General features: G+C 65.9%; 52 protein-coding genes (1 of these 52 cut by a window edge). 23 read left to right on the plus strand and 29 right to left on the minus strand.

Features of this window, described 5'->3' with window-relative positions; translation table 11 throughout:
• The 6 genes from LPA35_RS24565 to LPA35_RS24590 all read left to right on the plus strand — a co-directional run.
• Positions 1–218: EAL domain-containing protein (locus LPA35_RS24565; protein WP_228899744.1), on the plus strand; the 218-nt coding region annotated here is incomplete at its 5' end.
• On the plus strand, positions 215–2,728 hold the full coding sequence (locus LPA35_RS24570) for a bifunctional diguanylate cyclase/phosphodiesterase (protein WP_055401741.1): 2,514 nt from the start codon (positions 215–217) through the stop codon (positions 2,726–2,728). The genes LPA35_RS24565 and LPA35_RS24570, both read left to right, overlap by 4 nt.
• A 96-nt stretch (positions 2,729–2,824) precedes the next feature.
• Positions 2,825–4,036 carry an FAD-dependent monooxygenase gene (locus LPA35_RS24575; protein WP_228899752.1) on the plus strand — a complete coding sequence of 404 codons (1,212 nt, stop codon included), beginning with the start codon at positions 2,825–2,827 and terminating at the stop codon, positions 4,034–4,036.
• A 327-nt stretch (positions 4,037–4,363) separates the two neighbouring features.
• On the plus strand, positions 4,364–6,286 hold the full coding sequence (locus tag LPA35_RS24580) for a PrkA family serine protein kinase (protein ID WP_228899753.1): 1,923 nt from the start codon (positions 4,364–4,366) through the stop codon (positions 6,284–6,286).
• A 60-nt stretch (positions 6,287–6,346) separates the two neighbouring features.
• A complete protein-coding gene (locus tag LPA35_RS24585) occupies positions 6,347–7,615 on the plus strand; it encodes a YeaH/YhbH family protein (RefSeq protein WP_121419245.1) in 1,269 nt (422 codons plus the stop codon).
• Positions 7,612–9,243, plus strand: a complete 1,632-nt coding sequence (locus LPA35_RS24590; RefSeq protein WP_228899755.1) for a SpoVR family protein — start codon at positions 7,612–7,614, stop codon at positions 9,241–9,243. The genes LPA35_RS24585 and LPA35_RS24590 overlap by 4 nt, the downstream gene beginning before the upstream one ends.
• Before the next feature lie 199 nt (positions 9,244–9,442).
• On the opposite strand, the gene LPA35_RS24595 is transcribed toward LPA35_RS24590, so the two are convergent.
• Together LPA35_RS24595 and LPA35_RS24600 are read right to left on the minus strand one after the other, a co-directional pair.
• Positions 9,443–9,808 carry a MerR family DNA-binding protein gene (locus LPA35_RS24595; RefSeq protein ID WP_228899757.1) on the minus strand — a complete coding sequence of 122 codons (366 nt, stop codon included), beginning with the start codon at positions 9,806–9,808 and terminating at the stop codon, positions 9,443–9,445.
• Positions 9,795–10,652 (minus strand): ornithine carbamoyltransferase, encoded by an 858-nt coding sequence (locus LPA35_RS24600; RefSeq protein ID WP_228899759.1) that lies wholly within the window; start codon positions 10,650–10,652, stop codon positions 9,795–9,797. The genes LPA35_RS24595 and LPA35_RS24600 overlap by 14 nt, the downstream gene beginning before the upstream one ends.
• Positions 10,653–10,759: 107 nt before the next feature.
• Here LPA35_RS24600 and LPA35_RS24605 point away from each other — a divergent pair, with 107 nt between their 5' ends.
• Positions 10,760–11,260, plus strand: coding sequence for a hypothetical protein (locus LPA35_RS24605; protein WP_228899760.1), 501 nt, complete (start codon positions 10,760–10,762; stop codon positions 11,258–11,260).
• Here the strand turns inward: LPA35_RS24605 and LPA35_RS24610 are convergent.
• Positions 11,232–12,410 carry a nitrate/nitrite transporter gene (locus tag LPA35_RS24610; RefSeq protein WP_228900069.1) on the minus strand — a complete coding sequence of 393 codons (1,179 nt, stop codon included), beginning with the start codon at positions 12,408–12,410 and terminating at the stop codon, positions 11,232–11,234. The two genes, LPA35_RS24605 and LPA35_RS24610, sit on opposite strands and share 29 nt — an antisense overlap.
• A 761-nt stretch (positions 12,411–13,171) precedes the next feature.
• Here LPA35_RS24610 and LPA35_RS24615 point away from each other — a divergent pair.
• Positions 13,172–13,534 (plus strand): MliC family protein, encoded by a 363-nt coding sequence (locus tag LPA35_RS24615; protein WP_055394413.1) that lies wholly within the window; start codon positions 13,172–13,174, stop codon positions 13,532–13,534.
• A gap of 185 nt (positions 13,535–13,719) precedes the next feature.
• Here the strand turns inward: LPA35_RS24615 and LPA35_RS24620 are convergent, their stop codons facing one another.
• The 4 genes from LPA35_RS24620 to dctP form a co-directional block, all read right to left on the minus strand.
• Complete coding sequence (locus tag LPA35_RS24620; protein ID WP_228899767.1) at positions 13,720–15,003, minus strand: hydroxymethylglutaryl-CoA reductase, degradative; 1,284 nt, start codon at positions 15,001–15,003, stop codon at positions 13,720–13,722.
• Positions 15,004–15,037: 34 nt separating this feature from the next.
• Entirely contained in the window at positions 15,038–16,354 is a 1,317-nt protein-coding gene (locus LPA35_RS24625) for a TRAP transporter large permease subunit (protein WP_121507248.1), read from the minus strand.
• Complete coding sequence (locus LPA35_RS24630; RefSeq protein WP_121507247.1) at positions 16,351–16,881, minus strand: TRAP transporter small permease subunit; 531 nt, start codon at positions 16,879–16,881, stop codon at positions 16,351–16,353. Before LPA35_RS24630 ends, LPA35_RS24625 begins: the two co-directional genes overlap by 4 nt.
• A gap of 77 nt (positions 16,882–16,958) precedes the next feature.
• Complete coding sequence (dctP, locus tag LPA35_RS24635; RefSeq protein WP_142144121.1) at positions 16,959–18,005, minus strand: TRAP transporter substrate-binding protein DctP; 1,047 nt, start codon at positions 18,003–18,005, stop codon at positions 16,959–16,961.
• A 192-nt stretch (positions 18,006–18,197) separates the two neighbouring features.
• On the opposite strand from dctP, the gene LPA35_RS24640 reads away from it, so the two are divergent.
• A complete protein-coding gene (locus LPA35_RS24640; protein WP_228899771.1) occupies positions 18,198–19,616 on the plus strand; it encodes a PLP-dependent aminotransferase family protein in 1,419 nt (472 codons plus the stop codon).
• An 18-nt stretch (positions 19,617–19,634) separates the two neighbouring features.
• On the opposite strand, the gene kynA is transcribed toward LPA35_RS24640, so the two are convergent.
• The 6 genes from kynA to LPA35_RS24670 all read right to left on the minus strand — a co-directional run bounded on the left by kynA (position 19,635) and on the right by LPA35_RS24670 (position 25,188).
• Positions 19,635–20,522 (minus strand): tryptophan 2,3-dioxygenase, encoded by an 888-nt coding sequence (gene kynA, locus LPA35_RS24645; RefSeq protein ID WP_228899776.1) that lies wholly within the window; start codon positions 20,520–20,522, stop codon positions 19,635–19,637.
• Positions 20,523–20,540: 18 nt separating this feature from the next.
• Entirely contained in the window at positions 20,541–21,851 is a 1,311-nt protein-coding gene (kynU, locus tag LPA35_RS24650) for a kynureninase (RefSeq protein ID WP_228899779.1), read from the minus strand.
• An 88-nt stretch (positions 21,852–21,939) separates the two neighbouring features.
• On the minus strand, positions 21,940–22,593 hold the full coding sequence (gene kynB / locus LPA35_RS24655) for an arylformamidase (protein WP_228899783.1): 654 nt from the start codon (positions 22,591–22,593) through the stop codon (positions 21,940–21,942).
• Positions 22,594–22,716: 123 nt separating this feature from the next.
• Positions 22,717–23,070, minus strand: a complete 354-nt coding sequence (locus LPA35_RS24660; RefSeq protein WP_255670108.1) for a YkgJ family cysteine cluster protein — start codon at positions 23,068–23,070, stop codon at positions 22,717–22,719.
• A gap of 28 nt (positions 23,071–23,098) precedes the next feature.
• The gene (locus tag LPA35_RS24665) at positions 23,099–24,535 is read right to left on the minus strand and encodes a HAMP domain-containing sensor histidine kinase (protein ID WP_228899790.1); all 1,437 of its coding nucleotides are present in this window, start codon (positions 24,533–24,535) and stop codon (positions 23,099–23,101) included.
• The gene (locus LPA35_RS24670) at positions 24,532–25,188 is read right to left on the minus strand and encodes a response regulator transcription factor (RefSeq protein WP_228899793.1); all 657 of its coding nucleotides are present in this window, start codon (positions 25,186–25,188) and stop codon (positions 24,532–24,534) included. Before LPA35_RS24670 ends, LPA35_RS24665 begins: the two co-directional genes overlap by 4 nt.
• 194 nt (positions 25,189–25,382) lie before the next feature.
• On the opposite strand from LPA35_RS24670, the gene LPA35_RS24675 reads away from it, so the two are divergent.
• From LPA35_RS24675 to LPA35_RS24685, 3 genes are all read left to right on the plus strand, one after another.
• The gene (locus LPA35_RS24675; protein WP_228899796.1) at positions 25,383–26,372 is read left to right on the plus strand and encodes a GNAT family N-acetyltransferase; all 990 of its coding nucleotides are present in this window, start codon (positions 25,383–25,385) and stop codon (positions 26,370–26,372) included.
• Positions 26,373–26,505: 133 nt separating this feature from the next.
• Positions 26,506–28,704, plus strand: a complete 2,199-nt coding sequence (locus LPA35_RS24680; RefSeq protein WP_228899798.1) for a TonB-dependent siderophore receptor — start codon at positions 26,506–26,508, stop codon at positions 28,702–28,704.
• 148 nt (positions 28,705–28,852) lie between these two features.
• Positions 28,853–29,179 (plus strand): copper-binding protein, encoded by a 327-nt coding sequence (locus tag LPA35_RS24685; protein ID WP_121508793.1) that lies wholly within the window; start codon positions 28,853–28,855, stop codon positions 29,177–29,179.
• A 42-nt stretch (positions 29,180–29,221) separates the two neighbouring features.
• Here the strand turns inward: LPA35_RS24685 and LPA35_RS24690 are convergent, their stop codons facing one another.
• Genes LPA35_RS24690 through LPA35_RS24700 form a run of 3 tightly spaced genes read right to left on the minus strand, consistent with a single transcriptional unit; the run spans position 29,222 to position 32,071 of the window.
• Complete coding sequence (locus LPA35_RS24690; protein WP_228899801.1) at positions 29,222–29,914, minus strand: hypothetical protein; 693 nt, start codon at positions 29,912–29,914, stop codon at positions 29,222–29,224.
• Positions 29,915–29,928: 14 nt separating this feature from the next.
• On the minus strand, positions 29,929–30,849 hold the full coding sequence (gene argF / locus LPA35_RS24695; RefSeq protein ID WP_121507236.1) for an ornithine carbamoyltransferase: 921 nt from the start codon (positions 30,847–30,849) through the stop codon (positions 29,929–29,931).
• A gap of 25 nt (positions 30,850–30,874) precedes the next feature.
• A complete protein-coding gene (locus tag LPA35_RS24700; protein ID WP_228899804.1) occupies positions 30,875–32,071 on the minus strand; it encodes an aspartate aminotransferase family protein in 1,197 nt (398 codons plus the stop codon).
• 269 nt (positions 32,072–32,340) lie between these two features.
• Here LPA35_RS24700 and LPA35_RS24705 point away from each other — a divergent pair, with 269 nt between their 5' ends.
• Positions 32,341–32,664: a DUF3579 domain-containing protein gene (locus LPA35_RS24705; protein ID WP_121507234.1), complete on the plus strand. Its 324-nt coding sequence runs from the start codon at positions 32,341–32,343 to the stop codon at positions 32,662–32,664.
• Between the two features lie 272 nt (positions 32,665–32,936).
• On the opposite strand, the gene rpsT is transcribed toward LPA35_RS24705, so the two are convergent.
• Entirely contained in the window at positions 32,937–33,239 is a 303-nt protein-coding gene (gene rpsT / locus LPA35_RS24710) for a 30S ribosomal protein S20 (RefSeq protein WP_008905691.1), read from the minus strand.
• 199 nt (positions 33,240–33,438) lie between these two features.
• Here rpsT and murJ point away from each other — a divergent pair, with 199 nt between their 5' ends.
• Together murJ and LPA35_RS24720 are read left to right on the plus strand one after the other, a co-directional pair.
• A complete protein-coding gene (gene murJ / locus LPA35_RS24715; RefSeq protein WP_228899807.1) occupies positions 33,439–35,004 on the plus strand; it encodes a murein biosynthesis integral membrane protein MurJ in 1,566 nt (521 codons plus the stop codon).
• Positions 35,005–35,086: 82 nt separating this feature from the next.
• The gene (locus LPA35_RS24720) at positions 35,087–35,938 is read left to right on the plus strand and encodes a SirB1 family protein (RefSeq protein WP_121422607.1); all 852 of its coding nucleotides are present in this window, start codon (positions 35,087–35,089) and stop codon (positions 35,936–35,938) included.
• 3 nt (positions 35,939–35,941) lie between these two features.
• Here LPA35_RS24720 and LPA35_RS24725 read toward each other — a convergent pair whose 3' ends face one another.
• Complete coding sequence (locus tag LPA35_RS24725; RefSeq protein WP_228899810.1) at positions 35,942–36,793, minus strand: plasmid replication/partition related protein; 852 nt, start codon at positions 36,791–36,793, stop codon at positions 35,942–35,944.
• Between the two features lie 85 nt (positions 36,794–36,878).
• Positions 36,879–37,946, minus strand: coding sequence for a transporter (locus LPA35_RS24730; RefSeq protein WP_228899818.1), 1,068 nt, complete (start codon positions 37,944–37,946; stop codon positions 36,879–36,881).
• A gap of 119 nt (positions 37,947–38,065) precedes the next feature.
• Here LPA35_RS24730 and ppk2 point away from each other — a divergent pair, with 119 nt between their 5' ends.
• Positions 38,066–38,980, plus strand: coding sequence for a polyphosphate kinase 2 (gene ppk2, locus LPA35_RS24735; RefSeq protein ID WP_218299068.1), 915 nt, complete (start codon positions 38,066–38,068; stop codon positions 38,978–38,980).
• A 59-nt stretch (positions 38,981–39,039) separates the two neighbouring features.
• On the opposite strand, the gene LPA35_RS24740 is transcribed toward ppk2, so the two are convergent.
• Together LPA35_RS24740 and LPA35_RS24745 are read right to left on the minus strand one after the other, a co-directional pair.
• The gene (locus LPA35_RS24740) at positions 39,040–39,798 is read right to left on the minus strand and encodes a LytTR family DNA-binding domain-containing protein (RefSeq protein WP_055394454.1); all 759 of its coding nucleotides are present in this window, start codon (positions 39,796–39,798) and stop codon (positions 39,040–39,042) included.
• Positions 39,779–41,077, minus strand: a complete 1,299-nt coding sequence (locus LPA35_RS24745) for a sensor histidine kinase (protein WP_228899820.1) — start codon at positions 41,075–41,077, stop codon at positions 39,779–39,781. The genes LPA35_RS24740 and LPA35_RS24745 overlap by 20 nt, the downstream gene beginning before the upstream one ends.
• Positions 41,078–41,129: 52 nt before the next feature.
• Here LPA35_RS24745 and argH point away from each other — a divergent pair, with 52 nt between their 5' ends.
• On the plus strand, positions 41,130–42,599 hold the full coding sequence (gene argH, locus LPA35_RS24750; RefSeq protein ID WP_228899822.1) for an argininosuccinate lyase: 1,470 nt from the start codon (positions 41,130–41,132) through the stop codon (positions 42,597–42,599).
• A gap of 41 nt (positions 42,600–42,640) precedes the next feature.
• Positions 42,641–43,630, plus strand: coding sequence for a Bug family tripartite tricarboxylate transporter substrate binding protein (locus LPA35_RS24755; RefSeq protein WP_121419270.1), 990 nt, complete (start codon positions 42,641–42,643; stop codon positions 43,628–43,630).
• A gap of 327 nt (positions 43,631–43,957) precedes the next feature.
• Here the strand turns inward: LPA35_RS24755 and LPA35_RS24760 are convergent, their stop codons facing one another.
• From LPA35_RS24760 to LPA35_RS24775, 4 genes are read right to left on the minus strand one after another with little or no spacing between them, the layout of a single operon-like run.
• Positions 43,958–44,959 (minus strand): GlxA family transcriptional regulator, encoded by a 1,002-nt coding sequence (locus LPA35_RS24760; RefSeq protein WP_055395067.1) that lies wholly within the window; start codon positions 44,957–44,959, stop codon positions 43,958–43,960.
• Positions 44,960–44,996: 37 nt separating this feature from the next.
• Positions 44,997–45,632 carry a DJ-1/PfpI family protein gene (locus LPA35_RS24765; protein WP_228899824.1) on the minus strand — a complete coding sequence of 212 codons (636 nt, stop codon included), beginning with the start codon at positions 45,630–45,632 and terminating at the stop codon, positions 44,997–44,999.
• Entirely contained in the window at positions 45,629–46,420 is a 792-nt protein-coding gene (locus tag LPA35_RS24770) for a carbon-nitrogen hydrolase family protein (RefSeq protein WP_228899840.1), read from the minus strand. Before LPA35_RS24770 ends, LPA35_RS24765 begins: the two co-directional genes overlap by 4 nt.
• Positions 46,421–46,435: 15 nt before the next feature.
• Positions 46,436–47,005, minus strand: coding sequence for a cysteine hydrolase family protein (locus LPA35_RS24775; protein WP_228899842.1), 570 nt, complete (start codon positions 47,003–47,005; stop codon positions 46,436–46,438).
• 309 nt (positions 47,006–47,314) lie between these two features.
• Here LPA35_RS24775 and LPA35_RS24780 point away from each other — a divergent pair, with 309 nt between their 5' ends.
• On the plus strand, positions 47,315–48,388 hold the full coding sequence (locus tag LPA35_RS24780) for a PHB depolymerase family esterase (RefSeq protein ID WP_228899844.1): 1,074 nt from the start codon (positions 47,315–47,317) through the stop codon (positions 48,386–48,388).
• Between the two features lie 95 nt (positions 48,389–48,483).
• Here LPA35_RS24780 and LPA35_RS24785 read toward each other — a convergent pair whose 3' ends face one another.
• Positions 48,484–49,584 carry an AI-2E family transporter gene (locus LPA35_RS24785; RefSeq protein WP_121419276.1) on the minus strand — a complete coding sequence of 367 codons (1,101 nt, stop codon included), beginning with the start codon at positions 49,582–49,584 and terminating at the stop codon, positions 48,484–48,486.
• 52 nt (positions 49,585–49,636) lie between these two features.
• Positions 49,637–50,689 (minus strand): phosphoribosylformylglycinamidine cyclo-ligase, encoded by a 1,053-nt coding sequence (purM, locus tag LPA35_RS24790; protein ID WP_228899845.1) that lies wholly within the window; start codon positions 50,687–50,689, stop codon positions 49,637–49,639.
• A gap of 184 nt (positions 50,690–50,873) precedes the next feature.
• Between purM and hda the strand changes: the two genes are divergently transcribed.
• The 4 genes from hda to folK all read left to right on the plus strand — a co-directional run bounded on the left by hda (position 50,874) and on the right by folK (position 54,510).
• The gene (hda, locus tag LPA35_RS24795) at positions 50,874–51,572 is read left to right on the plus strand and encodes a DnaA regulatory inactivator Hda (RefSeq protein ID WP_055395116.1); all 699 of its coding nucleotides are present in this window, start codon (positions 50,874–50,876) and stop codon (positions 51,570–51,572) included.
• 38 nt (positions 51,573–51,610) lie between these two features.
• Positions 51,611–52,330: an HAD family phosphatase gene (locus LPA35_RS24800; protein ID WP_228899846.1), complete on the plus strand. Its 720-nt coding sequence runs from the start codon at positions 51,611–51,613 to the stop codon at positions 52,328–52,330.
• 63 nt (positions 52,331–52,393) lie between these two features.
• Positions 52,394–53,986 (plus strand): polynucleotide adenylyltransferase PcnB, encoded by a 1,593-nt coding sequence (pcnB, locus tag LPA35_RS24805; protein WP_228899855.1) that lies wholly within the window; start codon positions 52,394–52,396, stop codon positions 53,984–53,986.
• Positions 53,983–54,510, plus strand: a complete 528-nt coding sequence (gene folK, locus LPA35_RS24810) for a 2-amino-4-hydroxy-6-hydroxymethyldihydropteridine diphosphokinase (protein ID WP_228899858.1) — start codon at positions 53,983–53,985, stop codon at positions 54,508–54,510. Before pcnB ends, folK begins: the two co-directional genes overlap by 4 nt.
• Positions 54,511–54,711: 201 nt before the next feature.
• On the opposite strand, the gene LPA35_RS24815 is transcribed toward folK, so the two are convergent.
• Positions 54,712–55,701 (minus strand): tripartite tricarboxylate transporter substrate binding protein, encoded by a 990-nt coding sequence (locus tag LPA35_RS24815; RefSeq protein WP_228899861.1) that lies wholly within the window; start codon positions 55,699–55,701, stop codon positions 54,712–54,714.
• A gap of 80 nt (positions 55,702–55,781) precedes the next feature.
• On the minus strand, positions 55,782–56,074 hold the final stretch of the coding sequence (locus tag LPA35_RS24820; RefSeq protein WP_228899864.1) for a response regulator transcription factor. It continues 400 nt past the right edge of the window; the window shows 293 of its 693 coding nt (coding positions 401–693); the start codon falls outside the window, past its right edge; it ends in the stop codon at positions 55,782–55,784.

The following is a 56,074-nucleotide window of genomic DNA, read 5'->3' on the forward strand; positions in this document are numbered from 1 at the left end:
GGACCATCCTGGCGCTGGCCAAGAGCCTGGACCTGGAGGTGGTGGCCGAGGGGGTGGAGACGACGGGGCAGCTGAGTTTCCTGAGGCTGCATGGGTGTGAGGGGTTTCAGGGGTATCTGTTTGGGCGCCCGGTACCCATGGATGTGTTTGCGCGCGAACACCAGCTGGGCTTGTTTGCCCAGCCCGCGCTGGCCCTGCCGGAAGGACGCAAGCCATGACCGAGCCGGGCATTCTCTGGGTGGACAGCGACACGCAGCATGCAGCGGCAGCGCGGCATCTGATCGCCACCCGCTACCCCGACTGGCGTGTCGTGAACAGCCCCACACCCGAGGCCGCCCGGGCGCCGCTGGCGTCGCAGGCCTGGGATGCCGTGGTGTTGTGCCTCAAGCCTTCAGTGCAGGACCTGCCCGGCGTGCTGGAGCTGTGCGCGGGCCGTCCGGTGCTGATGTGCATCGACGCCCACCAGGAGGCATTGGCCGCACGCGCGTTTCGCTGCGGGCTGGGTGACTACATGGTGCGCGAGGCAGATGGTGTGGCACACCTGCCGGAGCTTTTGCACCGTCTGGCCGTGCTGCTGCAGGGAGCCCAGGGGCAGGGCCAGCCCGTGCGCATGGTGGACGCCCGCATCTGGCAAGAAGCGCTGACTTTGCTGCAGGAGCAGCGCACGGCTCTGCAGGCCACCCTGGCCAGCATGAGCCAGGGCATCTTCAAGACGGCGCCAGATGGCAGCATCACCGTCTACAACCAGCGTGTGCTGGAACTGCTCAACCTGCCCGAATCGCTGATGGCCACGCGGCCCACGCTGGCCGACTTGACCCGCATCCAGGCCGAGCGTGGTGACTTTGGCGAAGGCCACCGCCTAGTGGACCGGCGCGGGCATGACTACGTGGCAGGGGGGGCCGTGGCGCCTGCGCCCGCCGTCTACTGGCGTACCACATCCGATGGCCGCACGTTTGAAGTGCGCACCACCGGGCTGCCCGATGGGGGTCTCGTGCGCACTTTTGCGGATGTCAGCGACTACGTGCGCGTTGAGAACGAGTTGCGTGAGAGCGAGGCGCGCTTTCGATCGCTGAGTGACCTGTCGTCCGACTGGTACTGGGAGCATGACGCCGAAGGGCGCTTTGTGCAGCTGGCGGGCGACCTGAGCGTCAATGGCATACCGCTGTCCAACGTGATGGGCCGCACGCGCTGGGAGATCGGCGCGCTCAACATGACCGAGACCGACTGGGCTGCGCACCGCGCGGTGCTGCAGGCCCACCAGCCGTTTCGCGACCTGGAGCTGCAGCGTCAGCGGCCCGATGGCAGCATGCACTGGATCTCGGTCAGCGGTGTGCCTGTGTTTGACGCGCAGGGCGCCCTGTGGGGCTACCGGGGCGTGGGCCGCGACATTACCGAGCGCAAGCGGGTCGAGAGCCAGATCGAGCAGCTGGCGTTTTACGATGTGCTCACCGGCCTGCCCAACCGCCGCTTGCTGGTGGACCGGCTGCAGCGCGCCACGGCGGCCGTGGCACGCTCAGGCGCGCAAGGGGCTCTGCTGTTCATCGACCTGGACAACTTCAAAGACCTCAACGACACCCTGGGCCACGATACAGGCGACCAGCTGCTGGTGCAGGCGGCCCAGCGTCTGAAGGCTTGCGTGCGCGAGGCTGACACCGTGGCACGGTTTGGCGGCGATGAATTCGTGGTGCTTGTGGAAGGCCTGAGTGCCGATGGCCCGCACGCCAGTGCCGAGGCCGCGCTGGTGGCCAGCCATATCGCCACTACGCTGGGCAAGCCCTACGCGCTGGGCGATACCAGCCACCACAGCACCCCGAGCATCGGTATTGCGCTGTTTGGCCAGCAGACCGTGAGTGTGGACGAGCTGCTCAAGCACGCGGACCTGGCGATGTACCAGGCCAAAGCTGCAGGGCGCAACACCCAGCGCTTCTTCGACCCCGACATGCAGGCCGCAGTGAGCAACCGTGCGGCCCTGGAGGCCGACCTGCGCCGAGGTCTGCAAGACAAGGAACTGGTGCTGTACTACCAGCCCGTGGTGGACGGCAAGGGCCGCCTGCAGGGCGCGGAAGCCCTGGTGCGCTGGAAGCACCCCCGGCGTGGGCTGGTGTCGCCAGCTGAATTCATCCCGCTGGCCGAGCAGACAGGGCTCATCCTGCCGCTGGGGCAATGGGTGTTGCAGGCCGCTTGCGAGCAGCTGGTGGTGTGGTCGCGCAGCTCGCTCACGCGACAGTTCTTCCTGTCGGTGAACGTGAGCGTGCGGCAGTTTCGCCAGCCCGATTTTGTGGAGCAGGTGCTGGGCTCACTGCAGTCCAGCGGGGCCAACCCCGAGCGCCTGAAGCTGGAACTGACGGAAAGCCTGCTGCTGGCCGATGTGGAGGATGTGATCTCGCGCATGGAGTACCTGCGGCGCTATGGTGTGGGCTTCTCGCTGGACGACTTTGGCACCGGCTATTCCTCCTTGAGCTACTTGAAGCGCCTGCCGCTGGACCAGCTCAAGATTGACCAGAGTTTTGTGCGCGATCTACAGACCGACCCCAACGATGCTGCCATCGTGCGAACCATTCTTGCGCTGGCGCACAGCCTGGATCTGGCCGTGGTGGCCGAAGGCGTGGAGACCACGGGCCAGCTGGAGTTCCTGCAGCGCCATGGCTGCCAGGCTTTCCAGGGCTACCTGTTTGGCCGCCCCATGCCACCAGAGGTTCTGGAGCGGGCGCTGCGGCCTGCGCTGTGACGAGCGACGTATGGCGTGGTGTGGTGTCTGGATGTGGTTGCAGGGCCCCTGCGCCATGACAAACATCCAGGCACGCCCGCACGGCACAATCGGTGCATGAAGAAGCAGGTATTGGTCGCCGGTGGCGGCATTGGCGGCTTGGCCGCCGCGTTGGGCGCATCGCGCGCGGGGTGGGATGTGCGGCTGTATGAACGCGCGGCAGCATTCAGCGAAGTGGGCGCCGGCGTGCAGATCGGGCCGAACGTAGTGCGCCGCCTACAGGCCTGGGGCCTGCAGCAGCCGTTGCAGGCGGTGGCCGCGTTCCCCAGCCGCTTGCAGGTGCGCAACGCCGTCAGTGGCAAGGAACTGGCCGTGCTGCCGTTGGGCCCCACGGCGGTGCAGCGCTATGGTGCGGCCTACGCCACCATCCACCGCGCCGACCTGCATGGTCTGCTGCTTTCCGCGGTGACCAAATACACCGACACGCAGTTGCATCTGGAGCACGCCATCGACGGATTCACCGATGCCGAGGGCGTCGTGACTGTTCGCACCAGCCGGGGCAAGGAGGTGGAAGGCGATGCGCTCATTGGTGCCGATGGCCTGTGGAGCCGCACGCGCACCCAGCTGCTCGGTGCCGTGCCGCCCCGCGTGACAGGGCACCTGGCCTACCGCGCGCTGGTCCCGCAGCATGCGCTGCCCGATGCATTGCGCACAGGCCAGGTCACCGCCTGGCTGGGTCCGCGCCTGCATGCTGTGCAGTACCCCGTGCGCCGGGGCGAGCTGCAGAACATCGTCGTCATTGTGCAAGGCCCCGCGCCGCACGATCTGGAAAACTGGGACCACGCTGCCAATGCTGCGGGCCTGGAGCACGCCCTGCAAGGCACCTGCACGGCGCTGCAGGATGTCGTGCGCAGCGTGGGTGCCGCCGGTGGCCCCGGCTGGCGCCTGTGGCCGCTGTGCGATCGCCCTCCGGTGCGCGCTGCCGACGAGATGGCGCAAGGCCTGGTGGCCCTCTTGGGCGATGCGGCCCACCCCATGCGCCCCTACCTGGCCCAGGGCGCTGGCATGGCCATTGAAGACGCGGCCGAGCTGCAGCGGGCGCTGGCCATGCACGACCTGGACGTGCCGCTGCGCCTTACCCGCTACGCCCTTAACCGCTGGGAGCGAAACGCCCGGGTGCAGACGCGCTCCATCCGCAACGGCCGCATCTTCCATGCCACCGGGCCTGTGCGCTGGGGCCGCGATCTGTCGCTGCGCCTGCTGGGCGAGCGGTTGCTGGATGTGCCCTGGTTGTACCGGGGCGATGGCTCCAGCGCCAGTTCGTTGTGAGTTCATTGCAGTGGGCGGGGTGGTGGTAACTGCCCGCACCGAGCCGCCCGGTTCATGACCCTGCAGGGTGGGTGAACAGCGCCGCCAGGTTGTCAGGATATTCCCTATCCGGGGCAACCCCTGCATGCGCTGCGCGGGATGAACTTTGCGCAGTGTGCCACGCTCTATCCCTGTGTGTGCAAAGCCCCGAAAAGGCAACGGATGCGCCAGCGAATTTGCTGTTCAAGCGCACGCCGTGGTGCTACAAAGGGCCAAGCCGGTAGCGATTCCCACTGCAACACCGTGGCACCACCCGAGCCCGCCGGGGGTGCCGCCACAGGAGGTCGTATGGATGCCATCAGCAGTTTCGCCGCGCGTTATGCCCGTAGCCGCGAAGAGGAAATGTCGATTGACGAGTACCTCGTGGAGTGCAAGCGCGATCCCATGGCCTACGCCACGGCCGCCCAGCGCATGCTGGCCGCCATTGGCGAGCCCGAGATGGTGGACACGCGCAATGACCCGCGCATGTCACGGCTTTTTGCCAACAAGGTGATCAAGCGCTACCCGGCCTTTGCCGAGTTCTACGGCATGGAGGACGCCATCGAGCAGGTGGTGAGTTTCTTTCGCCATGCTGCGCAAGGGCTGGAAGAGCGCAAGCAGATTCTTTATCTGCTGGGTCCTGTGGGCGGCGGTAAGAGCTCCATCGCGGAGCGGCTCAAGCACCTGATGCAGAAGGTGCCTTTCTATGCGCTCAAGGGCTCGCCGGTGAACGAATCGCCGCTGGGCCTGTTTGATGCGCTAGAGGACGGCCCGGTTTTGGAGGAACAGTTCGGCATTCCGCGCCGCTACCTGCAGCGTGTGCTCTCGCCGTGGGCGGTCAAGCGGCTCGACGAGTTTGGCGGCGACATCCGCCAGTTCCGCGTGGTCAAGCGCTACCCCAGCATCTTGAAGCAGGTGGGCATTGCCAAGACCGAGCCGGGCGATGAGAACAACCAGGACATCTCCAGCCTGGTGGGCAAGGTGGACATCCGCAAGCTAGAAACCTTTGCGCAGGACGACACCGACGCCTACAGCTACAGCGGAGGCCTCTGCCTGGCCAACCAGGGCCTGCTCGAATTCGTGGAAATGTTCAAGGCGCCCATCAAGGTGCTGCACCCGCTGCTCACGGCCACGCAGGAAGGCAACTACAAGGGCACGGAAGGCTTTGGCGCCATCCCGTTCGATGGCGTGGTGCTTGCGCACAGCAACGAGAGCGAGTGGAAGGCATTTCGCAACAACAAGAACAACGAGGCGTTTCTGGACCGCATCTACATCGTCAAGGTGCCGTACTGCCTGCGGGTGAGCGAAGAGACCCGCATTTACGAAAAACTCATCCGCGAGTCGTCGCTGGGCAACGCCGTGTGTGCGCCGGGCACGCTCAAGATGATGGCGCAGTTCGCCATCCTCACGCGGCTGAAAGAGCCCGAGAACTCCAGCATCTTCAGCAAGATGCAGGTGTACGACGGCGAGAGCCTGAAAGACACCGACCCGCGCGCCAAGAGCTACCAGGAGTACCGCGACTACGCAGGCGTGGACGAGGGCATGACGGGTATATCGACCCGCTTTGCGTTCAAGATTTTGTCGAAGGTGTTCAACTTTGACAGTGCCGAGGTGGCCGCCAACCCGGTGCACCTGATGTATGTGCTGGAGCAGCAGATCGAGCGCGAGCAGTTCCCTGCCGAGCTGGAGACCAAGTACACCAGCTACATCAAGGAGTTCCTGTCCCCCCGCTATGCCGAGTTCATTGGCAAGGAGATCCAGACCGCCTACCTGGAGAGCTACAGCGAATACGGCCAGAACATTTTTGACCGCTACGTGACCTACGCCGACTACTGGATCCAGGACAACGAGTACCGCGACACCGACACCGGCGAGGTGTTCGACCGGGGCGCACTCAACGCCGAGCTGGAAAAGATCGAGAAGCCTGCAGGCATTGCCAACCCGAAGGACTTTCGCAACGAGATCGTCAATTTTGTGCTGCGCGCGCGCGCCAACAACCAGGGCCAGAACCCCAGCTGGACCAGCTACGAGAAGCTGCGCCTGGTGATCGAGAAGAAGATGTTCTCCAACACCGAAGAGCTGCTGCCCGTGATCAGCTTCAACGCCAAGGCCAGCGCCGAAGAGGCGCGCAAGCACGAGGACTTTGTCACCCGCATGGTGAACAAGGGCTACACGCCCAAGCAGGTGCGGCTGTTGTGTGAGTGGTACTTGCGTGTGCGCAAGAGCAGCTGATCAAGGGACTGGATTGCCAGCGCAGCCCTGCGGGCGCTGGTTCATGCATGGGGGCAACGGATGGCATTGCAAATCATCGATCGCAGGCTCGCTGGCAAGAACAAGTCGGTGGGCAACCGCGAGCGATTTGTTCGCCGTTACAAGGAACAGATCGCGGACGCGGTGCGTCGTGCTGTCTCGCAGCGCGGCATCCGCGACATGGAGCAGGCCGAGAGCATCACCATACCGCGCAAGGACATCAGCGAGCCCGTGTTCCACCATGGCCAAGGCGGCATCCGAGACACGGTGCACCCCGGCAACGCAGAGCATGTGCGCGGCGACCGCATCGAACGGCCCCAGGGCGGAGCGGGCGGGCGCGGCTCGCAGGCCAGCGACAGTGGGGAGGGCGAGGACGACTTCACCTTCACGCTGACCAAGGAAGAGTTCATGCAGCTCTTTTTTGAAGACCTGGCGCTGCCGCACCTGCTGCGCACCCACATCGGCGAGAACCCGCAGTGGAAGTCGCGCCGCGCGGGCTACAGCCAGGATGGAATCCCCAACAACCTGGCTGTGCTGCGCACCATGCGCGGGGCGCTGGGGCGGCGCATTGCGCTGGGCAAGTCGACCCACCGCGAGCTGCTGGCGCTGCAGGCCGAGCTGGACGCCCTGCTGGCGCAGGACGACGGCACGAGCGAAGCGGTGGCCGAGCTGCAGCGCCGCATCGATGCGCTGACGGCGCGCATCGACAAGATTCCGTACCTCGATCCCATCGACCTGCGCTTTCGTGCGCGTACGCCGGTGCCAGTGCCCAGCAGCCAGGCGGTGATGTTCTGCGTGATGGACGTGTCGGGCTCCATGGACGAGACGCGCAAGGACCTGGCCAAGCGGTTCTTCATCCTGCTGTACCTGTTTCTCACGCGGCACTACGAGACCATCGACATCGTGTTCATCCGCCACCACACCCAGGCGGCCGAGGTGAGCGAAGAGCAGTTCTTTCACTCCACCGAGAGCGGCGGCACCGTGGTCAGCAGCGCGCTGGCGCTGCTGGACCAGATCATCCGTGCGCGCTATCCGCAGGGCGACTGGAACATCTACGTGGCCCAGGCCAGTGATGGCGACAACTTCACCAACGACAGTGGCATCTGCCGCAACCTGCTGGTGGACAAGATCCTGCCGCTGGTGCGCTACTTTGCCTATGTGCAGGTGGCAGAAGAGGAGCAGAACCTGTGGGACGAGTACAGCCAGTTGATGCCGCTGTTCTCCCACTTTGCAATGCGCAAGGTCGCCGCACCCGGCGACATCTACCCGGTGTTCCGCGACCTCTTCAAGAAAGAGGGGGTGGCCGCATGAACAACGTTGTGCAGTATCCGGTGCTGGAGCGCCGCGTCAGCGACAACCCCTGGAAGGCCGCCGCCGTGGGTGAGCGCCGCCACCGCGCCGTGCCCGGCCAGCCCCTGCCTGCGGGCGCGCGGCCTGCCGAGCCGTTGCCCGACCCGAGCGACTGGACGTTTGAGCTGATCGAGCGCTACCACGCCGCCATTGCCGCCACGGCAGAGCGCTTTGGCCTCGACACCTACCCCAACCAGCTGGAGATCATCACCGCCGAGCAGATGATGGATGCCTACTCCAGCGTGGGCATGCCGGTGAACTACCGGCACTGGAGCTACGGCAAGGAGTTTCTGGCCACCGAGCGGCGCTACCGGCGCGGGCACATGGGGCTGGCGTATGAGATCGTCATCAACTCCAACCCCTGCATCAGCTACCTGATGGAGGAGAACACCACCGCCATGCAGGCGCTGGTGATTGCGCATGCGGCCTACGGGCACAACAGCTTCTTCAAGGGCAACTACCTGTTTCGCATGTGGACCGACGCGTCCAGCATCATCGACTACCTGGTGTATGCCAAGGACTACGTGGCCCAGTGCGAAGAGCGCTACGGCATGGCCGAAGTGGAGCGGCTCATGGATTCGTGCCACGCGCTGGCCAACTTTGGAGTGGACCGCTACCGCCGCCCCTCCAAGAAGAACCTGGCGCGCGAACGGCTGGAGCGCGCGCAGCGCGAGGCCTATGCCCAGCAGCAGGTGAACGAGCTGTGGCGCACCCTGCCCATGCGTCCCGGCAAGGAGGATGCCACGCAGGAGCACAACCGCTTTCCGCAGGAGCCGCAAGAGAACATCCTGTACTTCATCGAAAAAAACGCGCCCCTGCTGGAACCCTGGCAGCGCGAGATCGTGCGCATCGTGCGCAAGATCGCGCAGTATTTCTACCCGCAGCGCCAGACCCAGGTGATGAACGAAGGCTGGGCCACGTTCTGGCACTACACGCTGCTCAATACGCTGTACGACGAGGGCTACCTGAGCGACGGGGTGATGATCGAATGGCTGGGCTCGCACACCAACGTCATCTACCAGCCGCCCGTGGGCCACCGCGCCTACAGCGGCATCAACCCCTATGCGCTGGGGTTTTCCATGTACCGCGACATCCAGCGCATCTGCCAGAACCCCACGGAGGAGGATCGGCACTGGTTCCCCGACATCGCAGGTACACCCTGGCTGCCCGCGCTGGACCACGCCATGCGCAACTTCAAGGACGAGAGTTTCATCGGCCAGTACCTCAGCCCGCATCTGATGCGCGAGATGCGTCTGTTTGCGCTGCACGACGATGCCAACGAGCGCGAGCTGGTGGTCAGCGAGATCCACGATGAGAACGGCTACCGCCGCCTGCGCCAGATGCTGTCGCAGCAGTACGACCTGGGCACGCGCGAGCCCAACATCCAGGTCTGGAACGTGAACCTGCGCGGCGACCGCAGCCTGACCCTGCGCCACACCCAGTTCCAGGGCCGCCCGCTGGCCGACGACACGCAGGAGGTGCTGCGGCATGTGGCGCGCCTGTGGGGTTTTGGGGTGCAGATCGAGAGTGTGGATGCCGATGGCAACCACCCCGTGCTGCTGCACTCGGTTGCCTCATCGGCCGCGTGAACAACAGGGGCTGAGCGGGGGGGAGGTGGCAGCGCGATGCGCGCCTGCAGACCTGCTGTACGCGCCATGGGCCAGCGCCCATTTCTTGCAGGATGATTGCTATTAAATATATAGCTTTATACGCTTATTGGATAAGCGCTAAGGCCTGTTTTTGCATGATATTTTGGAGGCTGCCGACGATGAGGGGCCATTGCGCCATTCAGGCGGCGGCAACGGCCCCACGCAGTGGGCAGTCCGTGGCCACCCGCTCGGCCAGAGTCTGGCGCAGGGCCTGCAGCGCGGCAATGCGTGCGTCGATCTCCTGCAGCTTCACTGCCAGCACCTGGGCCAGCGCTGGGCCGGGGTCGGCGGCGTCCCAGATGGCGGGCAGCCGGTCGCCAATCTCTGCCAGCGTAAAGCCCAGCTGCTGCGCGGTGCGGATGTACTGCACCAGCATCGCCGTTTCGGCCGGGTAGTCGCGGTAGCCATTGGCAAGCCGTTGCGCGCGGATCAGCCCCTGCTGCTCGTAAAACCGCAGGGCCTCGCGGCTCAGGCCCGAGGCGGTGGCGAGTTCACCGATCAGCACGGTCGCCTCCGGTGGGGGCGTCGCTGGCTGCGCCCAGTGCCCACCGGAGGATGGCGGTCTGCACCGGCAGCAACAGTTGTTTTTGTGCGTAGCCCACAAAACCGGGGTACTCCACCGGGTCCACCGTCAGCTCCCGGCCCAGTGTGAAGGGCGGTGTGGGCAGCAGGGCGGGGTTGCCCAAGGCGGCCAGGTGTTCTTCGGTCAGCGGTGTCATGTCGGTTTGGGTCTCGGCGTCGGCCTCGGCGCCCGCGGGCCAGCTGTCGGTGATCACCACATCCACCGGGCCTTGCATGGCGGAAGGCTCGGCAAAGACCACCTGTGGCAGTACCTCGTGAAAGCGCCGGTGGCACACCTGCACCAGTTCAAACCCCAGTACCTGGGCCAACCCGTGCCATGAACGAAACACATTGGTGCTGGGCCCCCATAGGCACACGCGCGCCTGCGCCAGAGGTTTGATCTGTGTATCGACGAAGTACGCATCGGTCAGCACCTCGCATGGGTGGCCCTGGGCCGACATGGCGTTGATCACCGGCCGCAGCGACGCGGCGGCAAACTCCGACAGCCGTGCATGGTTGGTTTCACGCACCACATACACCGTGTAAAACGGGTCGAGGTAGCCCGCCAGGTCGCAGGCCCGTTCGCTGGTCTTGAGCAGATTGGGCAGCTCGGTGAACGCCAGCCCGAGCTGCCGAAAGGCCTCGATGAACGTTGTGCGGGTGCGGATGCCGTTGCCTTCAAACGACCATGCCACGGTGCCGCGCAGCGTGGGCCCGGGCGCGTTGACCAGTGCCCAGATGTGCCGGATGTCTTCGGGGCGCAGGTCGGTCAGCTGGATGAGGTTCATGGGGCATTCTTTCCATCAAAAGGGCGGGGCAGAAGATTCTGCTTGACCCTGAAGCGTACTTCAGGCCTGAAGCTGCGGGCTTCTTTCACTTCTATTGCCGCGCTGCCATGTCCACCATTCCTGCCGTCCGCACCCATCCTGCGGCTGTCGCCAAACCCGCTGCCGCTTTCTCTTGGTCTACGCCCCGCTACCTGCGCATCGTGCGTGCCAGCGGTTGGTACGACCTGCTGATCACCTGGCCCTTCGCGTTGCCCTGGACCTTTGCCTGGCTGTACGCCCAACTGGGCACGCTGGCCGCCACGCTGGGTCTGCCTGGCACCTTGCACCCGCTGGATTCCACCCACATGCTGCTTGCCAACCTGCTGGGGTCAGTGGTGGTGGTGTGGTCGCTCGCGCGCATGGTGGCTCCGTCACTGCTGCTGGGGCGGCTGGATGGCGTGGCGCGGTTTCTGTTTGCGGCCTGGCAGATCTATGCCGTGGCCCACGGCGCCAATATGATCGTGCTGGGCTTCACGCTGTTTGAGCTGCTGTTTGGTGTGCTGCAGTGGTGGCGCGTGGCGGGCACGTCCCCAGCACGGGTCAGTGTGCTGGCACCGGCAGGCACCTGAACGCCAGGGCGCCTGTCGCCAGCATGGCGGCAATGGTCAGCATCACAGCCACATACGGGTCTGCGCCCTGTGCGGCGGCGATGGAGGCTGCCACGCCGGTCACCCACTGCATCAGTGCCACGCCCAGAAACAGCGCCATCGTGAACACCGCCATGGCGCGCCCGGTGACGGCGGGTGCGTAGGCCGAACGCACGTCTGAATACTCCAGCACCATGTAGCCCGACAACAGGCCCACCGCGATGGAGCCCGCCACGTCCAGCCACTCGGCGTGGAGCAGGCCGATGGCACCGAAGAGGGTTGCCAGCAGCACCGTGAAGCCCGTGATCCAGCGGCGGCGTTGGCCAGGCCCCGGGTCGAGCCGCCCGAACAATGCCGGTGTGAACAGCGACACCAGCGACGACAACATGGCCACGTTGCCGCTGGCGACCAGCGAATAGCCATGCCGCTCAATGAGCAGCGGCCCCAGCCACAGCCCGCGCAGCGTGAGGAAGGAGGCATACGTTGTCAGCGCCAGCAGCATGATTCCGGCGGTGTGCGGCAGCAAGAACAGCGCGCCAAACCCGCGCACCGCCTGCAGCACCGATTCGCGCGGGGGCGCATTGTGCGTGGGTTGCGCGGGCTCGTGCACCTTCCAGAAGATCAGCAGCCAGGCCAGCGCCGCAAAACCCGCCAGCACCGCAAAACCCATGCGCCAGGACGACAGCTGCACCAGCCACGCCAGCGGCGTGCCCGTGAACAACATGCCCAGCCCACCCACACCCATGGCCACGCCCGACACCATCGCAAACCGGCTGGCCGGAAAGTAGCGCGCAATGAACACCGTGCACACCAAAAACGCGGGCGCGCAGCCCACGCCGATCAGCACCTGCCCCAGCAGCACCGCGCCATAGCCGGGCGCCAGCGCCGACAGCACCGAGCCCGCAATCGCCAGCGGAAACGCCACCAGCAGCGTGCGCCGCACGCCATAGAGGTCGATGCCGATGCCCATGAAAAGCTGCATGGTGCCGAAGGCGAATGCAAACGCGCCGGCAAACACGCCCAGCGCCTGCGCCGACAGGCCGAACTCTGCCCGCAGGCCCGTAGCCATGATGGCCGTGATGGTGCGAAACGCCTGGCTCAGCGCAAAACCCGTCACCAGTGCCAGCAGCATGGCCCAGGCGGCGCGGAGGGGGAGCAGTGGGGTAGTGGGTGTGGGGGGCGGGGGCACCTGCACGGTGGTGGGTCTCCAAAAAGGGGTGGCAACAGGCTGCCCCGTTTCGAGCGTACATGGACAGGACGGTGACCGCTGTCTCGCGTGAATCGCAGGGGTTGCCGGGTCCGCCAATCTGCACCAGACGGGAGCGGCCGACGGGCGCGTGGGGCAGGCAGTAGGGGCGTTGGGGGAGGGATAAGGGTCGTGACTTGCGCAAACCAGGGCTCGGGCCAGCGGCTCACCGTTGGGCAAGGGCCGCTGTTTCATCCCGATTTGCGGAGGTACTAAGGGTATGTCCCGAGCCGTCGCCGCAGGCGCTCCAGTCGCCAAGGTGACGTGGCGTTTTGGGGCCAAGCTGCGCGCAATCGGGTGCCAGGCCCGTGCATTGCAACCATGCGTGCCTGCAATGCCGTGTTGGACGGGGCAGTCTTGCCCGTCATCGGGGCGCCACGGAGCGAAGTCAGACTTTAGAGAAGACTCTCGATGTGGGGATCACCCCAATCGACGGGGCGTGGACCGTGCGGCACTCTCATGGGCATGCCCTGCGCTGGGTGTGGATGGCGGCTGAAACCGTTCCTCGGTTTCGGCTTCTCGCCTGCAGCGGAGTGGTGGCAAGGTTTGTGCTTGGGAGCCCCCAGTGACCCCGGTGGTCGGTGGCCACAAGCAGTTTGCAGGTTGGAGTGTGTGCCGCAATGCACATCGCTACTAAGGAGTGACTGATGAAGAAGATGGTTTCGCTGTGTTCAGGTGCGCTGGCAACGCTGTTGATGTCGGGATGCGCAAGCCAGCCGCCCGTGATGCAGGCCTTTAGCGAGCCAACGGACCGCGGCAGCATGCAGTTCGCCTGCGGCAATGGCGAAAAGGTGGAGATGCAGTTCTACCCCGAGCAAGGCCGCAGCGTGTTGCGGCGCAGCGGCTGGACGGTGGAACTGCCCAAACAAGCCACGGAAACCGGCTACGCCTTCAGCAACGGCCCCACCACCGTGCTCGGCAAGGGCAATGAGCTGACCATCCAGATTGGCCATCTGGCACCGATCTGGTGCCGTAGCAACCGCCCCATGATGGTGGCGGGGGTGCAATAGGCGGGCTGCAGAGCAGGCCACCCCCGCTCCCGGTGGTTTCGGGTTGCGGCATTCTTCAAAAACAATAGCTGCCAGCGCCTATGAACAAGGCGCTGGTGGCTTTTTTTGTGGGTAATTTCTAGGTCGCTTTTCCAGGTGGCGGGGTGATGCGGCTCGGCACTCTCACGCTGCCGCTGTGAACGAATTCATGCACCACTGCGCAGCCGCTGCAACTCGGCCTCCGCAACGTCGATGCGCACCGTGCCCTGCGCCACCAGCACCTGCGCGACGCGGTCGATCTCGTCGCCCGCGGCGCCCGCCATCATCGCGATGTTCTGCGCGTGCAGGGCCATGTGCCCCTTCTGGATGCCGGTAGTGGCCAGGGCCTTCATGGCCGAAAAGTTTTGCGCCAGGCCCACGGCCGCAATGATCTGGGCCAGCTCGCGGGCCGACGTGACGCCCAGAATCTTGAGCGCTGTCTTGGCCGTGGGGTGCAGCTTGGTGGCGCCGCCCACCAGGCCCACGGCCATGGGCATTTCGATGGAGCCTGCCAGGTCGCCGCCGTTGGTCACCTCCCACGTTGTCAGGCTGGTGTAGTGGCCGCCGCGTGCGGCGTAGGCGTGGGCACCGGCTTCTACCGCGCGCGTGTCGTTGCCGGTGGCAAGCACCACGGCGCTCACGCCGTTCATGATGCCCTTGTTGTGCGTGGCGGCGCGGTAGGGGTCGGCTGCCGCAAAGTGGTAGGCCGCCAGCATGCCGTCGCGCACCGCCTCGCCGCCGATGTCGGCCGTGCGCCACACGCAGCGCGCGCGCGCCAGGCGCCGGTCGGCCAGGTTCGACAGGATGCGCAGGTTGGTCTGCCCGCCCGTCCATGCCGCAATCTGCGGCGCAATCTTTTCGGCCATGGTGTTGACGGCATTGGCGCCCATGGCGTCGCGCGTGTCCACGATGAGGTGGGTGATCACCATGGTGCCGCCGCGGGTGTCGATGACCCGCACCTCCAGGTCGCGGAAGCCGCCGCCCAGCTTGACGAGGATGGGGTCGCAGGCATCGCACAGCGTGCGGATGTCTTCCTTGTGCTCCAGGATGCGGATGCGTGCGTGCTGCGGGTCAGACACCTGCGTGAGCTGGATCTGCGCAATCATCTCGGTGCCCGACATGGACGTGATGAAGCCACCGTGGTCATAACACTGGCGTGCCGCGTTGCACACCGCGGCCACCACCGACGATTCTTCGGTGGCCATGGGGATCAGCCGGTCTCGGCCGTCGATCTTCATGTTGGTGGCAATGCCCACGGGGATGTTCATCGTGCCGATGACGTTCTCGATGAGGTGGTCGGCCAGTTCGGCAGGCAGGTTGCCGGTGTTCAGCAGGTGGGCCTTGTCGTCGTCGCCAAGGCCCGCAAACTGGGCCACGGCGTCGATGCGTGCGGGAATGGCGAGCTTGTGAAAACCGCCGATGCGGCTGCTGGGGTGTGCGGTGGAAGTCATGGACGTGTTTGGGATAAATGGGTGAACAAGCGGCTCAGCGCGACGCCATCAGCCGGGGCAGGTAGGTGACCAGATCGGGGAAGGCCGCGCAGATGAGCAGGCCGACGAACTGCAGCCCGAAGAACGGCAAGATGCCCCAGTACACGGCGTTCATTCCAATGTGGCTGGGCAGCGTCCCTTTGATGTAGAACAGCGTGTAGCCGAACGGCGGGCTGATGTAGCCCATCTGGATGGTGATGGCGTACAGCACGCCAAACCACAGCTCGTCAAAGCCCAGCAGCCGCACGATGGGCAGGAACACCGGCACCGTGAGCAGGATGATTCCCAGCTCGTCCAGCACCGTGCCCAGGAACACCAGCAACAGCATCATGGCCGCCAGGATGAGCCAGCGGTTCACGTCCAGCCCCTGGATGAACTGCAGCAAAGTGTCCGCCCCGCCCAGGCCGGTGAAGATGGCCACATAGGCCTTGGCACCCAGCGTGATCCACAGGATCATCGCCGTGGCTTTCAGTGCATCGGTCGCTGCGCCGCGCAGCATGCCGCGCTCCCACCGGCGCTTGATAAGGCTGGGCAGCAGCGCTCCGGCCACGCCTACCGCAGCAGACTCGGTCGGTGTCGCGATGCCGAAGAAGATCGAGCCCAGGATCATCACGATCAGCATGGCGGGTATCACCAGGGCCTTCAGTGCCACCAGCTTTTCGCGCATTGGCGCCTTGCGGGTGGTGGGGTCCAGGGGCACCCACTCGGGCTTCACCCAGCCCACCACGATGATGTAGGCGATGTACAGCGCGGCCAGGATGAGGCCCGGCACAATGCCTGCAATCAGCATCTGGCCGATGGAGATCTGGGCCGTGACGGCGTACACGATGGTCAGCACCGATGGCGGGATCAGGATACCCAGCGTGCCCGACGCGCAGATCGTGCCCAGCGCCAGCTCGGGCTTGTAGCCGCGCCGCAGCATCTCTGGCAGGGCCAGGATGCCCATGGCCGTCACGGCGGCACCCACCACGCCGGTCATGGCCGCCATCACCACGCAGATGATGACGGTGCCGATGGCGAGGCCGCCTTTGAGGCGCCCAAACCACAGCTCCATCGCGCGGTACAGGTCTTCGATGACACCCGAGCGCTGCAGGATGCAGGCCATCAGGATGAACAGCGGGATCGCGAGCAGTGCCTCGGACTTCATCGTGTCGAAGATCTGCAGCACCAGCACGATGACCGCGTTGGGTTCCCACAGCGTCACGGTGAACAGCAGCGATAGGCCGCCCAGCACGAAGGCAATGGGCAGGCCGGTGAGCATGAACAGCGTGAGGCTGCCGAACATCAGCACCAGAATCATGTTGGAGGTCATGGGTGGGCCTCCGCGGGGGACGCGTCAACGGTTGCTTCGCCAAACAGCGTGCGAAAGAACTCCACCACGGCCTGCAGCAGCATCAGCGCCAGGGCCAGCGGCACGGCGGCCTTCACCGGCCAGATAGGTGGGTTCCAGGCTGAAAAGCTGGTCTCGCGGTAGGTGAAGGCGCTGTAGGCTGCGGGTGCGCTGAAGTACAGCAGGATGGCGCAGAACAGCACGATGATGGGAAAGTTCACCAGGTCCAGCCGCCGCTGCCATGCGGGGCTCAGGCGCTGGCGCGCCACGTCGAGCGCCACATGGCCCTTGAGGTGCAGCAGGTACGGCCCGCCCAGCAGAAAGTAGGGGCCGAACAGCAGCACGGCCAGCTCCATGCCCCACACCGTGGGCGCATTGAACACATAGCGTGCAATGACTTCATAAAGCATGACGGGGACCACGATGGCCATCAACCACACCGTGGCCTGGAAGATCCAGCGGTTGAGTGTGGTGATGGCAGACGTGGAGACAGAGAGCCATGACGGCATGGGTGACTCCTTGGGACAATGGCAGGTGCGCCGGGCACCCATGGCGGGCACCCGGGGCTAGGGCTTTCGAACGCTGCTTAGGCCAGCAGGCCCAGCTCTTTCATGAAGGCCACCTGGCTGTCCAGGATCTTGGTGGCGAGGGCGTCGCCCTTGGTGGCGGTGCGCCACGCGGCCATGGCCTTGGGCCGTGCAGCGGCGATGTCGGCTGCGCTGAATCGGATGATCTCGCAGCCCTTGGCCTGGTACTTGGCCAGCACCGCAGCGTCGCTCACCAGGATGTGCTGGCGCAGCGCCGCCGAAATCTCGCGCGCGGCCACGGCCAGCGCGGCCTTGAACTCGGCGGGCAGCTTGTCGTGTGCTGCACGGTTGGCCACGTAGCTGGTGGCGGTGGTGGGCTGGTGAAAGCCCGGCACCACTACAAACTTGGCCACCTCGGCCAGGCCTGCCTCAAAGTTCGCCGTCAGGTCGCCCCGATCGGCCATGTCGATCACGCCCTTGTCCAGCGCCGAATACACCTCGCCGGTGGGCAGCGGCGTCACCGACACGCCCATGGCGCCCATCACGGCCGAGGCCAGGCCCACAAAGCGACCCTTCTTGCCCGTCAGGTCGGCGATCTTGCGGATTGGCACCTTGGAGTGCAGCGGCTCCTGGCCGTACACGGTGGGGGCGATGTAGTGCAGGCCTGCGGGCGCATACGCCTGGCGCACCAGGTCAAGCCCGCCACGCTCGTAGAACCAGGCTTCGTATTCGTCGCTCTCGGCAAAGCCGAACGGAATGGTGCTGGTGAAGGCAAACGCGGGGATCTTGCCGGCTTCGTAGCCGTCGAAGGTTTTCATCAGCTCAAACGCGCCGCCGCGCACGGCATCAAACGCTTGCGCGGCGGGCACGATCTGGCCGGCCGCAAACAGGTTGATCTTGAAGCGGCCACCGGTCAACTCTGCCACGCGGGCCACAAAACGCTCTTCAAACTTTTGTGGCGTGGTGCCGCCGTCCCACAGTGCCTGCATGCGCCAGGTGACGGTGGCCTGCGCGTGGCTGGCCAGGGGCGCCGCTGCGCCCACGGCAGCGGCTGCAGCCAGGGTGGATTTGAGGATGTTGCGTCGTTGGACGGCTTTGTCTGCCATGTCTTGTCTCCGGTTGGTTTGGAATGTGTGCACCCATCGCCGTGGGTTTGCTGCCTCGGCCCAATGCGCAGTGTGGGCTGCGGGCGAGTTCGAAAAGTATATGGACAATGCAGCCGGTGGTTGGATACAGTTTGGGCACAGATCAGAAAACTGTACCCATCAATACAGGGGTACAGATAAGGAGACAGACCCATGCCCCACCCCGAAGAAGACGCATCGCCCGACAGCAAGGTCGAAGCGCTGGCGCGCCGCATTGCGCAGTCCATCGAACAAGGCACCGTGCTACCCGGCACCCGCCTGCGGTCCATCCGCGATGCAGCCGCCAAGGACGGTGTGGGACGCAACACGGTGGTGGAGGCCTACAACCGCCTGGCCGCGCGCGGCTATGTGGAAGCGCGGCCCGGCTCGGGCTATTACGTGCGCAAGCCCAGCAGCAGCGTACATGCCCAGGCCCCTGCGCCGCATGTGACCGAAGCGGTGGACGTGGTGTCGCTGCTGCGCGAGCAACTGGAGCAGCACTACGAGGTGCGTGTGGGCGATGGCCGCCCGCCCGCGTCGTGGATGGAGGGGTCCGAGCTGGGCAGCTCGCTGCGCCGCGCGCGCTCGCAAGGGTTGACGGACATCGAGCATGGCTACGGCACTCCCTGGGGCTACCTGCCACTGCGCGAGACCATTGCGCGCATGCTGGGCGAGCGCACCATCCCCGTCAGCCCGCGCCAGGTGCTGCTGACCCAGGGCGCCAACCACGCGCTGGACCTCATCGTGCGGCACCTGCTGGACGCGGGCGATGAGGTGCTGGTGGATTCACCCGGCTACTACCCGCTGTTTGGCAAGCTCAAGCTCGCCAAGGTGGAGATGCTGGGCGTGCCCCGGCTGGCCGATGGCCCCGACCTGGATGCGCTGCAGGCGCTGCTGGAAAAGCACCGGCCCAAGGTGTTCTTCACGCAGTCGCTGGCGCACAACCCCACAGGCGGGTCGATCAGCCTGCCCAAGGCCCACCGCCTGTTGCAGATGGCTGCGGCCCACGGGTTTCTGGTGGTGGAGGATGACCCATTTGCCGACCTGCAGCCGCCCAACGCCCCGCGCCTGGCAGCGCTGGACCAGCTGGAGCGCGTGATCTACGTGAGCAGCTTTTCCAAAACGCTGTCGGCCGGTCTGCGCGTGGGCTACATCGCAGGGGCGGCGCACCGCATCAATGCGCTGTGTGACCTGAAGATGGTGACGGTGGTGTCCACGTCCGATTTTGTAGAGCGCGTGGTGCACCAGCTGATCTCTGCGGGCCAGTACCGGCGCCATCTGAGCCGTCTCAAGGCCCGGCTGGACGGTGCGTTGGGTCCTGCACAAAAGGCATTGGCACGCCTGGGCCTCACCGTGCACCCCAGCCCGCCAGGCGGCTATTACCTGTGGGTGGAGTTGCCGCATGGCATCACCGAGCTGGGCCTGGCCCGCAGTGCGGCAGAGCGGGGCATTTTTCTGGCGCCGGGCGCCGTGTTCTTTCCGCAGCGGCAGGGCCAGCAGCAGCCTTTGCAGGCCATGCGCGTGAACGTGGCTTATGCCAATGACGCGCGGTTCTTGCGGTTTCTGCAGGCCGCACTGAAGGCGGCGGGTTAAGGGCTTGTCGCGCCCAGGTTAGAGGTCCGTGCGCAGCTTCCAGATCTCGGGGAACAGCACCACGTCCAGCATCTTGCGCAGGTAGCTCACCCCGCCCGTGCCGCCCGTGCCGCGCTTGAAGCCGATCACGCGCTCCACCGTGGTCACGTGGCGGAATCGCCAGAGGCGGAACGCGTCTTCCAGGTCGGTCAGCTCCTCGCCCAGCTGGTACAGGTCCCAGTGCTTATCCGGGTTGCGGTACACGGTGAGCCAGGCCTGCTCCACCGCATCGTTTTCCACATAGGGCTGTGTCCAGTCGCGCTCGGTGTGGCTGGTGGGCACGGCCAGGCCACGCCGGGCCATCAGGCGCAGGGCCTCGTCGTACAGCGACGGCGCCTCGTACGCCGCCTGCACCTGGGCGAGCAGGTCAGCGCGGTGCTCGTGGGGCTTGAGCATGGCCCGGTTCTTGTTGCCCATCGAGAACTCGATGCAGCGGTACTGGTAGCTCTGGAAGCCGCTGGACTGGCCCAGGTACGGGCGCATGGCGCTGTACTCGGGCGGCGTCATGGTGGCCAGCACGTCCCAGGCGTGCACCAGCTGCTCCATGATCTTGCTGACACGCGCCAGCATCTTGAACGCGGGCGGCAGCTCGTCGCGCGCAATGTGGCCGATGGCCGCGCGCAGCTCGTGCAGCATGAGCTTCATCCACAGCTCGCTGGTCTGGTGCTGCACGATGAACAGCATCTCGTCGTGCGCGGGGGACAGCGGTTTTTGTGCGGTGAGGATGGCGTCGAGCTGCAGGTAGTCGCCATAGCTCATGCTTTGGCTGAAGTCGAGCTGGGCGCGTTCTTCGTGCACGATGGATTCGGGCAGCGCGGCAGATGCCGGGCTGTTCTCACCAGCAGGGGTTTGCGAGAAAGGGCACATGGTGGTTTGCCTTTCCGATCAGGTGACGGCGTGCGTCTGGTTGAACTCGGCCTTTTGCCACTCGCCGCTCTCCAGCACCTGGCGCAGGTGCTCCACGGCGTTCCACACGTCTTCAAAGCCCAGGTACAGCGGCGTGAAGCCAAACCGCAGGATGTCCTTGTGGCGGCCCGTGCCGCCGTCGCCTTTGCGGAAGTCGCCAATCACGCCGCGCGCAATCAGCGCCTGCACGATGGCATAGGCGCCGCTGCCCTGGCCGTTCACGCCCGCGCCATCGTCGCGCGTCAGGCACACCTGCGAGCCGCGCTGGGCATGCTCGCGCGGCGTGGCCAGGCCCAGGCCGTGGCCTGCGCAGCGCTCTTCCACCAGCTTTATGAACAGGTCGGTGAGCGCCAGCGACTTGGCGCGCAGCGCGGCCATGCCGCCCAGGCTTTGTGCGGCGGTGAACACATCCAGACCGCACTGCAGGGCCGACAAACTGATGATGGGCTGCGTGCCACACAGGTAGCGCGTGATGCCCGGGGCGGGCTGGTAGTTGGGCGTGAAGGCAAACGGTGCGGCATGGCCCCACCAGCCGGACAGCGGCTGCCAGAAGCGGCTGGCATGGCGCGGGTGCACCCAGGCAAACGCCGGTGCGCCGGGGCCGCCGTTCAGATACTTGTAGCCGCAGCCAATCGAAAAATCTGCGCCTGCGCCGTTCAGATCGACCGGCACCGCGCCCGCGCTGTGCGCCAGGTCCCACACGCACAAAATGCCCTGGGCATGCGCTGCGGCGGTGATGGCGGCCATGTCGTGCATGGCGCCGGTGCGGTAGTTCACGTGCGTGAGCATCAGCACAGCCACGTCGTTGGTGAGTGCTGCGGTGATCTCTTCGGGCTCCACCAGCACCAGCTCCAGGCCGCGCTCCTTGCACAGGCCTTCGGCAATGTAGAGGTCGGTGGGGAAGTTGCTGCGCTCGCTCACGATGCGCTTGCGCGCGGGGCTGTCTTCGCGCGCGATGTTCAGCGCCGCGCTCAGCACCTTGTAGAGGTTGATGGAGGTGCTGTCGGTGCACACCACTTCATCCTGGCCTGCGCCGATCAGCGGGGCCAGCTGGTTGCCCAGGCGCTGGGGCAGGTCGAACCAGCTGGCGGTGTTCCACGATTTGATGAGGTCGGTGCCCCATTCGCGGGTAACCACATCGGCCACGCGCGCGGCGGCGGCCCTGGGGGCCACGCCCAGCGAATTGCCGTCCAGGTAGATCACGCCCGGGGGCAGAGCGAAGTGGCTGCGCAGCGGCGCGAGGGGGTCTTGCGCGTCGAGCGCGCGGCAGTCTTGCAAGGTGGTGGTCATGGTGTTCAGAGTGGTTTGCTTCTGTTTTGATAGCTGCTACCGCATGATGGAAGCGCGGTAGAGGCCAAAAAAGCTTGAAATTTTTGGGCTACAGCGCCCGCAGCACGGCGCGCACGGGCGATGCGTCGGCCGTGGTCAGCTTGAGCGGCAGCGCGATGAGTTCGTAGTCGCCCTCGGGCACGGCGTCGAGCACCAGGTTTTCGAGCACGCGCAGGCCCCGGCGGCGGATGACCTGGTGGCTGTCGAGCGTCTTGCTGTCGGCCGGGTCGATGCTGGCGGTGTCGATGCCCACCAGCAGCACGCCCAGGTCGGCCAGGCGTTCGATGGTGCCGGGCGCATAGGCGGCCAGCTGGCCATCCCAGCGGTCCACGGGCATGTGTTCATAGGTGCGCACCAGCACGCGCTGCGGCAGGGAGCCGTTCACCGCGTGGGCAATGTGTTCCCAGGTGACGAGCGGGCCGCAGCCGATGGCGTGGATCACGCGGCAGGGGCCCAGAAAGGCGTCGAGCGACACGTCACCGATGGTGGCGCCCTGTGCGTCGTAATGCAGCGGCGCATCGGCGTGCGCGCCCACATGGGGCGACATGGTGATCGCGCTCACGTTGACCGGGCAGCCGGGGCCGATGGTGGCGCACCACTGCTGGCTGTAGGCAGTGTCGCCGGGGAACACGGGGCTGCCCGCGTGCACGGGCGGCGAGATGTCCCAGAGCCGGCGGGCGGTGGGGAAGGAGGGCGTTGACATGGGACAAAGTTTGCATGTCCCGAAAAACCCGTGGTGTCGGTTATTTCCAACACCCCGTCGATTTTTTGTTGAGGCCTAAACTATTTTGATGCTGCAGTAGCCCGGCTGCTGGAGCGTGTCACCTCACAAGATGGCTCCTTCCGCCAGCGGCGCCAGCCCGTGCCGCGCACGCGCCTTGTGGCAGGCGTAGTCGCCCGCCGAGAACTCGCGGCAGGGCGCCGGGCGCAGTTCGTAGATGCTGCAGGCCACCTGCTGGCCCACCTGGCCGGTCAGCGCGGCGCAGCGGATGGGCACCTGCTCCGTGCCCCGCATGCGGCAGGTGCTGCCGTTCACATCCAGCGCCAGACTGTCGGGCACCGTGCCGCCCATCGCCTGCATCTCGTACACGGCAAAGTCCACGCGAAAGCTGGCGCAGCAGGCGCCGCAGCTCAGGCACGGGTGGGCGGAATCGGCGGTGGTGGTGGCTCGGACATGCAGGACGGACGGTGGGCCTGCGGCGGAGCCATCAGGCGCTGTGGGGGAGCGGAATGCTAACGAAAAAACCCACGCCCCGGCCGTTCAGGCCCGCACCGATCTGCACCTGCCCGCCCATGCGCAGCACCGCCTGCCGCACGATGGCCAGGCCCAGGCCCGAGCCGTTGGCGGCATGGCCCAGGCCCCGGTAGAAGCGCTCGAACACATGCGTTTGCTCGGTGGCCGCGATGCCCGGCCCGTCGTCCTGCACCGACAGGTGCAGCGCCGTGCCCTCGCGCCACAGCGCCACCGCCACGTTCCCGCCGCTGGGCGTGTAGCGCACCGCGTTGTCGATGAGGTTGTGGGCGATGGATTCGAACGCAGGCTGGTCGAGCCGCGCGGGCAAGGTGTCGGGCGCGTCCAGCGACAGCTCGATCTGCCGTGCCATCGCATCAGGCACGGCCTGGGCCAGCGCGCCGCGCAGCCACTGCGCCACGTCCAGGTCGCGCGGGGCGGGGCGCTGGGCGTCGTCCAGCGCGGCCAGGTCCAGCAGTTGCTGCGCCAGGTGCGAGGTGCGGGCGATGGCCTGCTCCAGGTGGGCCTGGGCTTGCATGCGTTCCTCTTCGATGGGCGAGCGGGCCATCACATGGGCCTGGGCGGTGATCACGGCCAGCGGCGTGCGGATTTCGTGCGCGGCGTCCTGCACAAAGGCGCGCTCGCGCTCCACCTTCTGGCGCAACTGGGCGAAGAGGTGGTCCAGTGACTGCTCCAGGGGCTTGAGTTCGCGGTGGCGGGCGTTGAAGCCCACAGGCTGCAGGTCGTCCTTGCCGCGCTGGGCAATGAGGCGTGCTAGTCGCTGCAAGGGGCGCAGGCCATTGCGCACCGAGAGCCAGACGGGAAGCAGTACGAAGGGTGCTGCCAGCAGCAGATAGGGCAGGAGGTTGCGGCCGCTGGACTGTAAAAAATGCGCGTCTGCCCGCTTCACTTCTACGATGCGCAGGGTCCAGCGCGCGTTGTGCCCGGTGTAGGCGCGGTATCGCTGGCCTTGCGCCAGGGGCTCTGAAATTGATGAACCGCTGGCGTAGAGCTGCTCCGGCAAGGCGATACGCAGCTCTTCGAGACCTGGGGGTGAATAGACAACCTGGCCGGTGGCGGTGTCGCGCAGCTCATGCATTGCCACGCCCGGCAGAAGGCCGTTCTGGCGGCGGCGGATATTGACCCAGTGATTGGTAGCGGACACTGCTGCAGCGGCCTGCGCCGGGTCGTTGATCGGGCTGAGCGAATCCAGCAGCGCATCGCCGTACTTCAGTAGACCCGGATCGTTGGTGATGGTGTGCTTGTAGTTGATGAAGTTGTAGCTGAGCAGCACAGCCCACACCAGCACAAACGCCACTGTGACCGAGACTACGCTGCGGCGCACCAGCGTGGGCTCGGCCAGCTTGGTCCAGGTAGTTTGCAGATGGCGTGAAAGAGAGAAGGGGCGTGTCATGGCTGCAGCAAGTAGCCCACGCCGCGCACGGTGCGGATCAGCTCCGCACCGATCTTGCGACGCAGGTTGGACACATGCACTTCGATGGCGCCAAAGTCCACGGGCTCGCCCAGCGGGTCCAGCCGCTGCGAGAGCAGGCTTTTGGACACCACCACCCCCGGCTCGCGCGCCAGCTCCAGCAGCAGCTGGAACTCGCGCGGTGACACATCCAGCACCGTGCCATTGCGCTGCACGGCATGGCGCCGCGGCTCGATCACCAGCTCGCCCAGCACCCAGCGCTCGCTGGCCTGGCGGGCGCTGCGGCGCAGCACGGCGCGGATGCGCGAGAGCAGTTCGGCCGTAGCAAAAGGCTTGACCACGAAATCATCGGCCCCGCCATCCAGCCCGGCCAGCCGGTCTTCCACGGCCGAGCGCGCGGTGATCACGATGATGGGCACCTGCTCGCCCTGCGCCCGCCAGCGTGCCAGCAGGTCGAAGCCGCTGCCGTCGGGCAGCGTCAGGTCCAGCAGCACGCAGTCGATGGTGGTGGCATCGACAGTGGCCGGGGCATCCACCGTGCGGCGCAGCCATTCGCTGGTCAGGCCCTCCACCTTCAGCGCGGACTGCAGCGCGCGGCCCAGGTCCAGATCGTCTTCGATGAGCAGAATGTGCATGGGGTGCGATTGTGGCGGGTGCGAAGCCTGCGGGGCGTTGTCTGAAGCGGTGTCTTTGGCTGGCGTTAAGGCTGTGGTTTGCACAATGTCAGCGGGCGCAGCCCAACGTTACTCACGCACCGACGTTTGAGGGAGAAGAAGAATGAATGGAAGAAGCTGGGGAGGATGCTCTTGTGGGTGATGACCAATCGACGATGAATTTATCGGCCCCTTCTGGGTTGGTGCTGCGGCCGTTTTGTGGCCCATCGGACTTCCCGGCCATGGCCGAGGTGGCCAATGCCAGCTTTGATGCAGACGGGGTGCTCGCACGCCGCGCGCCCGAAGACCTGGCACGCGACTACGCCGCCTTCACCAACTGTGATCCGTATCACGACGCAATCATGGCCGAGCTGGATGGCGAGCTGGTGGGCTATGGCCGGTGCTGGCGGTTTACCCAGGCCGACGGGTTGACGCTGCACGCGCAAATCGGTTTTGTGCCCGGGCGTTGGCGCGGGCGCGGCATTGGCCGTGTGCTGCAAGGTTGGATTGAGCAGCGGCACCACACCGTGGCAGCGCAGCAGCCGGGCGGCCCGCACGTGCACCATGCCTATGTGCAGCAAGGCGAGGAAGCGCGCGCGAAACTGCTGCAGACCAGTGGCTATGCGCCAATGCGGTATTTCTTTGAAATGCTGAACACAGAACTGCAGGCTGCGCCGGACTTTCCCATACCGCAAGGGCTGGAACTGCGGCCCGTTTTTCCAGAGCACTACCGCGCCATCTGGGACGCTCACCACACTGCGTTTGAAGACCACTGGGGCATGGCACCGCCGTTGCCTCGTGACTACGACACTTGGTTGGAGAGCCGGATTTTTCAGCCCGCGCGCTGGCAGGTGGCGTGGGACGGCAATGAGGTCGCAGGCCAAGTCCGCACGTATATCAACGAGGATGAGAACCGCCATCTGTCACGGCGCCGGGGCTACACCGAGTTCATCAGCGTGGGGCGCAAGTGGCGCAGACGCGGTCTTGCAAGGGCATTGATCGCCCGCAGCCTCCGCCTGTTGGCCGACGAAGGGATGGCCGAGTCGGCGCTGGCGGTGGACGGTGAGAACCTGACGGGCGCTAATCGTGTGTATGCGGACTGCGGCTTTCAGGTGGTCAAGCGCAACACGATTTACCGCAAGCCGCTGGAGGTGCCCAAGCTGTAGTCGCGGCGTGCGTTGGCTCCGGAATCATCTGTCGCGTGGATGCTGCAGTTCAGCGACACCCAGGGGCACAGGCATAGGTCTTAGGCTGTGCTTAAGCCTTGCCCTCGGACAATCTGGCGCAAAGAGGGTATCTATGAAGCAAACAATAAACAACAGCCATCGCATTGCCATCTGGGCGACGTGCTTGGCCTCTGCGGCAGGGAGTTCGTCATGGGCGCAGGGTACGCCGGAGGGAACGGGCGGCGCTACGCCATCGCTTGATGGCGTCACGGTCACGGCACGCAGGTCGTTGGAGCAGCGTTTTTTTGCAGCCGGGTCGCTGGTGGTGGTGGACCGCAGCGACATCGAGCAAATGGGCGCGTTCTCGGTGGCCGATGTTCTGCGCCAGCTGCCAGGCGTGCAGGTGACGCCAAGTGCTGACGGCAGCGTGGAGATCCGCATGCGCGGCATGGAGCGCGGTGCCACGCAGTTGCTCATCGATGGCCAGCGCGTGGGCGGCAAGCGCACGCAGCTGCCCATTGACCAGCTGCCGCCCGAGCTGATCGAACGCATCGAGGTGGTGCGCGCGCCAAGCGCAGAGTTCTCGGGCGCCACGGGCGGCACGCTCAACATCGTGTTGCGCCAGGCCACCGTGAAGCGTGAAACCACGCTGCGCCTGACCGACAACCACGTGTGGGGCCGCAATGCGGGGCAGGCGTTTTTCTCGCGCACCGGCCCCTTGGGGCCAACTTCCACGGGCGCCGACGAGCCTCGCGAAGCGGAGGCCAGCCAGCCCTGGTCGTACTTCGTCGCTGCGTCTGCAACAGGCCTGCTGCTGGGTTCAGACACGCACCGCAGCACGCAGCGTGACGGGGCTGACGTGGCGCAGTCCGACACCAGCGCCCGCTACAAGCGCACCGACTACGCGCTGGTGCCGCGCATCAGCGGGAAGCTGGGGGCGGCAGACCAGGTGACGCTGCGGGCAACCCTCAGCAAGGCTGACTTTGGCGGCACAGCCGACAGCGTGGGCAGTGGCGATGGCACATATGCCCTGAACTCGCAGGAGTCGCACCAGTACGACCGTCGCTATCTGCAAGCAGCCGCCGACTGGACACACCGCTTTGCTGCCAGCAAGCTCGAAACCACGCTGACCGCCAGCCGGGCCAGCGACACCGTGGACCGCAGAGGAGATCTGTTGCGCAACATTGGCGCGGGCGGTGCAGTGGTCACCGACAGCTACAGCTTTGTGGACGACCGGCGAGAGGATGTCTGGAGCCTCAGCAGCAAGCTCACCGGCACGGCCGATGCACTGCTGTGGAGTGCCGGGGCGCAATTTGAAGACCGCAAGCTCTTCGTCAGCACCACCGCGAGCGGCGCCCTGCCGGTGAACTCGGGCCTGGACGCTGGCATCCGCCGGTGGGTGGTCTGGGGGCAGAACGAATGGGAGCTGCCGGCCAGCACCACGCTCACGCTGGGCCTGCGCGGCGAGCGTGTGGAGCTGAACGGGGGAAGCTCGGCAGTGGCGGGCAGCAAGCAGTGGAACATCCTCCAGCCATCGCTGCACACCCGCACGCCGTTGTCCGACGACCTGCAGTGGCGTGTGAACCTCGCCCGCGTCACCCAGCTGCCGCGCGTGTGGGACTTGGTGGACCGGGTCATCCCCAGTCAGGGCAGCAACAGCCTGGGCAACCCCGACACCATCGGCAACCCCAACCTGCGCCCGCAGGTAGCCTGGACGCTGGACACCGGCTTCGAGCGGCGCCTGACCAACGGCCACGCAGGCCTGAACCTGTTTGTGCGGCAGATGAGCGATGTGCTGGCGCCCACGCTGCAATTGAACGGATCGCGATGGGTAGAGCAACGTGCGAACGTGGGCGATGCGATGGTTTGGGGCCTGGAAGCGGATGCCCGCACGGGGCTGGCGTGGCTGGGCCTGGGGCCTGACTGGACGCTGTCGGCCAATGCCAGCCTGCTGCAGTCGCGCATGACCAGCGGGCCCAATGAAGGGCGGTGCATCCCCGGGCAGGCCCGCTACGTGGCCACGCTGACCGCTGCCAAACCCATGCCACGCACCGGCGGCTGGTATGGCGGCGCCACGTTGACCATGACCGGGCGTGCCGACCAGGACATCAACTCCACACTCACCGGCCAAAACCGCGCGAACGCCATGCTGGACTTCTACGTGGGGCAGCTGGTACGCGGACTGGGATATTGGCGGCTGGGCGTGTACAACGTGGGCGACGCGCACTTCCGCCGAGATCGCGTGGATGTTTCGGGCGCGGTGCCTGTGGTCAGCCGCAGCAGCATGCAGTGGACGCCGCGTGCGTACCTGACCGTAGGGACGCAGTTTTGAACTCGCTGCGCAACGGCGGTGCAGCGTCCGTCAGCGCTCTCAGTCAGCTGAGTGAGCGAGAAAGGTCAGCATGAAAACAGGAACTAGGTTTGCAGCAGTTTCTAGCCAACTCTCTGTACTAGTGGTCACTGCGTCGCTGTGCTGCGCCATGGTGGCCGACGCAGTCGCCGCACCGTTTGGCCCGGCAAAGGAGGTTGACCAAGGCGCCGCCACGGCAGAACCGGTTTTCACGCGGGCCCGCTTGGTGTCCGTTCAGCTGGATCGGGACGGCCGACTGCTGGTGCGTTTGAAGCTGCTGCCGCGCTCCAAGATTCCGTTCACCACGCAGACTTTCACGGTGCGCGACAGGGAGCTTCTGGCTGACATTCCCGAGGGGGCGTGGGTCAAGTTCACGGCCCGAAATATCGATGGTGAAAATACGCTGACCAGCATTCACGCAGTGCCGGAATGCAAGCGCTTTCAGTCCTGCGACTGATGTAGCGCTGTCACGCCCGACCCTGGTGTCCGGTACAGCGCGTTACCTTGTCTCCGGGCCGTAGAGCCGCCCTTCGGTCAGCGCCTCCAGCGCATGGCTCAGGTTCGTGCGCGCCTGGGCTTCGTGCCGTTGGTAAAGCAGTTCCGTGCCGTAAATGCGCGGCCGGTCAAGAAACCCCTGCAGCACCGCGCTGCGCCCCGCCACATAACGCGGCCAGCGCACAAAAAAGTATTCGCGCCGCACATTGCGTTCGAACTGGCGGTATACCCCGTCGCTCTGGCCCAGTATGGCCAGGTCGATATCGACCACCCACTGCGCATCACCGGTGAGCGGGCCAGGAGTGTGGCGGGTGTCGAGGATGTGCTGGTGCACGGTTTGCGCCAGCGTGACGGGCAGGCCCTGGCTCAGGATGAAGCGGCTTGCCCAGTCGGCGCTGCGCTCTTCGTTGTGTTTGCTCCACGGCCAGTAAATGGCATCGTGATACCACAGGGCCAGCGCAACAGCGTGGGGGTTGTCGAGTGCGGCGGGTTGCTGCTCCTGCACCGCGTGCCAATGCCGCAGGCAGGCCCAGAGGTGGGTGGTGTCGTGGTAGGCGCGCGGCCAGCGCGCCCAACTGAGCACAAGCCGTCGCCCCTCTTTACGCCACGCCGGTGTATCCCGGCCGAGTGCTTGGCCCAGCGATGCCCAGTGTGCCAGCAGTTCGGCGCTGTGGGCGGGCTGGCGACGCCAAGGCATGGAGAGCCAAAAAATCAGGCTATGCGGCCGAGCAGAAGGTACTCCATGAGTGCCTTCTGCACGTGCATCCTGTTTTCTGCCTCATCCCACACCACGGATTGCGGCCCGTCGATCACATCCGCCTCCACTTCTTCACCCCGGTGCGCAGGCAGGCAGTGCATGAACAGCGCATCAGGCTTGGCGGCGGCCATCATCTCGGCGTCTACGCACCAGTCGGCAAACGCCTTTTTGCGCTCTTCGTTCTCTGCCTCGTAGCCCATGCTGGTCCACACGTCGGTGGTGACCAGGTCGGCGCCTTGGCAGGCTTCGAGCGGGTTGCTAAAAAATTGATAGCTGCTTGCGCTTGTCCCACCTGCGCCAGCGGCCAATTTCTCATCAATTTCGTAGCCACGGGGTGTGCTCACATGCACCTTGAAGCCCAGCAGCGCAGCCGCCTGCAGCCAGGTATTGGCCATGTTGTTGCCGTCGCCCACCCAGGCCACCGTCTTGCCCTGGATGGAGCCGCGGTGCTCGATGTAGGTGAAGATGTCCGCCAGGATCTGGCAGGGGTGGTATTCGTTCGTCAGACCATTGATGACCGGCACGCGGGAGTTGGCGGCAAAACGCTCGATCTTGGCCTGCTCGTAGGTCCGGATCATCACCAGGTCCACCATGCGGCTGATGACCTTGGCGCTGTCTTCAATCGGCTCGGCGCGGCCCAGCTGGCTGTCGCCGGTGGTCAGGTGCACCACGCTGCCGCCGAGCTGGTACATGCCGGCCTCGAAGCTCACGCGCGTGCGCGTGCTGGCCTTCTCGAAGATCATGGCCAGCGTGCGGTCTACCAGAGGGTGGTGCTTCTCGTAGGCCTTGAACTTCTTCTTGATGAGCGCGGCACGCTCGAACAGGTAGGTGTATTCGTCGGCGGTGAGGTCGTTGAACTGCAGGTAATGTTTCATGGGCTTGTGTCTCGGTGCCGGCCGATTACTCGGCCAGGATAGCTTTGACCAGCGGGGTCAGTTTGGCGACGATTTCGTCGGCCTCGGCGGTGGTCAGGATCAGCGGGGGAACCAAACGGATCACGCTGTCGGCCGTCACCGACAAGAGCAGGCCGGCTTCGGCAGCGCGGCCAATCAGTGCGCCGCAGGGCTTGTTCAGTTCGATGCCCAGCATCAGGCCCTGGCCGCGAATTTCCTTCACGCCGGGCAGGCTGCCCAGTTCGCGCTGCAGCGCTGCCCGCAGGTGGTCGCCCACCGAGGCCGCATTTTGCAGCAGGCCTTCTTCTTCCATGATGCGGATGGTCTCGACCCCTGCGCGCATGGCCAGGGGGTTGCCACCAAAGGTGGTGCCGTGGTTGCCGGGCTGCAGTACGTTGGAGGCCTTGGGGCCAGCCACCACCGCGCCAATCGGCACGCCTGAGCCCAGGCCCTTGGCCAGGGGCATCACGTCGGGCACGATGCCTGCCCATTGGTGCGCAAACCACTTGCCGGTGCGGCCCACGCCACACTGCACTTCGTCAATCATCATGAGCCAGCCGCGCTCGTCGCACAGCTTGCGCAGCTGCTGCAGATATTCCACGCGCATCGAATTGATGCCGCCTTCGCCCTGGATGGTTTCAAAGAACACGGCCACCACATTGGGGTTGCCTTCGGTAGCCTTTTTGATGGCCTCGATGTCGTTCATGGGCACGCGGATGAAACCTTCGACCAGCGGGCCAAAGCCGCTGTGGATCTTGGGGTTGCCCGTGGCCGACATGGTGGCAATCGACCGACCGTGGAAGGCCTTCTCGTACACCACGATCTCGGGCTTGGCGATGCCTTTGTCCACGCCGAACTTGCGCGCTATCTTGAGCGCGGCTTCGTTGGCTTCCAGGCCCGAGTTGCAGAAGAACACGTTCTGCATGCCCGACAGCTCCACCAGCTTGGCGGCCAGTTGCTCTTGCAGCGGCACGTGGTAGTAGTTGGAGGTGTGGATCAGCTTGGTAATCTGGTCCTGCAGCGCGGGCACCAGCTTGGCGTGGTTGTGCCCCAGCGTGTTCACGGCGATGCCACCCAGGCCATCCAGGTATTCCTTGCCGTTCACGTCCCAGACTCGGCAGCCTTGCCCACGGGCCAGCGCAATAGGTACGCGGCCATAGGTGTTCATCACGTGGGGCGAAGCTGCCGGGGTGGTAGCGGTCATGCAGAAATCTCCAGACGGTGCGGTGATGGGTTGGCTTGTGGCCTGTATGAAACCCGAAAAAGCGAAGCACGATTCTAGGGGGAGCCCGGTGCATGGCTGTTGAAGATTGCGCATCACTGCAATGCGGGCACTACCTGAGTTTTGGCCCCTATGTGCAGCCCGACGCAGGGTTTAGGGAGTCAGCTCTTATATAAGAGTTAGAATGTCGCGCTGCGGTGCAGCATGCAGTGATCCTGTGTCTGGCGCGCTCACTACCACTCCAATCCCCGATGGTTTCCCCCTCCTCCAAAGAAGTCTTCATTCAGGGCATCACCCACGATGGGAAAACCTTTCGCCCCAGCGACTGGGCCGAGCGGCTGGCCGGGGTGATGAGCAGTTTCCGCCCCGGCGGAGCGCGCCCTGGTAGCCATCTGAGCTACTCGCCCTGGTGCATTCCCACCACGCTCAATGGCGTGAAATGTGTGGTGGTGCACCGCGACCTGCAGGGCCACGAGCCCATGGCCTGGGATTTCGTCATCAATTTCGCGCGCGACAACAATCTGCAGGTGGCTGAAGCCTGCCTGCTGCCCGATCCACCGTCCTCCAAGCTCTGAGCCGGCTTGTGGCCTGACCGCTTGTGGGCCAGGGGTGTCTTTTTCGGCCTTTGCGCTGGCTCTCTCACGGATTTCAGCATGGGCTGCCCCAAAGCGGGGCCCTCACGCGTCCGGCTCTTTTGGCTCTGCCCTTCCTTCCCGTCCAGAAACGAAAAAACCGCCCGAAGGCGGTTTAATTCGTTTTTCTTTTGCTGGCAGCGCACCCGTTACAAACGGCGAACGGCACATGCCGTTCGGGCTGTTTGCCTGCCGGGGCAGGCGGAGGGGTTGGTTTAGGCGGCTGCCAGTGCCAGGGCTTTCACCTTGGCAGACAGACGGCTCTTGTCGCGAGCAGCCTTGTTCTTGTGGAAGATGCCCTTGTCAGCCACGGTGTCCACCACGGCTTGCATCTTGGCGAACAGTTCGGTCGCCTTGGTCTTGTCGCCAGCCAGAACAGCCTTTTCGACGTTCTTGACAGCGGTACGGTATTTGGAGCGCAGCGAGGTATTCGCAGCGTTGAGCTTGATGTCCTGACGGACGCGCTTGCGGCCCGACGCCAGGCGCGGGTTCTTTTTCTTGGGTTTAGCGGATGCCATGATTTAGTTCCTTGGGTCTGTGGATGATGCCAGCAAAGCCCGCGATTATAGCCCAAGGCCGTTTGTTCATCGCCATGGTGTTCAAAACCGGCGTAGCGCCATCGCTAGCGTACCCCTGGAACTGGCTCTGCCAGGCCACAGGGTGCGTCTCCCTCTGGGGGAAGGCGCGAAGCGGCTCAGGGGGAATACACTCCCGCCCGTGTCACTGTTCAAAGCCGCCTCCACCGTTTCCCTTTTGACCCTTGCCTCCCGCATCACCGGGCTGGTGCGAGAGCTTCTCATGGCTTCCGTCTTTGGGGTTAGTGCCATGACGGACGCCTTCAATGTGGCATTTCGTATCCCCAATCTGTTCCGGCGGGTGCTGGGCGAGGGCGCCTTCAGCCAGGCTTTTGTCCCGGTGCTGTCCGCCACCCGTGCCCAGGAGGGTGAAGAGAGTGCCCGCGCGCTGATCGACCATGTGGGCACCTTGCTGGCATGGACGCTGGTGCTGCTGTGTATTGCTGGCGTGCTGGGCGCCCCCTGGATGGTGTGGGGCATGGCCAGCGGGCTCAAGCAGTCGCCCCAGGGCTTTGACGCCGCCGTCACCATGACGCGCTGGATGTTCCCCTACATCGGCTTCATGTCGCTGGTGGCGCTGGCGGGGGGCATTCTCAATACCTGGAAGAAGTTTGCAGTGCCGGCGGCGTCGCCGGTGCTGCTCAACATCGCACTGATCCTGTCCATCACGGTGGGCGCACCCTGGTTTTCCCGCCATGGCATCGAGCCCATTTACGCCCAGGCCGCGGGGGTGATGCTGGGTGGCTTGCTGCAACTGGCCATCCAGGTGCCTGCGCTGGTACGCCTGGGGTTGCTGCCGCGCATCGGGGTGCGCTGGGCGGCCATTCGTGCCGCCTGGTCCGACCCCACCACGCGCAAAGTGGCACGGCTGATGCTGCCCGCGCTGCTGGGGGTGAGCGTGGCGCAGATATCCCTGCTGATCAATACGCAGATTGCCTCGCACCTGCCCACTGGCAGCGTGAGCTGGATCACCTACGCAGACCGCCTGATGGAGCTGCCGACCGCGCTGCTGGGCGTGGCGCTGGGTGTGGTACTGATGCCGCAGCTGGCCAGCGCCCGCGCCAAGCAGGACGACGATCAGTATTCGGCCATGCTTGATTGGGGGCTGCGCCTGGTGGTGCTGTTGTCCGTGCCCTGCATGGTGGCCTTGCTGGTCTTTTCAGAGCCGCTGGTGGCGGTGCTGTACCACTATGGGGCCTTTGGCGACCAGGACGTGCGCCAAACCAGCCTGGCACTCACGGGTTATGGCGTGGGCCTGGTGGGCATTGTGGCCATCAAGGTGCTGGCGCCGGGCTTCTATGCCAAACATGACATGCGCACCCCCATGCTCATTGCGGTGGCGGTGCTGGTGCTGACCCAGTTGATGAACCTGGTGCTGGTGCGTTACCTGCAGCATGCGGCCCTGACGTTGACCATCGGCATTGGCGCACTCATCAATGCCGGTTGGCTGTTGATCGGTCTGCTGCGGCGCGGCAGCTACCGGCCCCTGCCGGGGTGGGGCAAGTTCGCCCTGCAGGTGATCGCTGCGAGCGCCTTGCTGGCCGTGCTGCTGGTATGGGGTGCGCAGCATTTCGACTGGGTGGAAATGAGGGGGCAAACCCTGCAGCGGATAGGGTTGCTGGCGGCGCTCATGGCTGCTGCTGCCGTGCTGTACTTTGGCGCGCTGTGGGCAGCCGGGCTCAAGCTGCGCCAGCTGCTGCGGCGCTGATTTCACCGAAGGCCACAAATGCCCTGTCAAGAAGGGCTTTCTGTCGCTTGACGCCGCCCGCCCCGGCACTTACAACACCACCATGTCACTGAGCTATTCCGTACCCACCTCGCTGGAGTACTTTGCATCGCTGGTGCAAAGCGATGATCACTTCCCGCTGCTGGAGGCAGCGGCCAGCCTGGCGCAGGACGAATACCCTGAGCTCGACATGCAGCAACTGCTGGGCGACATGGATCAGTTGCTTGCGCGCATCAAGCGCCGCCTGCCTGCCGATGCCCCTGCGCTGCAGCGCCTGCGTACGCTCAACCAGTTTTTCTTTGTTGACCTGGGCTTTGGCGGCAACATCAATAACTACTACGACCCCGAAAACAGCTATCTCAACGCCGTGCTGCGAACGCGCCGGGGCATCCCCATCAGCCTGGCCGTGTTGTGGATGGAGCTGGCCCAGGGCCTGGGCCTGCATGCGCGGGGCATTGCATTCCCCGGGCACTTCATGGTCAAGGTGCTGCTGCCCAAAGGACAGGTGGTGCTGGACCCGATCTCGGGCCAGTCGCTCAGCCGCGAAGAGCTTGCCGAACGGCTGGAGCCTTACAAGCGCCGCAACGGCCTGGTGGACGACTACGACGTGCCGCTGGGCCTGTACCTTCAGGCGGCCACACCGCGCGACATCATTGCGCGCATGCTGCGCAATCTGAAAGAGGTGCACCGCACGCAGCACGACTGGCAGCGCTTGATCACCGTGCTCGACCGGCTCATCGTGCTGCTGCCTGACGCCTGGGGCGAGCGGCGCGATCGGGGGCTGGCCCATGCCGAGCGGGGCAACACCCTCGAAGCGATGGCCGATCTGGAAGCCTACCTGGCCCACGCCGAAGACGGGCTCGACATCGACCTGATCGCTGACCGGCTGAGCGCGCTGCGCAACGCCAACGGCTGACGCTCAGAACGGCGCGCTGCCTTCTGGCAGTGCCGCCTGCAATTGCGCCACCTGCCGACGCAGCTCGGTGTTCTCTGCCGTCAGTTCTGCCACGCGGGCCCGCAGGGCCTGCAGTTCATCGGCGCCCGCTTCGGTGCCCGGGCTGGCGTCCTTGGCCGCAGGGCTTTCGTCCGATGGCGCTTCTTCGCGTGGCTTGCGCTTGTTGAGTTCGCGCACGCGCTTGGCGGCCTGCTTGAGTTCGTCCTTGCCTGCCACCACCGCCGCCACTTGCTCTTCGGCCGGAAGGGTGGCCACAGCCGCTGCCGCATTGATGGAGATGGTGCCGGACTTCACGGCCGCCACCAGTTCCGGTGCGGCCTGCTTCTGGATTTTTTCGATCATCACCACCTGGCTGCTGCTCAGGCGCGCGGCCTTGGCAATGGCTTCGCGGCTGTCCAGGGGCGAGGGTGCGGGCAGGGCGGCCGCAGCTTCGGGGGTGTCAGGGGTGGTGGCGGCCGCTTCGGTGTCTGCGGCCGTCGTTGCGCGGGCCTTGCGGTCGGCCATGATCTCGCGCTTGCGCAGCGCCAGTACGCCGCGCTGGAAATCCGATACGCTGCGGCGCCCCAGGTGCTGGTCGATCATCCACAGGTGCACGTCTTCCATCGACTGAAAGCGCGGGTTTTGCACGGTCTGGAACGGCAGGCCATGCTTTTGGCAGATGCCATAGCGGTTGTGGCCGTCCACCAGCACATCGCCCCACAGCACCAGCGCGTCGCGGCAGCCTTCGGCCAGGATGCTGCGCTCCAGCGCCTCGTGCTCGTCGGGGGTCAGGGGTTCGATATAGGCTTTGAGTTCTTCGTTGACGACGATGTTCATGGCAGGGCAGGCAATCGGGAGCGGGGAAGGGGCGCGATTGTAGAGGCCCCGACAAGAGTCCTGGGCCAGGGCGCCGCCCTGGGCACTACTGGTCTCGCGTGCCCCGCAGCGCCAGCCAGCCCGCTACCGCTGTAAAGGCCGCCACCACGGCCACGATGATCCAGAAGCCATGCCCGTTGTCGGCCAGCGGCACGCCGCCCACATTCATACCGAACAGGCCGGCCAGGATGTTGATGGGCAGGGCCAGCACGGTCACCACCGTTAGCACAAAGAGGCTGCGGCTGTTGGCTTCCTGCACGCTGGCTGCGATCTCTTCCTGCAGCAGCTTGATGCGCTCTTGCAGCCCTTGCATGTCGCGCAGCACCACCGAGAACTCTTCCGTGGAGTCGCGCAGCTCCTGCGCATCGTCCGAGCCCATCCACGCCGGGGGATGCTGCAGCAGGCGGAACAATGCAGCAGGTTCGGGCGCCAGCAGCCGCTGCAGCCGCACCAGCAGCCGCCGCAGCACACCCAGGCGTGCGCGTTTGTGGTCCAGGCGCCCGGCCAGCAGCGCGTCTTCCACGTCGTCGATGCGCTGCGTCACGCCGCGCACGATGTCCACCAGACCCGAGGCCTGCGTGCGCATCAGCTCGGCCAGCAGGGCCACGCTGGAGCAGGGCGCATTGCCGCTGCGCACGGCGGTGCGCAGTGCGTCCACCGACCGCAACGGGCGTGTGCGCCCAGTCACCATCAGGTGCGGCGCCACGCTGGTCCACAGGGTGGCGATGTCCGAGGGCTCGAACGCAAAGTCAAAGTGCGCGTCGTTGAGCACCGCGATCAGCGTGTCGTCGTCGCGCTCGATGCGGGTGGACACAGAACGGTCCTTGAGCGCATCAAAAAAGGCTTCGGGCAGATCGGCATGCCGCTCCATCCAGCGCACGGCCTGCGCGTGGCTGAGGTTGAAATGCAGCCACAGGAACTGCGCTTGCGGTGCGGCTCCTGATGGAATGCTTGCCAGCCACTGCGCCGCCTGCACGGTGTCGACCTCGCGCGGCGCGGTGTTTGCGGCGAGCAGGTAGCCGCAGATGAGCCCAGCGGCATCACCCCCATAGTTCAGGCTGTTGCCTGCAGGCGCAGCGTTGGGGCGGTGGGGGGCGGGGGGAGCGGAGGGCACGGGCCTGCATCCTGGCCGCTGCACATGACATAGCCGTGACAGATCGCACCCGTGTCACGGTCCTGTCACTTGGCGGTACCACCATGGCGCCATCTTTTTTTGCACCGCCGGACGGCACCATGTTCCACAGCAACACCCTTGACACCCAGGAGCTAATGCAGCGCATCGCCAACGACCTCATCGACAGCTACGACGAAGAGCTGGAACTGGAGATCGAGGACCGCAATGTGGACGACATCGGCGCGCCGCAGCCCACCGATCGCCTGGCGCGCCAGCAGTATTTCAAGGATCTGTTCCAGTTGCAGGGTGAACTCGTCAAGCTGCAGGACTGGGTGCAGCACAGCCGCCAGAAGGTGGTGATCCTGTTCGAGGGGCGCGATGCAGCCGGCAAGGGCGGCGTGATCAAGCGCATCACCCAGCGCCTGAACCCGCGCGTGGCCCGTGTGGCCGCGCTGCCCGCACCGAATGACCGCGAGCGCACCCAGTGGTACTTTCAGCGCTATGTGGCGCACCTGCCTGCGGCCGGCGAGATGGTGCTGTTTGACCGCAGCTGGTACAACCGTGCGGGCGTCGAGCGGGTGATGGGCTTTTGCAGCGACGACGAATACGAAGAGTTCTTCCGCACCGTGCCTGAGTTTGAAAAGATGCTCGTGCGCTCGGGCATCACACTCGTCAAATACTGGTTCTCCATCACCGACGAAGAGCAGCATCTGCGCTTTCTGGGCCGCATCCACGACCCGCTCAAGCAGTGGAAGCTCAGCCCCATGGACCTGGAAAGCCGCGTGCGCTGGGAGGCCTACACGAAGGCCAAAGAGACGATGCTGGAGCGCACCCACATCCCCGAGGCGCCTTGGTGGGTCGTGCAGGCGGTGGACAAGAAAAAGGCCCGCCTCAATTGCATCGCCCACCTGCTGTCGCAACTGCCCTACCAGGACGTGCCCCACCCGACCGTGGTGCTGCCCGAGCGGGTGCGCAACCCCGAATACCTGCGCCAGCCGGTGCCCGCGAGCATGTACGTGCCCGAGGTGTATTGAAGAATTGCTATTAAATTGATAGCTTTCTGCGCTTTTCTATCAAGCGCTAGCGGCCAAAATCAGCGCGCCAGCTCCTCTCGCACAGCCGCGACTTGCCGGCGGGAGACCGCCAGCAATTCGGTGGATCCCTGCAGCCGCACCGCCCAGCCTTCGCCTTCTTCGGGGTCGTAGTGTTTCTCCAGTGCGCGTACTGCGCGGCGGGCCACCAGTGCATTGCGGTGGATGCGCAGGAAGCGCGGGGCGAACTTGGTTTCTATCTCGCTGAGCGAGCCGTCCATGATGTAGCTGCGGGTGGTGGTGCGCACGGTCACGTACTTCTGCTCGGCCTTGAAGTACAGCACCTCGGCCAGGGGCAGGCGTTCGGTGCGGCCCCGGTCCTGGATCAGCAGGGTTTCGCCTTCGGGCAGGCTGGGCGCCTGGGCGGGTGCGGAAGGGCGTGCGCTGCGCTGCGCCTTGGCCAGTGCCTGCTGCAAGCGTTCGCGGCGCACGGGCTTGGTCAGGTAGTCGGTGGCGTCCAGCTCGAACGCGCTCACGGCGTGGTCGGCGTGGGCCGTCACAAACACCACCGCCGGGGGCTGGGGCAGGGTCTGCAGTGTGTGGGCCAGGGCCAGGCCGTCCTGGCCGGGCATGTGGATGTCGAGCAGCACCAGGTCAAAACCCCGTCCGCCCGTGGGCCCCAGCAGTGCCATGGTTTCGCTCGCGTTGGAGGCCTCGGCCACCGTCATGCGCTGAGCGGGCTGGGCCTGGGCGCAATCGGCCAGCAGGGTCCGCAGGCGGCTGCGCGCAAGGGCTTCATCGTCAACGATCAGGATGTTCATGGTCTCTCAAGGGGCTGTTGTTGTCGTTGGGGCTGTCCACCATGCGGCGCTGCAACGGCGCCGCGCGGCTGCCATGGCGGTTGCCGGGGTTGCCAGAACTGCGGCGCGCGGGCGGTGCTGTGCTGCGCCCATCCCGGGCGCGGGGCTGGGGGGCGGGGGCGGGCAGGGTAATGCGCACCTGGTAGAGGCCGTCCTGCACGCCAGCGGTGAACTCGCCCTGCACATCGTGCAGCAGCGCCAGCCGCGCACGTACATTGGCCAGCGCAATGCCGTGGCCCCGGGGCGCGGTGTCTTCGCCATTGCCATGGCCGTTCTTGCCTTCCTTGGGGGGAAGGGTGTTGGTGATGCGCACCACCACACGGCTGCCGCGCAGCTCGGTCAGCACGCGGAGCTTGCCACCCCGGTCGCTGGGCTCCACGCCGTGTTTGACGGCGTTCTCCACCAGGGGCTGCAGCAGCAGCGGAGGCAGGCGGGCGCCGTCGGTGCGGGGGTCCAGGTTCCACTGCACCTGCAGGCGTTTGCCAAAGCGCACCTCTTCGATGCCCAGGTAGCGGCGCGCGAGCGTGATTTCTTCGGCCAGCGTGGTCGATTCACCCTGCTCGATGAGGGCGACCCGAAACAGGTCGGACAGGTCTTCCAGCAGCGATTCGGCCTTGGCCGGTTCTTCGCGCACCAGCGCGATGGCGCTGTTGAGCGTGTTGAAAAGAAAATGGGGGCGGATGCGTGACTGCAGCTCCGTCAGGCGCGCCGTGGTGGCTGCGGGCGTGCGGCCCCGCGCGCGCAGCACCAGCGCGGCCACCAGCATGGCTGCCAGCAGCGCACCTGTGGCGGCGCTGGCCAGCCAGGGCGCCGAGGTGGGTTGTGCCACCAGCGCCAGCATGCCGCATGCATAGGCCCCGGCCAGGGCACCCAGCAGCACGCCCGCCAGGTATTGCTGCACGGTGGTCAGGCGCTGCAGCACGGTCTTGAGGCTGCAGGCCGTGACCAGCCACAGCAGCGTGGCGGGCAGCGCACCGCCCGTCAGCAGTGCCAGGGTGGCCAGCCATTCCACAGGGTTGCCCGCCCCATACATCGCGCCCACGCCCACCACCAGCTCCACGAACAGCACGGCCCGCAGCACCACGCCCACCTGGCAGGCGTCAAACACCAGGGCCCGCCCGCGCGGCGGCTGGCCGCCCGGCCCGGCGCCAGCGGCCGCCCGCACGCTGCGCGCAGACCTTTCTGGCGGGCCAGAATCGGGCAGCGGGGGCTGGGTCGATAAAATTTGCGTGTTTTGCATTGCGGCGCCCGGGTTGTCCGGGTGTCTGAACCTCCGGATTATTGCCCTCCTTATGTCCAAAGCCCAAGCCACCAGCGCTGACTCTGCGCCGTCCCACAACCAGCTCGACACCAAGGCCCAGGCCTGGTCGGCGTTGTTTTCCGAGCCCATGAGCGACCTGGTCAAGCGCTACACCTCCAGCGTGTTCTTCGACAAGCGCCTGTGGCAGGCCGATATTGCGGGCAGCCTGGCGCATGCCGAGATGCTGGCTGCGCAGGGCATCATCTCTGCCTCCGACCACGCCTCCATCCAGCGCGGCATGGCGCAGATCGCACAAGAGATCGAGTCCGGCGCCTTCGAATGGAAGCTGGACCTGGAAGACGTGCACCTGAACATCGAGGCCCGCCTGACCCAACTGGTGGGCGACGCCGGCAAACGCCTGCACACCGGCCGCAGCCGCAACGACCAGGTCGCCACCGACGTGCGCCTGTGGCTGCGCGGCGAGATTGATTTGATTGGCGACCTGCTCAAAGAGCTGCAGGTGTCGCTGGTGGATGTGGCCGAGCAGAACGTCGAGGTGATCCTGCCCGGCTTCACCCACCTGCAGGTGGCCCAGCCGGTGAGCTTTGGCCACCACATGCTCGCCTATGTGGAAATGTTCAAGCGCGACGCAGAGCGCATGGCCGACGTGCGCCGCCGCACCAACGTGCTGCCCCTGGGGTCTGCGGCCCTCGCCGGCACCACCTACCCGCTGGACCGCGAGCGTGTCGCAAAAACTCTGGGCATGGAGGGCGTGTGCCAGAACAGCCTGGACGCCGTGAGCGACCGCGATTTCGCCATCGAATTCACCGCCGCCGCCAGCCTGTGCATGGTGCACGTGAGCCGCCTGTCCGAAGAGCTCATCATCTGGATGAGCCAGAACTTCGGCTTCATCAAGATCGCCGACCGCTTCACCACCGGCAGCTCAATCATGCCGCAGAAGAAGAACCCCGACGTGCCGGAACTGGCGCGCGGCAAGACCGGCCGCGTGGTGGGCCACCTCATGGGCCTGATCACGCTGATGAAGGGCCAGCCCCTGGCCTACAACAAGGACAACCAGGAAGACAAGGAGCCGCTGTTCGACACGGTGGACACGCTCAAGGACACGCTGCGCATCTTTGCCGAAATGGTGGGCGGCCAGCTGAACCCTGCCACGGGCAAGAAAGAAGGCGGCATCACCGTCGACGCGCCCGCCATGGAGCAGGCTGCCCTCAAGGGCTACGCCACGGCCACCGACCTGGCCGACTACCTGGTGAAAAAGGGCCTGCCCTTTCGCGACGCGCACGAAACCGTGGCCCATGCGGTGAAGGCGGCCACCTCGCACGCGTGCGACCTGTCGGAGCTGCCTTTGACAGTGCTGCAGGGCTTTCACCCCGCCATCGAGAAGGATGTGTACGAGTGCCTGAGCCTGCGTGGCTCGCTCAACGCACGCAATACGCTGGGAGGTACGGCCCCGGCCCAGGTGCGTGCACAGCTGGCGCGCCACCGGGCACGCCTGGCCTGATTTTTGCGGTGCCCATTGCACATCCTTTTGGAGCTTTTGCCATGACCCCATCCCGCCGCAGCCTGTTGTCCCGTCTTTTGCGCACCAGCGCCTTTCTGGGGGCTGCGCTGACCGTGGGGCTCGCGTCGGCGCAGTCGGCCAAGCCCATTCGCCTGCTGGTGGGGTTCCCGCCCGGCGGTGGTTCGGACGCCATTGCGCGCACCTTGTCCGAGAAGCTCAAGGACGAACTGGGCGTGCCAGTGGTGGTGGAAAACCGCCCCGGCGCCGGGGGCCAGATTGCGGCCCAGGCGCTCAAAGCCGCAGTGCCCGATGGGACCACGCTGTTCATCACGCACGACCACACCATCTCCATCCTGCCCCAGGTGGTCAAGAACGCTGGCTTCGACCCGGTGCGCGACTTCGTTCCCGTCGGTGGCTTTGCCACCTTTGTGAATGCATTTGCCGTCTCGGGCGGCACGCCCGCCAAGTCGTTCGGCGACTACGTCAACTGGGTGCGCACGGCGGGCCAGGGCAAGGGGGCCGTGGGTATCCCGGCGCCAGCTTCCACCCCCGAATTCCTGGTCAAGCTGATCGGGCAGAAGTACCAGATCGACCTGGTGTCCGCCCCCTACCGGGGCAGCGCGCCCATGATGGCCGACATGCTGGGCAACCAGATCGGTGCAGGCGTCGCCTCGGTGCAGGATTTCATCGAGAACCACAAGGCGGGCAAGGTGCGCGTGGTGGGCGTGCTCGGCACCAAGCGCCAGGCCGCCATGCCCGATGTGCCCACGTTCGACGAAATGGGCCTCAAGGGCTTTGAAGACCTGCCTTACTACGGCATCTACGCCCCCACCGGCACACCGCAGAAGTTCATCACCGAGTTTTCCATCGCCCTGTCCAAGGTGGTGGCGATGCCGGATGTGCGCGAGCACCTGACGGCCATGGGCCTCACGGTGGGCTACATGACACCGCAGCAGCTGGCCACCCGCCAGGCGGCCTACACCGAGGCTTGGACGCGCATCATCAAGACCAGCGGGTTTGTGGCGCAGTAGGCCAGGGCGTGCCTAGTGTGGTCATTCGAGCGGATGCCGCTGCATCCTCCAGTTCCTGAGAACGGTCGAATTGCGGAAATTCAAACTGCGGATTCACGTGCTTCAGATTTCTAAGGCTGGGCCGGGCCTTTGAATTGGTGCGCCGCAAAGCCGTGACCCGGTCAAAGCGCTCCTCGGGCAGGGTGTCCAGAGTCTGCTGCGGGCGCGGGGCCTGCAGACGTTCATTCTCATCGGCGCGATAGCTCTTTCATGGCAGTGTCTGTGCCGTCGCGGCGGGTGCCTTTTGGGGCCGTGACCGAGGCTGCGAAGCGGGCCGGTGCCCGCACTTCAGTGCGCGCGCGCCCGGCCCGTACCCTGCGACGGCGTGCCTCCGCGCCCGAACTGGTGCCAGGCCCGGCGCAGCTGGGTGTCGGAGCTGAACCCCGCCATCAGCGCCGCCTGCGTCACGTTCTGGCCAGACCGCAGCGCGGCCTCGGCCGTGGCCAGGCGGATGCGCCGCAGGTACTGCAGCGGGGCGATGCCCGCATGTTCCAGAAACAGCCGCGTGAGGTGGCGCGGCGAGGTGTGTGCCACCTCGGCCATCTGCGGCACGCTCCAGTCGGCCTGCGGTTGCTGGCCCACGGCGTCCTGCACGCGGTGCAGTGCGGGATGCATGTGGTTGCGGTGGTGCAGAAACGGCGAGAACTGCGGGTCGTCCGGCCCCCGGCGCAGCCCGATCACCATGGCCTGCGCCACCTGCACCGCCACCGTGGGGCTGCAGATGTCGGAGATGCGGTGGAGCAGCAGGTCGATGCCGGTGGTCACGCCTGCGCTGGTGTAAATGGGGCCATCGGCCACGAACACGCGGTTGGCGGCCACGTCGCAGCGTGGGTCTACCAGGGCCAGCTCGTCCAGGTGCAGGTGGTGCGTGGTGGCGCGGCGGCCGGTCAGCAGCCCCGCATGGGCGGCCAGCACGGCGCCTGCGCACACGGTGACCAGCTCCAGCTGCCCGGCCACCGGGCGCAGTCCCCGCAGCCAGTGCAGCAGCGCCTGGGCTTCGGCGCCGCTCACGTCGATGTGGTGGCCTGCCAGGCCCACCAGCACCACCCACGCGGGGCTGGGCAGTGTGTCAGGCAGCGGCGCCAGCCCGGTGACAGCGACCCCCACGGACGACATCGACTCGGGCGTGGGGCTCACGAAGTGCTGCACAAAGCGCTCTGGTTGGCCCAGGGCGACCAGGGTCTGGTTGGCAATCCGCAGCGCCTCGGCCGGGCCCGCCCAGTCCAGCACCAGGCTGCCAGGCAGCAGGGCGAAGTACACGTGGATGGGGGAAGGTGTTGTGTCCTGCATGACAAGTTCTTGAAAAAGGCGCCGCTCCCAAGGGGGTTTATGGCTCCCTGTTCCACGGGGTGTCCATCTGGCGGGCGGTGCGCTCCGCAAGTGCTGCGCTCGCCAGCCGGGTGACCAGGTGCAGGCTCATGTCAATGCCGGCGCTGATGCCGGCCGACGTGACCAGCGCCCCCCGGTCTACCCAGCGCACATTTTCCCGCACATCCAGGGTGGGAAACTGCGCCCGCAGGTCAGCAATGTCCTCCCAGTGGGTGGTGGCAGGGCCTTCGGTCAGCACGCCTGCGGCTGCCAGGATGAATGCTCCTGTGCACACCGAGGCGGTGATCTGCGCACCACGCGCCGCCTGGGCCACCCAGGCGCGGGTGTCTGCGCAGGCCGCGGCGGCGTCCACCACGCCGCCGGGCACGATGAGCACATCGGGCGCGGTGGCGCTGGTGAAGTCCGCGTCCGGCAGCACGCGCAGACCAGCGCGGGCCCGCACGGGGGCCAGGCTGCGGGCCACGCACTGCACGGCAAATGGCGCGGGTGCGCCAGGCTGCAGGCGCTGCGCCATGCGCACGGCGGTGGTGAACACTTCGTAGGGGCCGCCCAGGTCCAGGGCTTCCACCTCGTCAAAAACGAGGATGGCGACTTGCAGGGGCTTTGGGGGTTTGGTGGCAGATGGTGTGGTCATGGTGTGGTGCGGGGAGGGTGGTGGGCAAACACATAACGCGGGTAGGTGCCGTGCGCAGTCGTTGTGGCGTTCAGGTCGATATCGACGGTGCAAAAGGGTTGTTCTGCCGTGGTGCGGGCGAGCAGGGCACCATCGGGGCTGATGACCCAGCCCGCGCCGCCATAGGTGCCTGCGGCGTGGTCCGCGCGGTTGGACGACAGGCTGTAGGCGCCAGTGCGCACGGCGGCCACGGTGCCCACGGCCAGCCATTTGTCCGTGGTGGCGGCCGCTGTGGCGCGCGGCGACAGGATGGCCTGCAGCCCGCCCAGCGCCGCATAGTGGGCATAGGTGTCCAGCGCCCAGAGTTCGGTGCAAATATTCAGGCCGAAGGCCAGCGGCCCGGCGTTGAAACGGGGAAATGCTGCATCACCGCGCTCAAACCACTGGGCTTCCCAGCCACCCGGTTCATCGGGCAGGTGGAACTTGCGCCGCAGGGGCGCGTAGCCGGTCTGCGCGGACCAGAGAAAGCCCTCGTTCAGGCGCTGCCCGCCCGCAGTGACCGGGCGCGCGCCCACCACCCAGTCGGCGCCCAGCTCGGGCAGGCGGGTCGCCCAGGTGTCGCTGAGTGCGACGGCTGCGCCCCAGCGTGCAGGATCGGCGGGGAGCGATTCCCACACCGGCTCGACAAAGGCGAACTCGGGCAGCAGCACCAGCTCGGATTGCGCGCTGTGGGTGTGGGCGCACAGCGCGGCCCAGGCGGCTTCGAGCTGGTCTGGTTGATAGGGCAATTCGCAGACAGTGGCGCGCATGGTGTTCTCCGGCGGTCAGGCTGCGGCCGCTTCCAGGGCGTCCAGGGCTTCCCGCACGGTGCGCAGCGTGGCAAAGCGGCCCTGCAGCACGGTGGCGGTGCGGGTCTTGATGTCGGCGGCTGCCAGCGTCTGGCCGTCTGGCTGCACCATGTCCCAGGTCAAGGTGGCGTCGGTCACATAGTCCACCTCCCAGCCCAGGTCGGAGGCGTGGCGCGTGGTGGTTTCGCAGCATTGTTCGGTGCGGATGCCGCTGATGATGAGGCGCTGGATGCCATGGCTCGTCAGCCACACGTCCAGTCCCGTGCCCACCAGCGCGCTGTGGCGCGACTTGGTGAAGGTGGCGGCCGCCTCGAAGGGCGCCAGGCCATCGAGTGCGCGCACCTGGCCTGACACCTGCGAAAACGCATTCTCTGGCACTTCCGGGCCTTCGCTGTGGAACACCCGCACCACCGGCACGCCGCGCGCCACGCAGCCTTCGATCAGGGCGTTCTGGGCCTGCAGATAGGCGGGCAGGTCGTGCGTGGTGAAGTAAGGGCGGTGGCGAAAGGACTCCTGGACGTCAATCACAATCAGACATGTTTTCATGGTGTGCTTCTTTCGATGGATGGTTTGAAGCCTCTATTTTTATTAAGCTAAGGCGTGGAGTCCGCGCCAGACGGGACAGGTTTCGATCAATTTACGCCATCGGTGGAGGTCTTGGCGAGGTTTCATCGGGAATGGTGGGCAAGCGGGCCATGGGGTTGTCTGGAAAAAGGCGATTAACGCTGTATGGGTAATGTTTTTTAGCTATCAAATTGATAGTTTTGCGCGGTGAGCCGCATAAGCTGTTATGGTGATTAGGGTTTTCCCTAAATTTTTGACCTCTACAGCCCACCCACTACACAACTCCTTGCCATGGCCAGACGCTCCCGCTTGTTTTCCCTGTCAGCGCTGACGCGGGCCTACCAGCGCAACCTGAAGGCCTTTGCCCGGGCGGCGCGCCCTGTGCGCGCCAAGGCCCCGGCTGCGCCGCGCCGGGTGGTGCCTGCGCCAGCGGTGCCAGCCCGGCGCGCGGCCAGCAAGCCCGTGCCCGCTCGCGGAGAGTGGGTCGGTGGCGTTGCACCCGGGCCTGCGGGCGCGCGGCGCTACCACCTCTACATCCCGCCAGGGCTGGCGCTGAAAGCAGACGAGAAACTGCCCTTGCTGGTCATGCTGCATGGCTGCGGCCAGACGGGGGGCGATCTGGCTGCCGCCACGCGCATGAACCGGCTGGCCGCGCGCGAGCGTTTTCTGGTGCTGTACCCCGAGCAGGAGCGCATGGCCAACGCCCATGGTTGCTGGAACTGGTTTGAGCGCCGCAACGGCAAGGCCCAGGCCGAGGCAGCCACACTGCTGGCTGCGGTGGACAAGGTGGCGCGCCGCTACCCGGTGGACCTGGCCCGTGTGGCCGTGGCGGGCTTGTCGGCCGGTGCCAGCATGGCCGTGCTGATGGCCGCGCTCTATCCCCAGCGGTTCTGTGCCGTGGCCATGCATTCCGGGGTGGCACCTGGCACGGCTGAATCGGCCGCCACGGCGCTGGCTGCCATGCACGGGCGGCGCGCTGCGCACCTGCCAGAGCCCCTGGGTGTCTCCCTCAACCAGGGCGCAACCCCTTCCGCGCTGCCGCTGCCGCCCCTGCTGGTGCTGCATGGCGATGCCGATGGTGTGGTCTCGGTGCGTAACGCGGCGGCCACGGCCCTGCTGTGGGCGGACGCGCTGGGCGCGCGGGCCGGAGCCTTGCGCACCCTGCAGCGTGGCCAGCGCCATGCCATGCGGGTGACCGAATTCAAGACCCGGGGCCGCACCGTGGTGGCGCTGCGCGAAGTGGCGGGGCTGGCCCACGCCTGGAGCGGCGGCGTGGCGCAATTGCCGTTCAGCGACCCGGCCGGGCCGGATGCCTCGGCCCTGGTGTGGGCCTTTGTGGCGCGGCAGTTTGCAAAAAATGAATAAAAATAAGCTCTAGCGCTTATCTGTCAAGCGTGAGAAGCTATTAAATTTGTAGTGAATGTGGTGTTGATGCTGCCGGTGGCAGCATCCATGGCCTGCTACACCAGCCGCGCTGCCACCAGTTCCTTCTTGAGGTAGGCATAAAACAGCGGGGCCGCCACCAGCCCGGCGGGGCCAAACACGGCCTCGGCCACGAACATCACGCTCAGCAGCTCCCACACGCCCATCTGCGTGCGGCGGCCCACCACCTTGGCGTTGATCACGTATTCGGCCTTGTGGATCAGGATCAGAAAGCCCAGGCAGGCGGCCGCCGCCAGCGGCGACACCGACAGCCCCACGATGGTGATGACCACGTTGCACACCAGGTTGCCCACGATGGGCACCAGCCCGGCAATGAACGTGAACGTGATCAGCACTGGCGTGTAGGGCAGCTCCAGATTCCACAGCGGCAGCACAAACAGCAGGAACAGCGCGGTGAGCAGGGTGTTGAACGCCGCAATCCAGAACTGTGCGGCCACGATCTGCCGGAACGCCTCGCCAAACAGCGTGATGCGCAGCTTGAGCTGCTGGGCCAGCGGGCCGCGCGCGAGGGCTGGTGGGCGCACGGCCGCCAGCGCACCGATGAGCAGGCCCACGTAGGCAAACAGCAGCCCAGCCAGCCAGGCGCGTCCGGCCATGGCCAGCGCGCCGGCCTTGGCGCCCAGGTAGTTGGCGATGATGCGCTGGATTTCAGCCGCGCCCTCGGGCAGGTGGGCCGCCATGTCGGCAGGCAGCTTCAGGCGCAGCTCCAGCACCGTGCGCGCCATGTAGTTGAGCAGCTCACGGTATTGCTGCGGGGCATCGACCAGATAACCCCGCGAGTGCGTCAGTCCGGCGGCCAGCAGCGCCAGCGGCAGCAGCATGACCAGACCTGCCGCCACCACCTGCGCCACCCGCAGGCTGCGGGCGGAAGGTGTGGACTGGCGCTGCACCCGTCCCAGGCCCTGGGCAAACCAGCGCGTGAGGGCTCGCGTGAGCAGAAAGCCCAGGCACACGCACAACAGGCCCGGCAGCAGGCCGCGCCACATCACCAGCAGCAGCACGGCCGCCACCAACAGGTAGCTGGCCACCACAACGCCCCGGGTCAGGGCGCGCGGTGGCAGCGTGGTGGGCTCGGGCGGTGCGGGGGCGACGGGGGCAGAAGGGGGGCGCTGCGCCATGCGCTGAAACTGGTCGTGTGCGGTGGGGTTGAATGAACGCGGGCGGGGGCGATCAGGCCACCACCACGGCGGCGCCTTCGGCGCGCGCAGCGATCGTGCCAATCGTGTACACCTGCTCGCCCGCAGCACGCAGTGTGGCGGCTGTGGCCTCAGCGTTGGCGGCATCCACCACCACCACCATGCCAATGCCGTTGTTGAAGGTGCGGTTCATCTCGATGTCGTCGATGCCGGCGGTCTTTTGCAGCCAGGCAAACAGCTCGGTCTGGGGCCAGCTGCCCTTGGTCAGATGGGCGGCCGTGCCTTCGGGCAGCACGCGGGGGATGTTCTCCAGCAGGCCGCCACCGGTGATGTGGGCCAGGGCCTTGATCGGATGGACCGCCAGCGCAGCCAGCACGTTCTTCACGTACAGGCGGGTGGGTTCCATGATGGCCTGCTTGAAGGGCTTGCCGTCCAGCGTGGCGGGCAGGGTGCCAGCGGCTTCGGCGCGGTCGATGCACTTGCGCACCAGGCTGAAACCGTTGGAATGCACACCATGGCTGGCCAGACCCAGCACCACGTCGCCGGGCTTGACGTCCTTGCCGGTCAGGATCTTGGACTTTTCGACCGCGCCCACGGCAAAGCCGGCCAGATCGTATTCACCGGCAGGGTACATGCCGGGCATTTCGGCCGTTTCGCCGCCGATCAGCGCGCAGCCGCTCAGTTCGCAACCCTTGGCGATGCCGCCCACCACGGCCGCAGCCGTGTCCACATCGAGCTTGCCGCAGGCGAAGTAGTCCAGGAAGAACAGGGGCTCGGCGCCTTGCACCAGCACGTCGTTCACGCTCATGGCCACCAGGTCGATGCCCACGGTGTCGTGCATGTTCCATTCAAACGCCAGTTTGAGCTTGGTGCCCACGCCGTCGGTGCCGGAGACCAGCACCGGCTCCTTGTAGCGCTTGGGCACTTCGAACAGCGCGCCAAAGCCGCCAATACCCGCCAGCACACCTTCGCGCATGGTCTTCTTGGCCAGGGGTTTGATGCGTTCGACCAGGGCATCGCCCGCGTCGATGTCAACGCCAGCGTCTTTGTAGGACAGGGGGGTGTGGGAGGTGGCAGAGGTGCTCATAGGGGTGCTCAAGGCAGGGACGGCACGGAACAGCGTGCGCAGCAGACTAAAATTTGCCCAGATTTTACGGGTTGCGCACCCAGTGCCACCCGCTCACCCCTTCACACCGCCCTGTTTTGTCCTTCAAGCCCATGCTGTTTCATGCCCCAACCCTCTGCCTGCGTGCCTGTGGGCGGCAGCCATGATGAAGCAACTGGCACTGGACATCGGCCTGGCCACAGGGCCCACGCTGGCCCGGTTTTATGCAGGCCCCAATGAAGCCGCCCTGCAACATCTGCGCCTGGCCGCCGGCGAGGGCAGCAGCGAGGCCACCCGCTCCCCCGTGCCCACCTACCTGTGGGGCGAGCCCGGCAGTGGCAAGACCCATTTGCTCCAGGCCGTGCGCCAGGCCCTGCGCGAGCAGGGCTCCAGCGTAGGCTGGCTCGACCCGGCCGTCGCCGAACCCCCTGATTTCGACGAAAACTGGGCAGCCGTGCTCATGGACGACGTGCACCTGTACAGCACTGCCCAGCAGGCCACCGCGTTCAATTGGTTCGTCAACGCCATCAGCCCCGCCAGCGGCAGCCAGCGCTGGGTGCTGGCTGCTGGCAACCTGCCCCCGGCAGACCTGCCCTTGCGCGACGACCTGCGCAGCCGCCTGGGCTGGGGCCATGTGTTCCAGCTGCAGCTGCTGGGCGAGGCCGAGCGCCGCGCCGTGCTGCGCCAGGAGGCCGACGCACGCGGCGTGTTCCTGGGCGATGAAGTCATGGACTACATGCTCAACCGCTTCTCGCGCGACCTGGGCAGCCTCATGCAGCTCTTGGACCAGCTGGATGCCTTTGCCTTGCGCACCCAGCGCGCCATCACGATTCCTTTGCTCAAGACAATGTTGGAATCGGAATAACGCCGTGCCCCCACGTCTTTTTTTACGTGTGAACCTGAATGACTTCTGAACCCCGCCGCCTGCGGCTTGCGCTGTTTGACCTGGACCACACGCTGCTGCCGCTCGACTCCGACTACGAGTGGGGCGAATTCACCATCCGCATCGGCTGGAACGACCCCGTGGAGTTCGCGCGCCGCAACGACGAGTTCTACGCCCACTACCAGGCTGGCACGCTCGATGTGCACGACTACGTGCGTTTTGCGACCGAGGCCGTGCGCCTGCGCGGGCCCGAGGCGGCGGCGGCCGCGCACCAGCAGTTCATGCGCGAGGTCATCACCCCGGCCATCAAACCCCGGGCGCTCCACCTCATCCGCCAGCACCAGGCTGCAGGCGACGAGGTGCTGATCGTCACTGCCACGAACGAATTTGTGACCACGCCCATCGCGCAGGCGCTGGGCGTGTCGCAACTGCTGGCCGTGCAACTGGTGCGCGACGCCAGCGGCTGGTACACCGGCGAGATCGACGGCATTCCCACCATGCGCGAAGGCAAGGTGCGCCGCATGGAACAATGGCTGGCCGAGCGGCAACTGGCCTGGGGAGATGTCGAAAGCACGTTCTACAGCGACTCGATGAACGACGTGCCCCTGCTGGAGAAGGTGAACCACCCGGTGGCCACCAACCCCGACCCGCGCCTGCGCACCCTGGCCCAGGAGCGCGGCTGGCGCATACTGGACCTGTTTGCGGCCGATGCCGAAACGCCTGCACCACCAGCTGAATGATGAGCGCCTTGCAGCCCCAACCAGCCGCCGTTTCGTGCCCGACCCCCTGAAACCTTTCACTCCATGATCAAGAAGTTCCTAGACAAACTGATGGGCAAATCGACGCCCGGCACCTCGGGCGGCAAGCCCCACTTCGGCAAGCGCGAGGAGGTGCCCGCCTCGGTGCACGGCATCAACCCCGAATTGGTGGACCGCCGTGCTGCCGAGGTGGTTGCCACGCTCAAGCAAGCAGGTTTTGAGGCCTACATCGTCGGCGGCGCCGTGCGCGACCTGCTGCTGGGCCTGCGCCCCAAGGACTTCGACGTGGCCACCAACGCCACGCCCGAGCAGGTCAAGGGGCTGTTCCGCCGCGCCTTCATCATCGGCAAGCGCTTTCGCATCGTGCACGTGGTGCACGGCCGGGGGCGTGAGCATGAAGTGATCGAGGTCTCCACCTTCCGCGCTTACCTGGACAACGCCGCTGCAGGCCAGGTGGCAGGCAACGAAAAGACCAGCAAGGCCCAGCTGTCGGGCATGCAGCACGCTGTGGATGCCAGCGGACGCGTGCTGCGCGACAACGTCTGGGGCCCGCAGGACGAAGACGCCACGCGCCGCGACTTCACCGTGAACGCCATGTACTACGACCCGGTGAGCCAGATCGTGGTCGACTACCACAAGGGCCTGCAGGACGCCAAGAAGAAGACACTGCGCATGATTGGCGACCCCGCCACGCGCTACCGCGAAGACCCGGTGCGCATCATCCGTGCCGTGCGCTTTGCAGCCAAGCTCAGCGGCCTGGGTTTCAGCATCGAGGCCAAGTCGGCAGCCCCGCTGGTGCAGTCGCAGGCGCTGCTGGCCGAGGTGCCGCAGAGCCGCATGTTCGACGAAATGCTCAAGCTGCTGCAAACCGGCCACGCCATTGCCACCATTGAACAGTTGCGCAAGCTGGGCATGGCCAAGGGCATCTACCCGCTGTTGGACGTGGCCGTGGAGCGCGCCGATACGCCGTTTGTCAAAGCCGCCCTGGTGGACACCGACCGCCGCGTCAACGAAGGCAAGCCCGTCGCCCCGAGCTTCCTCCTGGCCTGCGTGCTGTGGGAAGACGTGCGCAATGGCTGGCAGGCGCGCCTGAACCAGCGCCAGCACCCGCTTCCCGCGCTGCAGGAGGCCATCGACGAGGTGTTCGACAAGCGCATTGGTGATGTGTCCGGCCGGGGCAAACTGGCCGCCGACATGCGCGAGATCTGGGTCATGCAACCGCGTTTTGAAAAGCGCGTGGGCAACACACCGTTTGGCATGGTGATGCAGCCGCGCTTTCGCGCCGGTTTCGACTTCATGCGCTTGCGCGCCGATGTGGGTGAGGTGGAAGAAGCGCTGGCCGAGTGGTGGCAGGACTTCCAGACCGCCGACGATGAGCGCCGTGATGACCTGATGGACCAGGCAAAAGAAGAACAGAAAGCCCGCCAGAAAGCGCAGCCCGTGGTCAAGCGCGTGCCCCGCGCTGCACCCGCCGCCGATCCGCGCGGCTTGCCCCAAGGGTCAGACGCCGGACCGGTCGACAGCGACGCTGAGTTCCCCTCCGAAGGTGGTGCCCCCAAGAAGCGCCGCCGCCGCCGTCGCAAGGCCGGTGGTGCGGGAGGCGGCGAAGGCGCAGCCCCTGCGGCGGCGGGCGAGTGAATCTGCCGGACCTCGGCGACGAGCGCGAACGGCCCGCCCTGGTCTACGTGGGCCTGGGCGCCAATCTCGGCGAGCGTGAGACGGCCTTGCGCAATGCTTTGGCGGCAATCGACCAGTTGCCAGGCACCCGGGTCACACGCGTGTCGCCGCTCTACGGCAGCGCGCCGGTCGATGCCGGTGGGCCCGACTACCTCAATGCCGTGGCCGAGCTGACCACGGCCCTGGCCCCGCAGCCCCTGCTGCAGGCCCTGCAATCCATCGAACAAGCCGCTGGCCGCCAGCGCCCCTACCGCAACGCCCCGCGCACGCTGGACCTGGACATCCTGTGGTTTGGCGGCCAGGCCATCGACACCCCCGAGCTCACCGTGCCCCACCCTCGGATGGCCGAGCGCGCGTTTGTGCTGCGCCCCCTGGCCGATCTTGCGCCCGAGCGCGTGGACGCCGCAGCATTGCAGGCCGTGGCATCGCAGGACATCCACCGGCTGGAAGGCCCGGGTTGGGCGGACGCTGTGGTGGGTGGATAAATTGCTCCTGAATCAGGAGCTGCTAGCGCTTTGTAGATAAGCGCTAGAGGCTAAAAAAGCTTAAAAATATTACCCTGCGCGACGGATGGACCCGCACCGGATGAAACTGGCGCAGCCCAACGCCAGTGCCACCGTGGAACCGGCTCTGCCGGGCCACCGGTGGCGTCCCCTTTGGGGGATGACGCGCAGCGTCTCAGGGGGTCAATCGACTCTTGCCCCGGACGCCTTCACCACCTGCTGGTACTTCGCGCGTTCGCTGGCCATGAAGCTGTCGAACTGCTGCGGTGTGGTGGGTACGGGTTCGGCCAGCAAGGCGCCAAAGCGGGTCTTGGTTTCTGGCGCATTGAGGGCGGCTACAAAGGCCTTGTTCAGCTTGTCGATGATGGGCTTGGGCGTGGCTGCGGGTGCCACCAGGCCCCACCAGGTGTCGATGGAAAAGCCCTTGAAAGTAGCAGACAGGGGTGGCACGCCCGGCAGCGAGGGCGAGGCGTCCAGCGAGGTCACGGCCAGGGCCTTGAGCTTGCCGGCACGGATATTGGGCGCGGCGGCCGCCAGGTTGTCGATGTTGAAGTCCACCTCGCCCGCCAGCAGCGCCAGCTGCGCGGGGTTGGCGCCGCGGTAGGGGATGTGCAGCGCAAAGATGCCCGCGCGCTGCTTGAACATCTCGCCCGCCAGGTGGCCCGCGCTGCCATTGCCGCCGCTGCCGTAGTTGAGCTTGGCGGGGTTGGCCTTGGCGTAGGCGATCAGGTCGGCCAGGGTGTTGATCTTGAGCTGCTCGGCTTTGGCGGCGTTGATGACCAGCACGTTGGGAATACGCACCATCTGCGTGATGCCCGCGAAGTCCTTGCCCGCGTCGTAGGGCATCTTGGCGTACAGCCAGGGGTTCACTGCGTGCGTGGCCGTGGCGGCGATGCCGATGGTCAGGCCATCGGGTGCGGCCTTGGCAATGGCGTCGGCACCGATGTTGCCGCCTGCACCGCCCTTGTTTTCAATGATCACGGTGCCCAGCGAGTCGCGCACGCGCTCGGCCAGTGCACGCGCCGTCACGTCGATGGGCCCGCCGGGTGCGTAGGGCACGACCAGCCGGATGGGCTGGCCGGAGTCCTGCGCAAGCGCGACCGAGGCCGCGAAGGGGGATGAAAAAGCCGCTGCAACAGCGGCACTGGCGATGAGGTGGTTTCTGCGGTTCATGGTGCCATTGTGCAAAAAATAATAAGACTGCTTACGAAAACTGGTGGACGGCAGCTGTGGAGGGTGCCTGTGGAGGGCTGTCACAGCGTGCGCAACGTGTTTTCTGCCAGCCCCAGATCTTCCACCAGCATGCCCAGCTCGTGCGACGAGCGGATGTCCAGTTTCAGGAAGATGGCAGAGCGGTGCGTGTCCACCGTGCGCGGGTCGATAGGCCGCTCCGGGTCGCGCTGGGCCAGCGCGCGGGCCACCTCCTTGCTGCTGATGCCGGTGGCCAGCAGGCGCGCCACCTCTTGCTGGCGCGGGCTCAGCGTGTTCCAGCGCTCCCGCAAGGTGTTGCGCCGCTGTGCGCGCTGTGCGTCTTCCAGCGACAGGC

Source organism: Acidovorax sp. Leaf73 (assembly GCF_916855635.1).
Lineage (GTDB): Bacteria > Pseudomonadota > Gammaproteobacteria > Burkholderiales > Burkholderiaceae_C > Acidovorax > Acidovorax facilis.

Bases quoted from the DNA above. Each gene is read 5' to 3' on its own strand.
- ppk2 (WP_218299068.1), top strand. From the start codon at position 38,066: ATGTTCCACAGCAACACCCTTGACACCCAGGAGCTAATGCAGCGCATC.
- LPA35_RS24785 (WP_121419276.1), bottom strand. From the start codon at position 49,584: ATGGCGCAGCGCCCCCCTTCTGCCCCCGTCGCCCCCGCACCGCCCGAG.
- LPA35_RS24570 (WP_055401741.1), top strand. From the start codon at position 215: ATGACCGAGCCGGGCATTCTCTGGGTGGACAGCGACACGCAGCATGCA.
- LPA35_RS24760 (WP_055395067.1), bottom strand. From the start codon at position 44,959: ATGCAGGACACAACACCTTCCCCCATCCACGTGTACTTCGCCCTGCTG.
- LPA35_RS24780 (WP_228899844.1), top strand. From the start codon at position 47,315: ATGGCCAGACGCTCCCGCTTGTTTTCCCTGTCAGCGCTGACGCGGGCC.
- LPA35_RS24815 (WP_228899861.1), bottom strand. From the start codon at position 55,701: ATGAACCGCAGAAACCACCTCATCGCCAGTGCCGCTGTTGCAGCGGCT.
- kynA (WP_228899776.1), bottom strand. From the start codon at position 20,522: ATGTGCCCTTTCTCGCAAACCCCTGCTGGTGAGAACAGCCCGGCATCT.
- LPA35_RS24740 (WP_055394454.1), bottom strand. From the start codon at position 39,798: ATGAACATCCTGATCGTTGACGATGAAGCCCTTGCGCGCAGCCGCCTG.
- LPA35_RS24585 (WP_121419245.1), top strand. From the start codon at position 6,347: ATGGCATTGCAAATCATCGATCGCAGGCTCGCTGGCAAGAACAAGTCG.
- LPA35_RS24705 (WP_121507234.1), top strand. From the start codon at position 32,341: ATGGTTTCCCCCTCCTCCAAAGAAGTCTTCATTCAGGGCATCACCCAC.
- LPA35_RS24605 (WP_228899760.1), top strand. From the start codon at position 10,760: ATGTCCACCATTCCTGCCGTCCGCACCCATCCTGCGGCTGTCGCCAAA.
- LPA35_RS24755 (WP_121419270.1), top strand. From the start codon at position 42,641: ATGACCCCATCCCGCCGCAGCCTGTTGTCCCGTCTTTTGCGCACCAGC.
- LPA35_RS24630 (WP_121507247.1), bottom strand. From the start codon at position 16,881: ATGCCGTCATGGCTCTCTGTCTCCACGTCTGCCATCACCACACTCAAC.
- LPA35_RS24770 (WP_228899840.1), bottom strand. From the start codon at position 46,420: ATGCGCGCCACTGTCTGCGAATTGCCCTATCAACCAGACCAGCTCGAA.
- LPA35_RS24680 (WP_228899798.1), top strand. From the start codon at position 26,506: ATGAAGCAAACAATAAACAACAGCCATCGCATTGCCATCTGGGCGACG.
- kynB (WP_228899783.1), bottom strand. From the start codon at position 22,593: ATGTCAACGCCCTCCTTCCCCACCGCCCGCCGGCTCTGGGACATCTCG.
- rpsT (WP_008905691.1), bottom strand. From the start codon at position 33,239: ATGGCATCCGCTAAACCCAAGAAAAAGAACCCGCGCCTGGCGTCGGGC.
- kynU (WP_228899779.1), bottom strand. From the start codon at position 21,851: ATGACCACCACCTTGCAAGACTGCCGCGCGCTCGACGCGCAAGACCCC.
- LPA35_RS24690 (WP_228899801.1), bottom strand. From the start codon at position 29,914: ATGCCTTGGCGTCGCCAGCCCGCCCACAGCGCCGAACTGCTGGCACAC.
- LPA35_RS24775 (WP_228899842.1), bottom strand. From the start codon at position 47,005: ATGAAAACATGTCTGATTGTGATTGACGTCCAGGAGTCCTTTCGCCAC.
- LPA35_RS24745 (WP_228899820.1), bottom strand. From the start codon at position 41,077: ATGCAAAACACGCAAATTTTATCGACCCAGCCCCCGCTGCCCGATTCT.
- LPA35_RS24575 (WP_228899752.1), top strand. From the start codon at position 2,825: ATGAAGAAGCAGGTATTGGTCGCCGGTGGCGGCATTGGCGGCTTGGCC.
- dctP (WP_142144121.1), bottom strand. From the start codon at position 18,005: ATGGCAGACAAAGCCGTCCAACGACGCAACATCCTCAAATCCACCCTG.
- argF (WP_121507236.1), bottom strand. From the start codon at position 30,849: ATGAAACATTACCTGCAGTTCAACGACCTCACCGCCGACGAATACACC.
- LPA35_RS24620 (WP_228899767.1), bottom strand. From the start codon at position 15,003: ATGACTTCCACCGCACACCCCAGCAGCCGCATCGGCGGTTTTCACAAG.
- LPA35_RS24590 (WP_228899755.1), top strand. From the start codon at position 7,612: ATGAACAACGTTGTGCAGTATCCGGTGCTGGAGCGCCGCGTCAGCGAC.
- LPA35_RS24670 (WP_228899793.1), bottom strand. From the start codon at position 25,188: ATGCACATTCTGCTCATCGAAGACGATCTGGACCTGGGCCGCGCGCTG.
- LPA35_RS24725 (WP_228899810.1), bottom strand. From the start codon at position 36,793: ATGAACATCGTCGTCAACGAAGAACTCAAAGCCTATATCGAACCCCTG.
- LPA35_RS24800 (WP_228899846.1), top strand. From the start codon at position 51,611: ATGACTTCTGAACCCCGCCGCCTGCGGCTTGCGCTGTTTGACCTGGAC.
- LPA35_RS24665 (WP_228899790.1), bottom strand. From the start codon at position 24,535: ATGACACGCCCCTTCTCTCTTTCACGCCATCTGCAAACTACCTGGACC.
- LPA35_RS24640 (WP_228899771.1), top strand. From the start codon at position 18,198: ATGCCCCACCCCGAAGAAGACGCATCGCCCGACAGCAAGGTCGAAGCG.
- LPA35_RS24685 (WP_121508793.1), top strand. From the start codon at position 28,853: ATGGTGGCCGACGCAGTCGCCGCACCGTTTGGCCCGGCAAAGGAGGTT.
- LPA35_RS24765 (WP_228899824.1), bottom strand. From the start codon at position 45,632: ATGACCACACCATCTGCCACCAAACCCCCAAAGCCCCTGCAAGTCGCC.
- LPA35_RS24615 (WP_055394413.1), top strand. From the start codon at position 13,172: ATGAAGAAGATGGTTTCGCTGTGTTCAGGTGCGCTGGCAACGCTGTTG.
- hda (WP_055395116.1), top strand. From the start codon at position 50,874: ATGAAGCAACTGGCACTGGACATCGGCCTGGCCACAGGGCCCACGCTG.
- LPA35_RS24625 (WP_121507248.1), bottom strand. From the start codon at position 16,354: ATGACCTCCAACATGATTCTGGTGCTGATGTTCGGCAGCCTCACGCTG.
- LPA35_RS24675 (WP_228899796.1), top strand. From the start codon at position 25,383: ATGAATTTATCGGCCCCTTCTGGGTTGGTGCTGCGGCCGTTTTGTGGC.
- LPA35_RS24610 (WP_228900069.1), bottom strand. From the start codon at position 12,410: ATGCTGCTGGCACTGGTGACGGGTTTTGCGCTGAGCCAGGCGTTTCGC.
- purM (WP_228899845.1), bottom strand. From the start codon at position 50,689: ATGAGCACCTCTGCCACCTCCCACACCCCCCTGTCCTACAAAGACGCT.
- LPA35_RS24600 (WP_228899759.1), bottom strand. From the start codon at position 10,652: ATGAACCTCATCCAGCTGACCGACCTGCGCCCCGAAGACATCCGGCAC.
- argH (WP_228899822.1), top strand. From the start codon at position 41,130: ATGTCCAAAGCCCAAGCCACCAGCGCTGACTCTGCGCCGTCCCACAAC.
- pcnB (WP_228899855.1), top strand. From the start codon at position 52,394: ATGATCAAGAAGTTCCTAGACAAACTGATGGGCAAATCGACGCCCGGC.
- LPA35_RS24580 (WP_228899753.1), top strand. From the start codon at position 4,364: ATGGATGCCATCAGCAGTTTCGCCGCGCGTTATGCCCGTAGCCGCGAA.
- LPA35_RS24700 (WP_228899804.1), bottom strand. From the start codon at position 32,071: ATGACCGCTACCACCCCGGCAGCTTCGCCCCACGTGATGAACACCTAT.
- LPA35_RS24720 (WP_121422607.1), top strand. From the start codon at position 35,087: ATGTCACTGAGCTATTCCGTACCCACCTCGCTGGAGTACTTTGCATCG.